The organism is Mycobacterium sp., from assembly GCF_035274705.1.
Taxonomy (GTDB): domain Bacteria; phylum Actinomycetota; class Actinomycetes; order Mycobacteriales; family Mycobacteriaceae; genus Mycobacterium.
This window is the reverse complement of the sequence record NZ_DATENY010000103.1, coordinates 1-56,601: the sequence shown is the minus strand read 5'-3', so window position 1 is coordinate 56,601 and position 56,601 is coordinate 1. Positions and strand designations below refer to the sequence as shown.

Genomic DNA, 56,601 nt, shown 5'->3' with positions numbered 1-56,601 from the left:
CATGCCGGCGTTGACGAACAGCAGATTGGGGTCGTCGAGGATCACCGAAGCGCTGGGCACCTCGGTGTGGCCCGCCTTCACGAAATGATCGAGGAAACGCTTCCTGATCTCGTGTGTCTGCACGTTCGTACTGTCCTCATCGTTCTAGGTGGTTTCGCAATTACCTGCGACTATTCGACCGCACTACAGTACCGGTCGCTGTTGTCGCACTAAAAAGTCAACGAACCGGCGCGCCGTCCAGTGCCGGCCTAGCCATTCAGAAAGCTCATCCGGACCTGGCGTCGGGGATTGTCCGTGTTCAGGTCGACGAGGACGATGCTCTGCCAGGTGCCCAGCAGGGGCTGGCCATCCTGCACCGGCACCGTCACCGACGGCGCCACCAGCGCGGGCAGCACGTGGTCGGCACCGTGCCCTCTCGAACCGTGGGCGTGGCGATAGCGGTCGTCGCGCGGCAGCAGTTGTTCCAGGATGTCGACAAGGTCGTCGTCGGATCCGGCTCCGGTCTCGATGATCGCGACGCCGGCTGTGGCGTGCGGCACAAACACGTTCAGCAGACCGTCACCGCGCTCGGCGCAGAACTTTCGCACCGGGTCGGTCACGTCGACGACCCGTCTGCGCGCTGTGTCGATGTCGAGAACGTCGGTGTCCACGCCTCCAGGGTACGGATGGCTCATTTGCGCTGGGAAATACCCCATTTGCGTTTGCGGAGTATCCATTGAAAGGTCTGCTCGCCGGTAGCAAGCTAATGAATGCACGGTAGCGCCGCCGGGGCGCTGCCCCGATGCAAGGGGGTGGGTTGAGTGCATGCACGCTCGACCACGATTCAGGCGCAAACCTCGTCGATCGACAATGGAATTGCCTACATGCGCGACGATCTGATGCGCGAACTCGAGAACGTCGACGGGTACGTCGGCATATCGCTGTTGGTCGACCGGGAGTCCGGTCGCTGCATCATCACCGCCGCCTACGAGACGGAAGACGCGATGCGCGCCGCCGCGGATAAGGCGAACCAGCTTCGCAGCCAAGCGGCGGAGAGGTTCGGCGGCAGTGTCGAGAAGGTCGAAGAGTGGGAGATCGGGGTCCTGCACCGTGACCATCACTCGCGTGACGGCTCCTGTGTCCGGGCCACCTGGATACGGATGCCGTCAGATCAGTCCGACCGAGCCCTCGAGTTTTACAAGGACTCTGTCCTGCCGTCCCTGGAGGGCCTCGAGGGATTCTGCAGTGCGAGCCTGCTGATCAACCGCTCGTCCGGGCGCGGTGTGTCGTCGGCGACGTTCGACAGCCGCGAGGCCATGGATCGCGACCGGGACAAGGCGACCGAATTGCGCAATGCGCGGACCAGAGAACTGGGCGCTGACGTGCTCGACGTCGGCGAGTTCGAGTTGGCACTGGCTCATCTGCGGGTGCCCGAGATGGCCTGACGCCGTTCGGTCCCTCTTCCAACCGCCGAGCCCGGCAGATTTACGCGAGCGTTTATTCAAGGATGGGCAGGGGTATCTCAGTGCCAGTCGCATACCCCTGGAGGAGAAATGACCATCACCGGCGTTGTCAGTGCAATTCTCATCGGCATCGTCGTCGGCGTCATCGGCCGACTGCTCGTCCCGGGTAAGCAGCCCATCGGCTGGTTAATCACGATCGGCGTCGGCATCATTTCGGCGTTCATCGGCACCGCGATCGCCCGCGCCCTGAGCATTCCGACCGCCACCGAAGGCATCGACTGGCTGAAACTTCTGGTCCAGGTCATCGTCGCGGCCATCGGCGTGGCATTGGTCTCGGCGCTGCTGGGTCGACGGACCGGCGTAATTGGCCGGAGGCGTTCCGGCCTCATGCGCTGACCTGATGTACCCCGGCGATCCCGGCTGGCACCAGCCAGCCGGGATCCCCTATCTCCGCGTAGTGATCAGCGAGACTTCAGGAGCTCGTCGAGCTTCTCGTAGCCCTCGGTCATGCCGCCCTCCATGCCCGACGACAGCAGGCCGTCACGGGCCTCGACGTTCGGGCAGATCGACCGGCCCCGCAGCAGGCTGCGGCCACCGCCCAGATCCTCGAACCACATGAACTCGATGTTCACCATGTCCGGCGCACCCTCGAATTCGAAGGTCTGGATGATGAATTCGTTCTCCCGCACCGTGTGGTACACGCCGTTGAAACGGAATTCACCGCGATCGGCCTTGTGCACGTAGCGGTAGCCGCCTCCGGTCTTGAAGTCCCAGTGCTCGATCGTCATCTCGAGGTCACGCGGTCCGAGCCACTGCTTGACCAGGTCCGGCTCAGCGTGTGCCCGGAACAGTGCCTCCACCGGAGCGTCGAACTCGCGGGTGAATTCCATGGCCAGAGTGTCTACGGGTGCGTGCAGGTCCAGCGCGTTCGTCATCGGTCGGTTCCTTCCGTGTTGTTGTCGGTCATGCCCGCCAGCAGGGCGTCCAGCTGGCGGTAATTGCGTTCGGCGTCAAGGCGATACCGGTCGATCCATCCCGTCAGCCGCTCCAGCGCGCCCGCGTCCAGGTGCACTGGCCGTCGCTGCGCGTCGCGGGTCCGGGTGACCAGCCCCGCCTGCTCGAGCACCTGAATGTGCTTGGACACCGCCTGTTTCGTGATGTCGAAGGGCGCGGCCAACTCGTTGACCGTGGCCGGACCGCGGGACAACTTCGCCACGATCGCGCGCCGAACTGGATCGGCCAGCGCCATGAAGGCGCGGTCCAGCCGGGCGTCTTCATCTCCATCGCTCCCCATTTATCAACCTTATTATTGATCAATCATTTGGTTGACTACCAATGTAGGAGCCGATTTGGCGAGTGTCAAGGGCTCAGTTGTCACTCAAACCGACGTTTTGCAAAGGATGTGGGGAGTAGCGGCCGCCAAAACGTGGATCTGCGTGACGGGTGATGTGCCCACCGCGGGCGGAAGAGAAGTCAGCGCTTCTTGCGGATGATGGCGCGCAGTTTGTCCAACCGGCTTGCTATCTCACGCTCGGCGCCGTGGCTGGTCGGGCGGTAGTAGTCCACACCGACCACCTCGTCTGGCGGATACTGTTGCGCCACAACACCATCCGGGTCGTCGTGTGCGTACTTGTAGCCGATCGCGTTGCCCAGGGCAGAAGCCCCGGAGTAGTGCCCGTCGCGCAGATGGGCAGGCACCAGACCAGCCTTGCCCGCCTTGATGTCGCCCATCGCCGCGCCCAGCGCCGTCGTCACCGCGTTGGACTTCGGCGCGGTGGCCAGATGCACGGTGGCATGCGCCAGCGTCAGCTGGGCCTCGGGCATGCCGATCAACTGCACGGTCTGCGCGGCGGCCACGGCGGTCAGCAGCGCGGTCGGGTCGGCCATGCCGATGTCCTCGCTTGCGAGGATCATCAGCCGACGAGCCACGAAGCGTGGGTCCTCCCCCGCCACCAGCATCCGGGCCAGGTAGTGCAGGGCGGCATCGACGTCGGAGCCGCGGACCGACTTGATGAAGGCACTGATGACGTCGTAATGCTGGTCACCGTCGCGGTCGTAGCGGACGGCAGCCTTGTCCAGCGACTGCTCGATGATGTCGACACTTATTCGGACGCCCGCCGCTCCGGCTGCTTCGGATGCCACTTCCAGCGCGGTCAGCGCGCGCCGGGCATCGCCCGTCGACAACTGCACCAGCAGGTCTACGGCGTCGTCGGTCACCTCAATTTGTCCGCCCAGACCACGCGGGTCGTCGATGGCGCGCCGCACCACCGTGCGGATGTCATCGGCGCCGAGCGGCTGCAGTTGCAGGATCAGCGACCGCGACAGCAGCGGTGCGACCACGGAGAACGACGGGTTCTCGGTGGTGGCCGCAACCAACAGCACGATGCGGTTCTCGACGGCCGAGAGCAGCGCGTCCTGCTGGGTCTTGGAGAACCGATGCACCTCGTCGATGAACAGCACGGTCTGCTCGCCATGATGGAGGAGCGCCACGCGGGCCTTTTCTATGACCGCTCGGACCTCCTTGACCCCGGCCGACAGCGCCGACAATGCCTCGAACCGGCGGCCCGTGGCCTGCGAAATGAGCGCCGCGAGCGTCGTCTTACCGGTCCCCGGCGGGCCGTAGAGGATCACCGACGCCGCGCCCGAACCTTCGGCCAGCCGGCGCAGCGGTGAGTTCGGTTTCAGCAGGTGGTCCTGCCCGACCACCTCGTCGAGCGTCGCCGGGCGCATCTTGACGGCCAGGGGCGCCGATGCGCCGACAGGGCCGCCCGCGGTCGAACTCGGCGCGCCGGGGACGTCAAACAGACCGTCGGACACGATCTCTGCTTACCACGTGGCTACGACGTCGGTTGGGTCACGAAGTCGATCAGCTCCTCGACGCGGCCGATCAGCGCCGGCTCGAGGTCGTTCCAGTCGCGCACGCGGCTTCGTATCCGCTGCCAGGCCCGGGCGATGTCGGCCTGCTGCGTGTGGGGCCAGCCAAGCGCGCCGCACACCCCGTGCTTCCACTCCACGTCGCGAGGCACGACCGGCCACGCTGAGATGCCGAGCCGGCCGGGCTTGACCGCCTGCCAGATGTCGATGAAGGGATGCCCGACGACAAGCGTGTGCGGGCCGCCGGGACCACGCCTGACCGCGTCGGCAATGCGGGACTCCTTTGAGCCCGCGACGAGATGGTCGACGAGGACACCGAGTCGGCGGCCGGGGCCGGGCCGGAACTCCTCCACGATCCCGACGAGATCGTCGACGCCGCCGAGGTGTTCGACGACGACGCCCTCGACGCGCAGGTCGTCTCCCCACACCTGCTCGACGAGTTCGGCGTCGTGGCGGCCCTCGACGTAGATCCGGCTGGCCAACGCGACCTTCGCTTTGGCCTGTACGGCCACGGAGCCCGACGCCGTGCGAGTCGGCGCCTTAGGCGCTTGCCTTCGTGGTGGGGTGAGAATGACCGGTTTGCCGTCGATCAGATAGCCCGGGCCGACCGGGAATGGTTTGCGGCGGCCGTGCCGGTCCTCGAGTTCCATCCGGCCGTACTCGACCCGGACCACCGCACCCACGTAACCGGTTTGGGCATCCTCGACGACCATGCCGAGCTCAACGGGCTGCTCGGTGGAGCGGGGCTTGCGGTGCGGGTTGTTGGCGAGGATGTCGGAGCCATAGCGATCAGCCACCGCGTGATCGTAGGGTCAGACGCGTGCTGCTCAACCGCGACACGGCCGAGGGAATCGCAATCGGAACGATCACACTCGTGTTGCGGCGATGGGACGCGCCGCGCGCCAAACCCGGCGGCGCGCAGCGCACGATCGCGGGCACGATCCGGATCGACGGCGTCACCGAATACCCGGGCAATTACCGAGTGACGGCCGCGCAGGCCCGTGCGGCGGGCTATCCGGATGCCACGAGCGCGCAGAAGGAACTCGACCGCCGTCCGGCACGCCACACATACGTGATCGCAGTGTCGTACCTGGCACCCGACGAGCGACCCGACCTCGCCGCCGACGACCGCCTCTCCGAAGCAGACGTCGACGCGATAGCCGCCCGGCTGGACCGCTGGGACGCTGCGGCCGAAACCCCATGGACGCGGCAGTATCTGGAGATGGTCCGGAACAACGATGCGGTCCGCGCTCCCGACCTGGCGGCACGCGTCGGACTGGAGGTGCCGCGGTTCAAGCGGCGGGTGCGCCAGCTCAAAGGGCTGGGGCTGACCATCAGCCTCGACGTCGGATATCGGTTGTCGCCGCGCGGCAAGACATTTCTGCGACTCACGGCCTAGTCGAACGCATCTCGCGCCAACAGATGGCACGCCAACCGGATGTCGTCGGCGGCTTCCTTCGGTTCGAGTTCACCCCCGACGCGGTCGCTCGTGGCAGATCAGGCAGTGAGTTTGGCTGGATCCGACGTGATCTCGTCGATGATGGTATGGATGAACCGCATCTTTTCGAGCACGACGTGCGGCAGCACGAACGGATAGAGATCCTCCTTGCCCATCGAGCGGTTCACCATGTTCAGTGCCCACGCCAGCGGAAGCCACATCTCGATGATCGTGTCAAAACCGCTGGGCCCCAGGAAAGGTCGCTCGAACGTGGCGCCAGCCGGTGCGAAACCGAACGCCGCTGCGGTGTCCAGAGTGTCGCGGATGTGCAAGTAGTGCGCGAACGTCTCGGCCCAGTCCTCGGCGGGATGCATCGCCGCATAGGAGGACACGTAGTTGTCTTCCCAGCCCGCTGGCGCGCCCTCGCTGTAATGACGGTCCAGTGCCTCCTGGTAGTCGGCGTCCGGATCGCCGAACAACTCGCCGAACCGCTCCGAGTACGCCCGTGACGGGCCGACAAGCCGATAGAAGTAGTAGTGCCCGATCTCGTGACGGAAGTGCCCGAGCAGCGTGCGGTACGGCTCGCTCATCTCCACCCGCAGCTGCTCGCGATGCACGTCGTCGCCCTCGGCGAGATCGAGCGTGATCACGCCGTTGTGGTGGCCGGTGACCACCTTCTCGAATTCGCTGGACAACAAGTCGAATGCCAAGCCGTACTGCAGGTCTTGGTCACGGCCGACGATCGGCAACTTGAGTTCGTGCAGTTCAACGATCAGCCGACGTTTGGCCTTCTCCGCGGCCGCGAACGCCGCCAACGCCTTGGTGTCGGTGTCATTGGGCCGGGTTCGGGTGAGCCGGCAGGACGCGCACAGCTGCCGGACTGGACCTTTCTCGACGAGCCAATTGCATTCGGCCAGGTAAAGGTTCGCGCACAGTTGGTATTCGGCGGAGTCGACCGCGCCGCCGTGCTCACTCTCGACGCCTGACGCGATGACCAGCAGCGCCATATCGGGAAGCGAAAATCCGAGCGAACTGCCGCAGGACAGGCACAGCGAGTTCTCGACCGCCAGTCGCTGACCGCAGTTGGGGCAGTTGAAATCACGCACGCAGCACTCCGCCTTCGTAGGGAGCGACGTCGACCGCGACGTCGATCATGCTGCGTTCGGAGTCGGTGTAGATGATGCCGCGCAACGGCGGAACATCTGCGTAGTCGCGGCCGAAGCCGACGATGATGTAGCGCTCGTCGACCATCTGATCGTTGGTGGGATCCAAACCCAGCCACTGGTTTTGCGGCGTCCACACCGACGCCCAGGCGTGCGTCGCGTCGATGCCGATCATCCGTTCCTTTCCCGGCGGCGGGTCGGTCGCCAGGTATCCCGAGACGTAGCTCGCCGCCAACCCGTTGGCGCGCAGGCAGGCGATGGCCAGCCGCGCGAAGTCTTGACATACCCCTTCCCGCGCGGTCAAAACCTCGGCGACCTGCGTAGAAACCGTCGTCGAGCCCGACCGATAGGTGAAGTCGGAGTAGATCCGCGATGTGAGGTCCCGAAGCACCTCGATCAACGGCCGGCCGGGTTCGAAACTCGGTGCGGCGTATGCCCGTAGCTCGTCGGTGATCTCAGGCGGCTGCAGGTCGAGAGTGAATTCGGTGGCCAGCGCACCGTCGAGACCGACCGGGCGGGCGATCTCCCACGGTGCGCGCGCCGATCCTCCGCCGTAGAGCTCCGGCGGCGGCGGATCCACCTCGACAACCGACTCGCTGGTGATCGACAGCGTCTGATGGCGCTCGGTGACATGAAAATACGAGCTGATGTTGCCGTAGACGTCGCGGCTGGTGGAGCTGTCGGCGGCCTCGGGCTCGATCACCAACTCGTGCGACAGACAGCGCTGGCGTGGCAAGTCGCGCGGCGTGAGGAATCCGCGTCCGTACGAACTGGTGACGACATCGGAGTAGCGGTAGACCGTGCGGTGCGTGACCTGATAGCACCGAATCGACCCCGACGAGATGGGCCCGTCGGTCATGGCACCAGGCGCCGCTCGTCGGGACCCCACAGATGTTGCATGCCGCCGGGCAGGGACAGGTGCGTCGCCGTGATGACGCCGGACAGCTCACGCAGATCGCGGTGCATCCCGTCGAGCAGGCCGGCCAGCCGGTTGCGTACGCCGTCGTCGACGTCTTCGAGACCGGCCGGGTCCAGGCGGCGTAGCCGCGTGCTGATCTCATCGACCATCCGCTCGGGCCGCGACGAACCCGACGACCCGGGCAGCGCCTTGAGGTTGGCCCGCAGCCGCTCGAGTTGGTAGACGAGCGAGCGCGGGTTCTCGGCGTCGAACAGCACCAGGTCCGCCACAGCAGCCACACTAACCTTGCCCAGAGTCCGCCGCCGATAGATCACCGACGACTCGCACGCCACCAGCGCGGACTCGGTGATGGTTTGCTCAGCGCCGGGGCTGCGGACCCTTGTCAGGGTCGCACGCAGCAGCGCCGTCAGGGCGATTCCGCGCTCGATCCGTTTGCCGATGTCCATCATTGTCCAGCCGACGTCGTGCACCATCGACTCGGCCGCGACACCTGAGAGCGCCAGCATGCCGGCCAACGTCAGGTTGTTCGTCGACGACAGGAACGCCTCACCCTCGGTTTGCGAGTCGGGCGGGGAATCCGGCGCATGTAACAACGCTCGTTCCACCGCGGCGAGCACCATCCAGGTGTCGTTCGACATCTGGTCGCGCACCGCACGGGCCGCGAGCCCCAGCCGCTCGACCGACTGCGCGAGCGAGCCGGCGCGGTGCCGATCGGCGGTCAACGACCACAACGTCGACTGCGCCGTCGCCACCATTTCCGCGTAGTCGCCGCCGGCGCCGGTGTCGGTTCCGGTGATATGCCCGAGCGCGGCCAGCAGCACCGGCACGCATTCGCTGCCTTCCATCTCCCGGCGATAGCGGTACTCGTGACAGCGCTCGCGGGTGACGGTGAGCAACCGGGCCATGTTCTCCGCGCGTTCGGCGTAGCGGCCCATCCAGAACAGGTCGGACAGCACACGTGGCGAGCTGACAGCGCGGGTTGGGCTCGGGGTCATCACGGGAAGGTCCACCGCGGTTGGAATCCGCTCGGCCGTGACCCGCGTCGGTGTGCGCACCCAAATATCTTTTGCAGCAACCGTATTCAATCGATACGCCGCGTTGCCCGGCGCCAGCAGATACCCCAGGCCGCCGATCATCGGCGCGTACCCGCCACGCTGCGCGACGGTGAACAACCGCATGCCGACGCTGGCCGAGGACAGCCCGCCGGAGTAGTAGTCGGTCGGCGCCGACGAGAACTGCGGCAGTTCCTGGCCGACCCACTGCCACGGTGTGGCCTCGATACAGGCAGCCAGCGACTCGCGCTGTGCGGCCGACAGCCCTGGACCGACGATCGGACCGCCGCCGGTCACCGGCTTGATCAACAGCGACGACAGGTTGGTCAGCAGATGTGATCGCTCGGTGTTGATGCCGCCCCAGTACAGCGGCGCCGTCGGCAGCAGCGGCGTCTCACCCAGCAGGCGCTCGGCCAACTCGGGCAGAAAGCGAAGCAGCCCAGGGCTTTCCAGCACACCGCTGCCCAATGTGTTGACGACGGTTACCGCGCCACGGCGGAGCACTTCGACCAGCCCGACGACACCGAGCCGCGAATCTGCCCGCAGGTCAAGCGGATCGGCGTATTCGGCGTCCACCCTCCGCAACACGACGTCGACCCGCTTCAGCGTGCCCATCGAGCGCATCCACAGCTTGCCGTCCCGCACCACCAGATCCGCGCTTTCCACCAGTGGGAAGCCCAGCACACTGGCCAGATACGCCTGGTCGAACGCGGTCTCGGAATAGGTGCCGGGGCTGAGCACCACGACAACCGGCTCCTCGGCCGACTCCGGCGCGGCGTCGATCAGCGCCAGCCGTAGCGCCTGCGCCCACGGCGAAGCGGGCCGCGGCCCGATCCGCTCGTAGAGATCGGGGAACGCATGTGCGACCACCCGCCGGTCGGCCAGCGCATAACCGGCCCCCGACGGCGCCTGGGTCCAGTCCGCGTTCACGCGGAAGCCGCCGTCGGCGGCGCGGCTGATGTCACATCCGTGCACGAACAACTGATGCCGGCCGGGCACCTCGATTCCCTGCGCCGCCCTGAGGTATCCCGGATGGGCGAACAGCAGCTGCGGCGGCAGCACCCCGCTCGTCACCGAGTGACGTGGCCCGTACAGGTCGGCAAGCACCGCGTCGAGCAGCCGGGAGCGTTGCACCAGACCGGATTCCAGCGTGTCCCACTCCGAAGCGGAGATCAGAAGTGGTAGCGCGTCGAGGTGCCACGGCCCCGGCTCCGCCGTTCCGTCACCGTTTGTGATGGCGTCACCGTGGCGGTCGACCTCGATGTAGGTGATGCCGTCGTTCTCGACGAGACCGCGCACGACGGCCCGCAGCTGGGCCAGACCGCCGCGACCCCGTTCGCCGACGCATTCGGCCAGTTCCTGCCAGGCGGGGCGGACATTGCCTGCGGCGTCGACGAATTCGTCGTACCCGGTGCTGGTCCCGGGACGGACGTCGAACAGCGCCTGTTGCGTCCGGGCGGTGCGGTACCGGATCAGCAGGTTGTCGACATCGTGCGTATCCGGGGCGGGAAGAGCCATTACTGCAGAACGGTACGCACTCGTCGCAAATCGAGAATGCCAGGCGCGCCGACATCGGTGGATTGGCGCGCCTGCTTCTCGCGGATGTCCGACAAGTCGAGGGTGCCCGGCGTGAAACCTGTCGCCTCAAACCGGCGGCCCCGCCGGGATTCGGCTTCGACGGCGTTGACGGGCGGCGTGTCGTACGAGCGGCCGCCGGGGTGGGACACGTGATAGGTGCAGCCACCGCGTGACATGCCGGTCACCGAGTCGACCAGCTCGAAGCGCAGCGGCCCGTCAACCGTGATGGTGGGGTGCAGTGCGCTGGGCGGCTGCCAAGCACGGAACCGCACCCCGCCAACCTGAATGTCGGGGTTGTCGGTGGCCAGCAGCGGTATCGGGTAACCATTGGCGGTGACGATATAGCGGTGCCGGTCCGCGCCGATGAGCCGGACCTGGATGCGCTCCACCGACGAGTCGACGTAGCGGGCGGTGCCGCCTGCGGAGGATTCCTCACCGAGGACGTTCCAGGGTTCGATGGCGCCGCGCAGCTCGATCTCGATGCCGTCGAACACCGCGGTCCCGATGCGCGGGAACCGGAACTCGGTGAACGGGTCGAGCCAGCTGGTGTCGAAGTTGATGTCGTGCGCGCGCAGATCGGCCGCGACGTCGGAGATGTCGTGAATCAAGAAGTGCGGCAACAGGTATCGGCCATGCAGGTTGGCGCCATGGCGGATCAGCGGGGACCGCAGCGGTTCGTCCCAGAACCACGCCACCAGCGAGCGCACCAGCAGCGACTGCACCATTGCCATCTGGTGGTGCGGCGGCATCTCGAAGCCGCGCAGCTCCAGCAGACCCAACCGGCCGCGGGCGGAATCCGGGCTGTAGAGCTTGTCGATGCAGAACTCGGCGCGGTGCGTGTTTCCGGTGATGTCGGTCAGCAGGTGGCGCAGCGCGCGGTCGGTGATCCACGGCTTTGGCGTCGTCGAACTCAGCCGGGCAATCTCGGCGAACGCGATCTCGAGTTCGTACAGCGCCTCGGCCCTGCCCTCGTCGACCCGCGGCGCCTGCGAGGTTGTCCCGATGAACCGGCCCGCGAACAGGTAGGACAGCGACGGGTGGCGCTGCCAGTACGTCAGCAGCGATACCAGCAGATCGGGCCGCCGCAGCAGCGGCGAGTCGGCGGGTGTGATGCCGCCCAGCGTGATGTGGTTGCCGCCGCCGGTACCGCCATGGGTGCCGTCGACGGAGAATGACTCTGTAGATAACCGAGTCTGCCGCGCCTCGTGATAAAGGGTTTCCAGCTGTTGTTTCTGCTCGGCGAAGCTGGCCGTCGGCGCCACGTTGACCTCGATGACGCCTGGGTCGGGAGTGATGGACATCGAGGTGATCCGCGGGTCCGGCGGCGGGCCGTAGCCTTCGACCACCACGGGACAGTCCACCTTGGCCGCGGCGGCCTCGATCCGACTGATCAGGTCGACGAAGTGTTCGAGCTCCTCGGTGGGCGGCATGTAGACGTAGAGCAGCCCTTGTCTAACCTCGGCCACCATCGCGGTGGTGGGTGCGGAGTCGGCGTCCTCGACCGCGGCGGCCTCGGCTGGAGGTTCGACGGGCAGGGCACCGCGACGAGGCAGCGGGTCGCCGTCATACGTCGCACGTGGCGGATGCCAGCTGACTGAGCTGAGCGGCAGCCTGAGACCCGCCGGCGAATCCCCTTCGAGCAGCACGATGCGGCCACGCCGTAGCTTCCAGTCGGCGCTCGCCCAGCCAGATTCGTCGTCGCGGCGGTGCAGCGGCAGCACATAGGCTGCGGGTTCGGTGACGGGCTCCTCGAGCCTGGACAGCAGCTCTGCGCGCGCGTCTGCGGCGTCGGCCTCCAGATCGTCGTCGGCCGCGACCGGGTCGCCTTCCGGTTGACGCACCGCGCCGGCGAGCCGGCTGAGCGGGTCCTCGTAGGCCGGCCGTACTTGCGACGCGGCCAGGCCGAGGCCGTCCGCAATCGCACCCAGCACTTGTTGTCCGGCGTCGGGAGCGATCGCGAGCGATTCGGCTCCAGAAGGCCACGGGTCCGCAAGCAACGCGTCATTGCGCCACAGCGGTTCGCCGTCGGTACGCCACAGCAGTCCAATCTGCCAGCGCGGCAAAGGTTCTCCTGGATACCACTTGCCCTGGCTGCGCTGGATCAGGCCTTGCGGGGCCCACACGTTCTTCAGCCGAGCCGCCAGCGCCGAGGCACGCTGGCGTTTGTGCGGGCCGTCGGCTTCGGTGGTCCACTCCGGGTCGACCTGGTTGTCGATCGAGACGAACGTCGGCTCTCCCCCGATGGTCAGGCGGACATCGCCTGCGGCCAGTCGTTCATCGACGCGGGCGCCGAGCGCGCAGATCGCACCCCAGGCGGCTTCCGTATAGGGCAGCGTGACGCGCGGATCCTCGTGCACGCGGGTCACGACATTGGAGAAGTCCAGCGTGGTCTGGCACGGTTCGGTCGCACCGGTGATCGGCGCCGCGGACTCCGGATGCGGTGTGGCCGAAAGCGGAATGTGACCTTCGCCGGCGAACAAGCCCGACGTCGGATCCAGCCCGATCCAGCCCGCGCCGGGGATGTACACCTCGGCCCAGGCGTGCAGGTCCGTGAAGTCCGCAGCGGGCCCGGACGGCCCGTCGAGCGCCTCGATGTCGGAGGTCAGTTGGACGAGATAGCCCGATACAAAACGCGCCGCAAGACCGAGTTGCCGCAAGACCGACACCAGCAGCCAGGCCGAGTCACGACACGAGCCGATTCCGGTGCGAAGGGTGAAATCCGGTGTCTGCACGCCCGGTTCCATTCGCACGCTGTAGCCGACGTCGGCGTTCACCGCTCGATTGACTGCGACCAGGAAATCGATCGTGCGGGTGCCGGGTGCGACGGAGAAGTTCTTCACCCATGCCTGGGCAAGATCGCCGGGACCTGATCCTTCGTCGTTCTCGTCGACGGGCCGAAGGTAGGGCTTGAGATCCTCGGCGAGCGCCTTGGGATAATCGAATCCGATCTGTTCGGCGTATTCCTCGATGAAGAAGTCGAAGGGGTTGATCACCTTCATGTCGGCGATCAAGCCGACGGTGATGGTCAGGCTGCGGGCGCGAGTGGGAAATACCAGGCGGGCCAGGAAATTGCCGAAGGCGTCCTGCTGCCAGTTGACGAAGTGGTCGGCGGGCTCGACCTGCAACGAGTACGCCTCGATCGGGGTACGCGAATGCGGCGCGGGACGCAGGCGAACGACATGCGGATACACCTCGACCAGCCGGTCGAATGTGTAGCTGGTGCGATGCTCCAGCGCCACCTTGATGCCCATGTGGCGATCACACCACAACCGTATTGCGCTCGCATTGCGTCAGTCGGCCAGCCGCCGCGCCCACAACACCAGGACGCCGGCCATCGCGATGCCGGTGAGGTTGACCAAGAGCTGAGCCGCCGACTTGGCGGCGACGTCCCAGTCGCCGACCGTCGCCGCGACGACGGCGAAGCCCGCCGCGGGCACCGTCGTCACCGAGATGAATACGCCTACCAGCGCAGCCGATTTGGCCGACACCAGCGACAGCATCCCGGCAGCACCGGCGAACAGGGCCACGACGAACGACAAGGGCCCCACCTGGAAGATGAAGTCGACCTCGCTCAGCTCGCGGATGTTGGTCACCTCGATCCACCCGATCCCCTCCCCGGCCAGCACACCGAGACCTGTGACGAGCATCGCCACCGGGAAACCGACCACCAGCGCGATCGCCGCGCGGCGGGCCAGATACCTCCGCCGCCGCACCAGGGCCACGGCCAATGCCGCCAGCGGGCCGAATTCGGGGCCCACGACCATCGCCCCGACCACAGTCACAGGCGAATCGGTCACCACGCCGACCGCGGCGATCAAGCATGCCAGGCACAAGAACGTCAGGTAGGTGACGTTGAGCGTGGACTCTTCGCGTGTGCGTGCGGCCAGCTCATCCCAGACCACCGCGTCGGCGGGGTCGCCGACGGCCTTCTCCTCGGCCCGATACGCGCGGGTCGACAAGACCGTGTCGATCACGTCCAGCGTGATGGCCCCCCGCTCCTTGACGCCGAGCGCTTTGAGCCCGTCGACAACGTCGTTGGCGGACTCTCTGGCGATGTCGGCGGTGATCTCGTCGCCGCGGGGATCCAGAGCGGCGTCGCGGTGGAACACCAGATGCGTGACGCCCGGATTCTGTGTCAGCAGGTCGATGACCGGCTCGCGCGGTTCTGTCGGCACGATCAACCGCAAATGCAGCACGGCTGAACCCTATCGGCGGCGGCGTTCCTGTCGAACCACGATTAATTGCGCCCGCGTCAGAGGATCATCTACAGACATGCCTGCGACAGATCCCACCTTTTACCGCAGCCCGGGCGCTGCCGTCGCGGCAGCTCCCGAGCAACTCGCCTACGTCGCCGCGTATGACCCAACCGGTCAGCGCAAAGACGCCATCGCCGTGGTCGATTGCGACCCGAACTCATCGGCCCGCGGCGGCGTGGTCGGCTGGTCTGAATTGCCGACGGCCGGAAACGAACTTCACCACTTCGGCTGGAATGCATGCTCGAGCGCGCTGTGCCACGAGGGCCACGACAGCCATGCGATCGAACGACGCTACCTCGTCGTGCCGGGTATCCGATCGTCGAACACCTATGTGCTCGACACCAAGCCGGATCCACGAAACCCGGTGGTGGCGCACACGATTGCGGCCGATGAACTGGCCGCCAAGGCCGGATACTCGCGCCCGCACACGGTGCACTGCGGCCCGGGCGGCATCTTCATGTCGGCGTTGGGCGGCCCCAACGGGGACGACGGTCCCGGCGGTGTGGCGCTGCTCGACCACGACACGTTCGAAGTGATCGGTCCGTGGGAGCGCGACCGCGGCGAGCAACGGTTGGCCTACGACGTGTGGTGGCACCTGCGCCAGGACACGGTGATCACGTCGGAGTGGGCCACGCCGTCGATGATCGAGAACGGCCTGAATCCCGAGGATCTGCTGGGCCGAAAGTTCGGCCATCACTTGAACTTCTGGAGTATGTCCGAGGGCAGGCTGACCCAGCGAGTGGATCTCGGCGATGCGCACCAGATGGTGCTCGAATTGCGTCCGGCCCACGATCCGACCAAGGCGTGGGGCTTTGCCGGGGTGGTGATCAGCGCCGAAGACCTGTCCGCATCGGTGTGGCTGTGGCATCGGGACGGTGATCAGTGGGCGGTCGACAAGGTGATCACCATCCCTGCTGAGCCCGCCGAGGCCGACGACCTGCCGCCGGCATTACAGCCGTTCGGCGCGGTACCGCCGCTGGTGTCCGACATCGATCTATCGGTCGACGACCGCTGGTTGTATGTATCCTGCTGGGGCACAGGTGAACTCAAGCAATTCGACGTCAGCAACCCGATGCATCCGCGTGAAACGGCGTCGGTTCGACTTGGCGGGATCGTGCGGCGGGAGCCGCATCCGTCCGCACCGGATCTGCCGCTCGCCGGCGGTCCGCAGATGGTGGAGATCAGCCGCGACGGCCGCCGCGTGTACGCCACCAACTCGCTGTATGCGGCATGGGACGAGGTCTTCTATCCCGACGGTGTGGGCGCATGGATGGCTCAGCTGGACGCCTCGCCCGATGGCGGGCTTGTAGCCAACCCGGGCTTCTTCCCGCACGGCGACGACTTCCGCGGACTGCGGGTGCACCAGACCCGGCTGCAGGGTGGCGACGCGTCCAGCGATTCCTATTGCTTCGCCGACTGAGCGCTTTTCGTGTGGGCGTGAATCGCCTTCGTCAGTTCGAGGATCTGGTTCGACAACTCGATCAGTTGCTTGTTCTGCTGATCTTCTTCCTGGACCATCTTCCACTGCAGATCCGCCGCGGCTTGGCGCTTAAAGTCCGCGCGGTTCTGGCTGATCATCACGAAGGTGGACAGGAAGATCGCTTCAAGCGACACGACCATCGTCAGCAGGCCGAACGGATAGCCCTCGATGCCGAAGATGATCCACACCGCGAACCAGAGGATGTGGAAGTAGACGAATGCCATCGAGCCCGCGAACCGCGTGATTACGTCGGCTATCCGGTTCTGGATGTTTGCGGCACGCACTTCGGCGTGCTTGGCGAGCGCCGGATTGATCGGCTTAGGCAGCTTGGGCGGGACGAACCCGTGCTGCGCCGGATGTGCTTCGGTATTTGCCATGGCTCACCGTAGCCGCGGGCGCACTGCCGTCCGGTTTCCTTCAGCTGTCAATTTGCTTCGGGTCGGCTTCTCACCAGCTGTACCGCGAGCTCGTCGGGGGGCACTTCATGGCCCCGCTCACAGCGGATCTCGACGGTGGCCTGCGCACCGCAGTCGCCGCCATGGGCAAGCCGGAGCCGTCCGTTATAGGGCAGGTGGCGCCGGCCCCACTCGAACATCGCCCACACCACTGGCATGAAGTCCAGGCCCGCATCGGTGAGCACATACTCGTCGCGGCTGCGCTGCCCGGGTTCCTTATAGGGGCGGCGCTGGAGAAGCCCCGCATCCACGAGTTCACTCAGACGCGCCGCCGCCGCGGCCTTGGTGATCCCGACGCGCCGCCAGAAGTCCTCGAACCGGGTGGTGCCGTAGTAGGCCTCTCGCATGATCAGCATCGCCGACTTCGTTCCGAGTAGCGCCATCGTCTTCTCGATCGGGCACTCGCCCACCGCCGACCAGGCATCCCGGTCGGCGAGTCTCCCCTCCAGCACTGTCATCGAAGTCACTCTTTCTCTGGGTTGTCCTCACTATACCTAGGTGTTATAGCTGGATATAGAGAGCATTACTCAGCGTCGAGTCATCAGGAGGCAGAAATGGCCGGATATGCAGGCCGGGACGCGGTCATCGTCGGGGCAGTACGCACCCCGATCGGAAAGGGCAAGGCCAGCGGCGCGCTGCATTACGTTCTGCCCGTGGACCTGCTCGCGCACAGCCTGCGCGAACTTGTCGCAAGGACCGGCATCGACCCCGTACAGATCGACGACGTCATCGCCGGGGCCGTCACCCAGGTCGGCGATCAGGCCGTCAACATCGCACGCAACGCGGCGCTGGCCGCCGGGCTCCCCGAAAGCGTGCCCGGCACGACCGTTGACCGCCAGTGTGGTAGCAGCCAGCAGGCGATCCACTTCGCCGCGCAGGGCGTGATCGCCGGCGCGTACGACATCGTCGTCGCCGCGGGCGTGGAGTCCATGTCGCGCGTGCCGATGGGCTCGAGCGTGCTGCCAGGCAGCGACCCGTTCGGCGCGATGGCCCAGCGCTATCCCGACGGCCTTGTGCCGCAAGGCATCAGCGCCGAGCTGATCGCGGCGAAGTGGGGCTTCTCGCGACATCAACTCGATGAGTTTTCCGCGGGCAGCCATGAAAAGGCCGCGGCCGCAACCAAAGAGGGCCGCTTCGACAACGAGCTGGTCCCGGTCAACGGGTTGACCACCGACGAGATCATCCGTCCGGGCACGACGGTCGAGACTCTGGCCGGACTCAAGCCGGCGTTTTACAACCCGGCCTACGAGAGCCGCTTCCCGCAGATCAATTGGGAGATCACGCCGGGCAACTCTTCGCCGCTGTCGGACGGCAGCGCCGGGGTGCTGATCACCACCAGCGAGGTGGCCAAGCGGCTCGGGCTGCGACCGCTGGCCCGGATCCACTCGATGACGGTCGTCGGCTCGGACCCGTTGTACATGCTGACGGGTGTCATCCCCGCGACCGAAAAGGTCTTGCAGCGGGCCGGATTGACGCTGGCCGACATCGACCTGTTCGAGGTGAATGAGGCGTTCGCGCCGGTGGTGCTGGCATGGGCGCACGATGTCGGCGCCGACCTCGCGAAGACCAATGTCAACGGCGGCGCCATCGCGATCGGCCACCCGCTCGGTGCCAGCGGTGCGCGCATCATGACGACGTTGGTCAACGCGCTAGAACAGCGCGGCGGCCGCTACGGGTTGCAGACGATGTGTGAGGGCGGCGGCATGGCCAACGCCACGATCATCGAGCGGTTGTAAAACTCGCCTCCCGATTGCACTCAGGGTCGTGATCCGGCGCCTTTCACGACCCTGAGTGCAATTTCGAGAGTGTGGCGGCACCAACAGCACACGCTTCCGCGGCCGTCGTCATTTGATGACGCTCCGGAAAAGCACACCTCGGTTTGTCTGGCTCACGACCTTGGCTTCTCGTTCGCGCTAGGCCTTCTGCAGCTCGAACAGCGGGATGACGCGGCTGGTCTTGGCCTGGTAGTCACCGAAGCCCGGCGCGAGCGCCACGACCTTCGGATACATTTCGTCGCGCTCCTCGCGCGGCAGCTCGTGGGCGACGACGTCGTACGCATCGGTTCCGACTTCGATGTGTGCACGCGGATTGGCCCGCAGGTTGTGCACCCAGTCGGGATTCGTGTCGGCACCCGCCTTGGATCCGATGATGATCATCTTGCCGTCGATCGTCAGGTATGCCAGCGGCGCCAGCCGCGGCTGACCCGATTTGGCGCCCGTCGTCGTCAGCAGCAGAAGAGTCGCCCCCTCGAACGGGCCGCCGACCTTGCCGTCGTTCGCGCGGAACTCCTCGGCGATCTTGGCGTTGAACGTCCTCATGCCCTCGGGATCGGGTGCTTGCGTCATGCCCCTTCAAGCTTCGCAGGCTTGGCGTCTATTCCCGATTCCTTACGCTGCTGCGGCGTGATCGGCGCGGGCGCACCGGTCAGCGGGTCGACGCCGCCGCCGGACTTCGGGAACGCGATGACCTCACGGATCGAGTCCATGCCCGACAGCAGCGAGTTGATCCGGTCCCACCCGAACGCGATGCCGCCGTGCGGCGGTGCACCAAAGGTGAACGCTTCCAACAGGAATCCGAACTTCTCCTCGGCCTCGGCCTTGTCGATGCCCATCACCGCGAACACCTTTTCCTGAACGTCGCGGCTATGGATACGGATCGAACCGCCGCCGATCTCGTTGCCGTTGCACACCACGTCGTAGGCGTCGGCGAGCACACTTCCCGTGTCGGAGTCGATGCTGTCCTCGAACTCCGGCTTGGGCGCGGTGAACGCGTGATGCACCGCCGTCCACGCGCCCGACCCCACAGCGACGTCGCCGTGCGCGGTGGCCTCGTCGGCTGGCTCGAACAGCGGCGGGTCCACCACCCAGGTGAACGCCCACGCGTCGGGGTCGATCAGGTCCAGCCGCTTGGCGATTTCGATGCGCACCGCGCCCAGCAGAGCGCGCGACGACTTGGGCGGGCCCGCAGAGAAAAAGACGCAGTCACCCGGCGACGCGCCGACCTGTGCGGCCAGGCCGTCGCGGTCGGCGTCCGACAGGTTCTTGGCGACCGGTCCGCTCAACGTCCCGTCCTCCGCCACCAGCACGTACGCAAGCCCTCGATGACCGCGCTGCTTGGCGAATTCCTGCCAGGCGTCCAGCGTGCGGCGCGGCTGCGATGCCCCGCCCGGCATGACGACGGCGCCGACATACGGCGCCTGGAAGACACGGAACGGTGTGTCCTTGAAGAAATCGGTGCATTCGACGAGCTCGTTCCCGAACCGCAGATCGGGCTTGTCCGAGCCATACAGCCGCATCGCGTCGGCGTAGGTGATCCGCGGCAACGGCAACGGCACCTCGTAGCCGATCAACCGCCACAGCGCCGCGATGATCTCCTCGGAGATCGTGATCACGTCCTCGGAGTCCACAAAGCTCATCTCCATGTCGAGCTGGGTGAACTCCGGCTGCCGGTCGGCGCGGAAGTCCTCGTCGCGGTAGCAGCGAGCGATCTGGTAGTACCGCTCCATCCCGGCCACCATCAGCAACTGCTTGAACAGCTGCGGACTCTGCGGTAGCGCGTAGAACGACCCCGGCTGCAGGCGTGCGGGGACCAGGAAGTCGCGGGCACCCTCGGGCGTCGACCGGGTCATCGTCGGCGTCTCGATTTCGACGAAGTCGTGCCGGGCCAGCACCTCGCGGGCGGCCGCATTCGCCTTGGAGCGCAACCGGATTGCGCCGCCCGGTCCATCGCGGCGGAGATCGAGGTAGCGATACTTCAGCCGGGCCTCTTCTCCGGCGGGCTCGTCGAGCTGGAACGGCAACGGTGCGCTCTCCCCGAGCACGGTCAGCGACGTCGCGTTCACCTCGATCTCACCCGTGGGGATTTCCGGGTTGGCGTTGCCTTCGGGCCGGATCTCGACGACGCCGTCGACGGCAACGCAGAACTCCGCACGCAACCGGTGCGCCTGTGCCAGCACATCGCCCTCGCGGAACACCACCTGCGTTACCCCCGACGCGTCGCGCAGGTCGATGAAGATGACGCCGCCGTGGTCGCGGCGACGCGCCACCCAGCCGGCCAGCGTCACCTTCTGCCCGGCATCGGTGGTCCGCAACGAACCGGCGGCATGACTGCGCAGCACAAAAACTCCTCGTGAAAGGCCAGAAGGACGATTGCCAAGTGTAGAGGGGCGCGATCGGCGCCGGTTCGGCGCTCGGGTGCGGAAGTGCCGTGCTCCTCGGCGCAACCGTGTGACCTTTTGAGGCCGTCACCAGATGTTGACGATCCGCGGGCCACTTTCCCTTCGGAAGGCTGCCGGCGGATGCTCGCGCGGCTTTGTGACGAGCGCACCGTGGTGTGCGCGCTGCAGAACGGCGTCGAACAGGTCGAACGTGTGGGCCACGGCCCACGGGCCGGCGACCCCGATCAGCGATGTAGTGGTGCCATTGCCCGACGCGGCAAGCGACCGGCCCGGCTAGACACCGTCCTCTACTGTGTATGGCCATGCACGCATGTGAGCGCGTCGATCTCGACTTCATCGACAACGCACCCTTCCGGTTCGTCAGCAGGGTCGACCTGTCGATCACACCCGAGCAGGTATTCGAGGTGCTCGACGACGCCGAGTCCTGGCCCCAATGGGCCACGGTCATCACGAACGTGACGTGGACCAGCCCGCAACCACACGGCGTCGGCACCACGCGCACCGTCGACATGCGCGGTGGCATCGTCGGAGATGAAGAGTTCTTGGCTTGGGAACCACACAGCCACATGGCTTTTCGGTTCAACCAAGCCTCGACCGGCAGCATCGCGGCCTTCGCAGAGGACTACCGCATTGTGCCGACGGCGTCCGGTTGCAACCTGACCTGGGTGATGGCGATGAAGCCGAAAGGTGTTGCCGCGCGACTGGGAATGTCGCTCGGTCGGCCCGTGATGTCGTGGATGTTCCAGCGATTCCTCTACAACCTGCGCAGCTATACCGAGAAGCGTTTCGCTAACGCCGGCTAGCCGGTCTGAAACGGTGGAACGGTAAGCGTCGCAACACAATCAGCGTTATATTCGGCCGGATTGCCGAGGAAGGCTCGCATCACCGAGAAAAAGCAATCGGCGGCCTCGGGTGTGTTCAGCGCGACTTCGTGACCGGTGCCCGGGAAGACGTAATGCCGTGCGTTGGGCAGGGTCTTGGCGGCTTCCTCGGCCAGTGGCGGCGGCGTCGCGGAATCGAAACTGCCGCTGACGAGCAAGGCCGGTACGTCGCTGCGGGCCGGCTCGAAGACAAGCGACGGCGACGCGGGCACCGACCACTGCTCGCAGTCGCTGAACAGCGTCGGCACCTGCGCGGGCAGCTTCAAGACTGCGTCGGGAAAATCCGGTAGCGCCTGCTTACCGGCGGCAAGCACCTTCTCGGGACTGGTACGCGCCACCGATTCGCGGCACAACACGCTGTACATCACCCCGTGACTGAGGATGTTGGGCGGCGTGGCCGCCGCGAGCGCCTGGGCCACATCGGTCGGATCGCCGGTGGCCAGCTTGTGAATCATGGCCGGAATGCGGGCCAGCTGCCGCGGTGTCTGAGCGGCGGCCACGACCACGCCGCTGGCGAGTTTGTACCCGTCGATGACGACGTCGGTGGGTGAGCCGCCGGCATCCACGGTGACGCGTATGGGGTTGGCCGACAGCTCGCCCACCATGCGAGTGAATTCCGCGTGCGCGTCGGGAAAGGCCTCGCCGCAGGCCGAGTCCGCCGCGCACGCGTCGAAGATCGCCGCAAAACTCTGCGCCGCCCAGTCCCAACCCGATTCGACGATGTTGGCCGGCGGCGGCAGTACGGAATCCAGCACCACCGAACGGATGCCCTCTGGACGGTCACGCAGCAGTTGCAGCGCAAGGTCGGTGCCGTAGGACAGCGCGTAGATGTTCCATTGGTCGATGCCCATCGCGGTGCGCAGGTCGGCAACGTCGGCGACGCTTTCGGTGGTGTTGTAGGCCGCGACGTCGATGACGTCCTTCGCGATCCGGTCGCGGCACGCACGCACCGCCGCCGCGCTCTGCTGGGAGTATGCAGGGTCCTGCGCGCCGATTCCGACTGCCTTGACAAGGAATTGGTCGACCTCGGGACATCCCAGGAACGGGTCGTCCTTCATCGTGCCGCGCTGGCCGAGCAGAATCAGATCGCGGTCGAGTTGCCAGTTGTCGAAGTTGTGGACCAATGGTGTGCCACCGGGGCCGCCGGCGAGATAGAGCACAGGATCGGGCTTGGGGTCCGGCGATATCGTCTTGCGGGTGACGACGACGAGCTTGATCTTCCTGCTGTTCGGATCCGCGCGATTCTGGGGCACGCTGAGATAGCCGCACTCGACTCCGGGCCCAAGGTCGAGCTGCGGCAGGCCGGTGTACATCGGGTTGGGGCACGGGGCTTTCGCGTACGAAGCGGCAGGCGCCGCCGGCCGCGGAAGGACGCTGGTCGTGGTCGACGACCCACCTGCCGGTCCGCCCTGGCCGCATCCTGCCAGCACCACCACGCCGACCAGGCCGATCAGGCGACGAGCAAGACTCACTGCGGCCTCAGTACAGGCCGGCCCACGCCTTGCGGCGCTCGGCGTCAGGATCGGAGACCACCGTGTCGCGGGCGGACTGGATGATGCGGGTGAACCGGTCTTCGGTGTCGTACATGGGCCAATCGTGGCCACTGGACCAATGGATTTGCGCCGCTTTCTGGTCTTCGCGCAAGCGCTCATCCGCCGCCTTCTGGTCTTCGCGCAAGCGCTCATGCGCCGCATCCCAGCCCTTGGCCGCGAAGTCCAGCCACGCCCGCTGCATACGCCTGCCGACGGACGGCTGCAGTCGCCGCCCGAGCGGATGCAGCTTTCGCCCGATGAACGACGCGTAGCTGTGTTGGATGTGCACGATCTCGCTGCCGTGGGTGGCGCCCAGCCCGAGCATCCGCAGACTCCAGCCGAAGTGGTCGAACCGGTACATGTGCGTAGGGGCGTGCGCGCTGTACGCGTCGGCGAATGCCCACGCCGGACCGCCGAACATCACGTCGGATCCGAACGCGACCAGCGCCCTGCGCCGCGGGTAATCCGGATACGCGGCCAGCACCCGCTCCCTGGCGTCGGGGGCTACACGGTCGAAGTAGGCGTCGATGGACGCAGGCGTGGTCGGCAGCATCGGTGGCTTGGTCCACGCGAACATCGACGCCTCGTGGCTGTTCGTGCCGATGATCAGTGGCACCCGGCTCAGCTTGCCCTCGCGGGCGGCGTCCACGGGGTGGCTCGGCAGCAGGTCGACGCCGTAGGTGAGCCCGTAGGCGAGCGTCGGCGTCATCGAGGCGCTCTTGAGCTGTTGCCGGCCTGCGGCGCGGCGCAGTTCCCGCTGCGGCAGCGCCTTGACCTCGTCCGCGCCCACGCCCAGCCGGTGCAGGAACTCGTGGGCGCGCTTGGCCCGCACCTCGCGGTCGGCGATCAGCGGCAGCGCGGGACTCTGCGCGATCGCGCGACTGAACAAGCCGTCGGCGGCGGGACAGGCCAACAACGCGAGCACCGAAGTCGCACCGGCCGACTCGCCGAACACCGTCACCCGGTCCGGGTCGCCCCCGAATGCGGCGATGTTGTCCCGGACCCAGCGCAGGGCCGCGATCTGATCGCGCAGCGCGAGGTTGTCGTCGAAGCCGTCGCCGAGGTCGGACAGTTCGAATCCGCCGAATACCCCGATCCGGTAGGTGACGTTGACCACCACCACGTTTCCGTTGGCCGCCAGCCGCGAGCCGTTGTACAGCTGGAACTGTCCGGCGCCGTAGACGAACGCCCCACCCGGTATCCACACCATCACCGGCAGCGAGCCGCTGGTGTCGGGCGACCACACCGTCAGCGTCAGGCAGGCCTCGTCACGAATCTTCGGATCGTCGCGGCCCCCGCCGACGAACGATTTGCCCTGCGGAGGCAGCGGTCCATGTTCGAGGGCATCGCGCACACCGCTCCACGGCTCGGCTGGGGCCGGCGCGAGGAACCGGCGTTCTGCCACGGGCTGTTCGGCATACGCAACGCCGCGCCACACCCCGACGCCGCCTTCGGTTGCGCCGCGGAGATCCCCCAGGCTGGTGTGCACGACGGTCGAATGTCCGACGAGGACTGCCACGCCTAAATCGTAGTGTGCGAAGCTGGACTCACCTGTGTCCGAACAGGGTGTGGCGACCGACGGAGCGGTGCAATGACCTTCAACGAGGGTATGCAGATCGACACGAGCAACATCTCGACGGGCGGTGGCCGCGGGCCTGGTCGAGGGATCGCCATCGGTGGCGGGCTCGGCGGGTTGGTGATCGTGGTAATCGCGCTTTTCCTTGGCGTCGACCCGAGCTCAGTGGTACCAGAGCAACAGCAGGTCGGCGCCGGAGGCATCGAAGCGCCCGGATACGACCTAAGCCACTGCAAGACCGGCGCTGACGCCAACAAGTATGTGGAATGCCGGGTTGTCGCAACGACGAACTCGGTGGACGGCGTCTGGAACCAGCTACTGCCTGGTTACACCCCGCCGCATACCACTCTGTTTCACGGCCAAGTTCAAACCGGCTGCGGGCCAGCGGACACCTCGGTGGGCCCGTTCTACTGCCCGGTCGACCAGACCGCCTACTTCGATACCGACTTCTTCCAGGTGCTCGTCGACCAATTCGGTTCCAGTGGTGGGCCGTTGGCACAGGAGTACGTCGTCGCCCATGAGTATGGCCACCACGTGCAAGATCTGAAGGGCGACTTGGGCCGTGCTCAGCAGGGAGCGCAGGGCGCCGAGGGCAACGGTGTGCGCACGGAGCTTCAGGCGGACTGCTACGCCGGTGTGTGGGCGCATTACGCGTCGATCACCAAACAGGAAAGCACCGGCGTGCCATTCCTGGAGCCGTTGAGTGACAAGGACATTGCCGACGCACTTTCAGCGGCGTCGTCGGTGGGCGACGATCGCATCCAGAAGCAGGCGACCGGCAGGGTCAATCCCGAGTCCTGGACCCACGGATCGTCCGCGGAGCGGCAGAAGTGGTTCACCGTCGGCTACCAGACCGGTGATCCGAACAAATGCGACACCTTCTCAACGAACGACCTTGGGTAGGCCGCCCACGGCCATAGACGCCGTCGCCGAACGCTACCTCGATGTGTTCGCTGCGCTAGACCCTTGCGCTGCAACCGAAATGGGCATACTCGGCCACGACGACGAGATCACCGACTACTCCCCCGACGGTGTGGCGGCCCGCGTCGAAGCGGCACGGACCACACTGAGCGAGCTCGAGCGCACGGCCCCGGTTGACGACGTCGACCGGGTGACGATCGCCGCGATGCGCGAGCGGCTGGGTCTGCAGATCGAAATGCACGACGCCGGACTGGGCGTGGGTGAGCTCAACGTGATCGCGTCTCCGCTGCAGTCGATGCGTGATGTGTTCGATCTGATGCCCACCGACACCGATGAGGACTGGGCGGTGATCGGGCGCAGGATGTCGAAGCTGCCCGACCGCGCCGCAGGCTATGCCCGCGCCTTGCGTGCAAGGGTCGCGGCCGGGCACGCGCCGCCCTCTCGTCAGGTCGCCCGCGGCATCGCGCAGACCGGCCAGATCCAGCAGCTGTTTGTCGATATGGTCGCAGACGCGGCGCCCGGCAACGCGGCGCTGCACGACGAACTGCAGCGGCACGCCGCGGCCGCCGCCGATGCCTACCGAGAACTGTCGAGCGTGTTGCGCGACGAGATGGCCCCGCGCGCGCGGCGTGAGGACGCATGCGGGCGCGACGCCTACCGCCTGCTGTCACGTGAATTCCTGGGCACGACCGTCGACCTGGACGAGACTTACCAGTGGGGCCTAGCACAGCTGGAAAGCATTGTCACCGAACAGGAATCGATTGCTCAGCGGCTGTACCCCGGGACAGGTGTCAGCGAAAGCCTGCTGAGGCTGGACGACGAGCCGCGCTACTTGGTGCACGGGACCGATGCACTGCAGGCGTGGATGCAGGATCTGTCCGACCGAGCCGTCGATTCGCTTGCCGACACGCATTTCGACATTCCTGTGCCATTGCGGCGGCTGGAGTGCCGGATCGCTCCGACGCACACCGGCGGCATCTACTACACGGGACCGTCCGAGGACCTGTCGCGCCCCGGGCGGATGTGGTGGTCGGTCCCGCCGGGTGTCGACACGTTCCGCACCTGGCAGGAAACGACGACGGTGTTCCACGAAGGGGTGCCAGGGCATCATCTGCAGATCGGCAGGGCAGTCGTCAACGCCGACCGGCTGAACCGGTGGCGGCGGCTGGGTTGCTGGGTATCGGGGCACGGCGAGGGTTGGGCACTGTACTCCGAACGCCTGATGGCCGAACTCGGCTGGCTCGACGACGCCGGCAACCGCATGGGAATGCTTGACGCCCAACGCTTCCGGGCCGCGAGGGTGGTCATCGACATCGGCGTGCACTGCGGCCTCACCGCGCCGGACGGCGGCGAATGGGACGCGGAACGTGCGTGGGTGTTTCTGCAGTCGCACAGCGCGATGACCGAGGAACACCTGCGGTTCGAGCTGGACCGATACCTCGGCTGGCCCGGCCAGGCCCCGTCGTACGCGATCGGGCAGCGGATCTGGCAGCAGCTGCGCGACGATGCGGTAGGTCGAGGGCTGTCGCTGACGGAATTCCACAGTCTTTCATTGGATCTCGGTGGGCTTCCACTCGACGTGCTGTGCAAGGCCCTCGCGGGCGATTTCGCCGGTAGCTGATCGGCTTTGGCTGCCGCGGACCGCGAACTGCGCGACGGCGATGTGCTCGACTTCGGCGGCGGCGCGGAGGTCTTGTCGGTTCCCGGCCACACCGAGGGCAGCATCGCGGTCCATCTGCCGCGCCACGGCGTGCTGTTCACGGGTGACACGATCGCCAACGTCGGGACCGTCATGCTCGGCACCTTCAACCAGGACCGGGCACAGACGGTGGCGTCGTTACAGCGGCTTGGCGACCGGGGCGTCGAGACCGCGTGCTTCGGCCACGGCGAGCCGATTTCTTCGCAAGCCCGTGCTCGGATTCGCGAGGTGGCTGCGACACTGATGCCGTGACTCCTGAGCCCATCGAGCCGGACACCAAGGACTGGACATGGGTGTTGTCCCGGCCGTGCCCGGAGTGCGGCTTCGATGCGGCGTCCGTGCACCACACCGACGTCGCCGATCGGATCCGCGACGACGCCACCGACTGGGTTCGCCGACTTGGTGAGGCCGGCGTCCGCACACGACCCCAACCCACCGTGTGGTCCACACTGGAATACGGCTGCCATGTTCGCGACGTGCACCGTATCTTCAATCACCGCGTCCGGATGATGCTCGACCAGGACGAGCCGCGGTTCCCCAACTGGGACCAGGACGAGACCGCGATCGCCGACGACTACGCCTCCCAGCACCCGGCCACCGTTGCCACCGAGTTGTTCGACGCCGCGAGCGTGGTGGCCGACACCTACACGAACGTTCCGTCCGACGCATGGTCACGGCGCGGCTTACGCAGCAACGGAAGCGAATTCACCATCGCGACAATCGCGATCTACCACCTGCACGACATCGTCCATCACGCCTACGACGTCGAGCCGTCGGAGTAGCGTAATCGGAGCCACAGCGATAGGAGCCACCCCATGCGCGTCGCGGTCGCAGGAGCAACGGGCAACATTGGCGCCCGCACCGTCACAGCCCTCCAACGCAACGGTCACGACGTAGTCCGAATCAGCCGCTCACTCGGCGTGGACCTGATGACGGGTGAGGGCTTGGACGAGGCGCTCACCGGGGTCGAAGCAGTCGTCGATGCCGTCAGTGCACCGCCCACCGACCGTGACCAAACGACAACGTACTTCGGCACCACCACACGAAACCTGCTCTCCGCCGAGCAACGGGCAGGTGTGCGCCACCACGTTTTGTTATCGATCGTCGGCATCCGCGAGATCGAGGGCAACGCCCATTACTCGGGCAAGCGCGAACAGGAACGCCTGGTCACCGAGGCCGAAGTGCCGTGGACGATCGTGCCGGCCACCCAATTCCACGACTTCGCGGCGATGGTCACCACCTGGAGCGAGGAAGACGGCGTCGCCACCATCGCGCCACTGCTCGTCCAGCCGATCGCGCCGGACGACATCGCCGCCATCCTGGCCGAGGTCGCGACGGGCGCGCCGCAGGGTCGCTACCCGGACGTGGCCGGACCCGAGACGCAGGACCTCGTCGATATGGCACGGCGCACCAACGAGGCTCGTGGCCGCAAGGTGAAGCTTGTCCCGACGTGGTCGGGCATCTTCGGCGAGACGATGGCCGGAAACGTCTTGCTCCCCGGGGAGAACGCTCGCATCGCCCCAACGACCTTCGATGACTGGCTGGCTGCGGGCGCCGAATAGTCGCTGCAAGGGACGTCCGATACCGAAGGAGATACCGGCATGACGAATCCCGATGCCCCGTTGGCGGGCAAGGTCGCCTACGTGACGGGAGCCGCACGCGGGCAAGGCCGTTCGCATTGCATCCGGTTGGCGCGTGCCGGTGCCGACGTCGTCGCGATCGACGCCAGCGGTCCCGTCGCCGAGCACAACGGCTATCCGCCAGCCAGTCCCGAGGACCTTGCCGAGACGGTGAGCCTCGTCGAAAGTGAGGGTCGCAAGATTCTCGCCGACCACGTCGACGTACGAGACGCCGCGGGCCAGCAGCGGGTGGTGGCCGATGCGATCGAAACGTTCGGGCGACTCGACATCGTCGTGGCCAACGCCGGCGTGCTGAATTGGGGCCGGCTGTGGGAGATTTCGGCACAGCAGTGGCAGGACGTCATCGACATCAACCTCACCGGTTTGTGGAACACCATCAAGGTCGTCGTGCCGCCGATGATCGAGGCCGGCAACGGCGGGTCGATCATCACGATCAGCTCGGCGGCGGGCATCAAGGCCGTACCCGGCTGCGGGCACTACTGCGCCAGCAAGTTCGGGGTCGTCGGGCTGACGAACTCGCTTGCGGTCGAGCTCGGCGAGTTCGGTATCCGCGTCAACTCCGTGCATCCGTACGGCACCGATACCCCGATGGGCAATGACCTATCGATGTACAAGGTGTTCCAGGACCACCCGAACTACATCCACAGCTACTCGCCCGGTGCGCTGCCGACCGATTCACTGGCCGACCCCGACTTGATCTCCGACATCGTCGTGTGGCTGGCCGGCGACGCGTCGTCATTGGTGACCGCGGCCCAAATCCCCGCGGACAAGGGCTATCTCAAGATCTAGAGCCGCGAACGTTCCGTACCGCTCGAAAAAGCCGCAAAATCTCGAGTGGTAAGGAACGTTCGGCGGAGACGGCTAGAGCCGCGACTGGGACTTGATCTTGGTCTCGCTTTCACGGAACGGACGGATCAACGCGTCCTGCGAGAACGAGGCGATCAGCTCGCCGTCTTCGGTGTGCACGGTCCCGCGCACGTAGGACATGCCTGCACCGACCTGGGTGCTCTCGTGGCTGTAGAGCAGCCAGCCGTCCCAGGCGACCGGCTCGTGAAAGCTCACCGTGATCGTCATCGGGGCGGTCGCCACCGTCACGTGAGACTGGGCGGTGCCGATACCTTCGTGCGCGCGCATCGTCGTCGAAATCCCCAGGTGCCCAGTGAAATAGGCGATCAGAGCCTTAGCGAGGTCGTCACGACTCGGGATCCGGTCGTAGCGCAGCCAGGCGTAGATCTCAGGCGGCCCGACCTCGTCGGGGCTGTTGACGTCGACAACGTCGACCAGGCGCAGTTCGCGCCCGCTCATCGGCATCTCCGAGACATTCGCGTCCGCAGGCGATGCGACCTGCGGGCGCGGCAGGTGATGACGGATAACATCTCCCGTCGGGATATCCGCGAGCACCGTCATCGTGATGCAGCGCTTGCCGTTCTGCTTCGCCGCGACGACGGCGGTGGCCGTTGAGCGGCCTTCGGCGACGACGTCGATCTCCAACTCGACGGGACCCGCGCTCACCATGACCGCCCGGGCGAACACCGCGTGTACCGAGCGGACCGACTTGTCCGGAAACCGTTTGGCCACTGCGACGATCGCCTGCGCCACCACCTGCGTCCCCTCCACCACCTGCCGCTCGTCCTCGGCGGCGATACCGATCTCGGCGATGAATCGGTTCTCTCCGTCGGGCAGCACGTCGAACAGGTCGAGCAGTCCCTGAACGGTCCACGGCGTCTGCGCTGAGTCTGTCGTCATGGGACGGAACAGTAACCGAGCCTCTGCAAAACCGGTAACGTCATTACCGGATCGACGACCGGAGGTTTCCATGGAGAAGGCGACATCAGACTCAGCTGCCCGCGTCGACACCGAAACCCGCGAGAGACGCTTCATGAAGTCGGCGCTGGCGATTCTCGGTGAAACCGGTCGTACTGATTTCACGGTGCTCGAGGTGGTGGAGCGGTCCAAGACCTCGCTGCGGTCCTTTTACCAGCACTTCTCCACCAAGGACGAGTTGCTGCTGGCGCTGATCGACAAGATCATGTCCGAGTCGACCCGCAAGTGGCGAGAGGACACCGAGGGGCTGCCGCCCGTCGCGGCCCTGCGCGTGCTCATCGACCGCATCTGCATGCCCGCCGAATCGACCACCCAGGACAAGGTCAACCGCGGCCTCACTTACTACAACGACCACCTGGCCGAGACCCTGCCTCGGGAGTACGCCCGGGTGCTTTCCCCCGTGCATGACCTCATCAAAGACATCATCAACCGCGGCATCGCCGACGGTTCGTTTCGCGCCGGCCTCGACGTCGACGCCAGCGCCGCCCTGATCATGCAATCGGCACTTGGCGCCATGCGGCTACAGGTTCTTGGCGCCGAACTGAACGGCGTCCCTGTCAACGCCGACCACATCTACGACTTCTGCGTCAGCGCGCTGATCCGGCCCGACCAACCCGTCTGACCTGCGCGATACCGGCGTGAGAAAGACCTTCTCATGGAGTGGTGTTTTCGCTGGTCCAGAAATGGTAATGTCATTACCACCATCAGGCAATGCGGCTTCCAGGAGGCGAATATGCCGGCACGCCAGCTTCCCTATCCGGTGTTCGACGCCGATAACCACTTTTACGAGCCCAAAGAGGCGCTGACCAAGTTCCTTCCGGACCACCGCAAGAACGTCATCGACTACATCGAGGTCCGGGGCCGCACCAAGATCATGGTGCGCAACCAGGTCAGCGACTACATACCGAACCCCACCTTCGAGGTCGTCGCCCGTCCGGGTGCCCAGGAGGAGTACTTCCGGCACGGCAGCGGCGGCAAGAGCTTCCGCGAAGTGATGGGCAAGCCCATCAAGGCGATCCCCGCATTCCGGGAACCCGCCGCGCGGCTGGAGGTCATGGACTCGCTCGGCCTGGATTACTCGTTGATGTTCCCGACCCTGGCCAGCCTGGTCGAGGAGCGCATGAAGGACGACCCCGAGCTGATTCACGACGTCATCCACGCGCTCAACGAGTGGATGTACGAGACGTGGCAGTTCAACTATGAGAATCGGATCTTCTCCACGCCGGTGATCACGCTGCCCATCGTCGACCGCGCCCTCGAAGAGCTCGAGTGGTGTTTGGAGCGCGGCGCGAAGACAGTGCTAGTCCGGCCGGCACCGGTGCCCGGCATGCGCGGCAGCCGTTCGTTCGGTCTGCCAGAGTTCGATCCGTTCTGGCAGGCCTGCGTCAACGCGGGCATTCCGGTGTCGATGCACGCTTCGGACTCCGGCTACGCCGAGTACCTCAACGATTGGGAGCCCGCCGACGAGTACCTGCCGTTCAAGCCGACCGCTTTTCGCATGGTGTCGATGGGCAAGCGGTCCATCGAGGACTCGATGGCGGCGCTGGTCTGCCACGGCGCGTTGACCCGCAACCCGGATCTGCGCATCCTGTCGATCGAGAACGGCGCGGATTGGGTGCCCTACCTGTTCAAGCAGTTCGAGGGCGTCTACAAGAAGATGCCGCAGGAGTTCCCTGAGAACCCGATCGACGCCTTCAGGCGAGGTGTCTACGTTGCCCCGTTCTGGGAGGACGACTTCGCCAAGATGGCCGGCTTGCTCGGCGTCGACCGAGTGATCTTCGGTTCCGACTGGCCACATCCAGAGGGGCTGGCGGAGCCGACCAAACTGATCGACGACCTGCAGGGACTCGATGAGCAGGGCCAGCGGAAGGTCATGGGAGGCAACATGATCGACCTGTTCAAGGTGCCCAACGAGATCGTCCACAATCCCGATGTGCCGGAACTCGTCCTCGCCTGACAGTAAGGGCTCATCGTCGCGAACGTGCGTGTCGACTCGTTGGCACGACGTTCGCATCACATTGAAAGCGAGCTGCGCGCCGTGACCGAAGCCGCAAGTCCCGAACGACTGCTGTTCGCCTCGACGACACAGTCGTTCCTCGAAAAGGAAGCGTCGCTGGACCGGCTGCGTGAACTTCACGCGGCCGGCATTTCCTTCGAGACGGCCTGGTGGCACCGTGCCGCAGAGCTTGGCTGGACGAGCTTGCTGGTGCCGGAAGAACTAGGCGGCGGCAGCGTCTCGGGCAACGGGGTGGCCGACCTCGCGTTGGTCGCCGAGCTGGCAGGCAGGACCGTCGCGCCCGGACCGCTGCACCCGGTCACCACCGTCCTGGCTGGACTGGTCGAGGTGCCCGAAAACCACGAGGCGACAATCGAATCCCTGGTCTCGGGTGAAGTCGTGGCGTCCTGGGCGGTCTATGAGCCGGGCAAGCCGTGGTCACCCTTGGACGCGGCTGTCACCGCGACGCCGACAGCGTCGGGTTACCGCATCGACGGCGTGAAGGATCGCGTCGAGGCGGGCGCCGAGAGCAGAGTTCTGCTGGTCGTCACCCGATGCGACGGTGCGGTGCGCCAGTTCCTGGTGCCGACAGACGCGCCCGGTGTCCATGTGGAGCCGCAACGCTCGATCGACATGGTGAAGAGCTATGCGCGTGTACATTTCGACGGTGTCGAGGTCGACGCGTCAGCAGCTGTCGGATCTGCAGAGCAGACGCCGTCGCTGATCGCACGACAGAGCCAGATCGCGCAGGTGCTGCAGTGCGCGGAGGTGGTCGGCATTCTCGACGCGGTGCTGGCCTTCACCATCCAGTGGGGACTCGACCGGCATTCCTTCGGCCGCCCGCTGGCGTCGTATCAGGCACTCAAACACAAGTACGCCGACCTGAAGATCTGGTTCGAGGCGTGCCGCGCAACGACGAACGCTGCGGTGGCGGAGGTCGCCGCCCGCTCGCCCGGCGCCGACATGGCCGTCAGCGTCGCGAAATCCTATGTGGGCGAACACGCCCCGGGCATGCTGCAGGACTGTGTGCAGTTGCACGGCGGTATCGGTGTCACGTGGGAGCACGACCTACACCTGTACCTGCGGCGAGTCACGTTGTACCGCTCGATGTTCGGCACGCCCGAAGACCACAACCTGCGCGTCTATGACCTCACCAAGGTGCTGGAGCCCGCCTCATGACCGAGACGGCATCAGCGCCGACACAGACGGAATCGGTCGAGGAGTTCGCCGCGCGCGCCCGCGCGTGGCTGGCGGACAACCTGCCACCGATCGATCCGAACAACCCGCCCGAACACGACCGGGGCGAAGAGGAACCGTGGCTGCGTGCCCGTGAGCTCCAAAAGAAGCTCTACGAGGGCGGTTTCGCGGGCATCTGCTTCCCGAAAGAGTACGGCGGCCTTGGACTTCCCATCGCCTACCAGAAGGCGTTCAACAACGAATCCCGGTGCTACGAGCTGCCGGTCATCCTGAACACGCCGACCTTCACCATCTGCGCGGCGACCATCCTCGACACCGGGTCTGAAGAGCAGAAGCATCAACATATTTCGGGCGTACTGCGCGGTGATGAGGTACTTGTCCAGCTGCTCTCGGAGCCCAGCGGTGGGTCGGATCTCGCAGGCGTCATCACCCGTGCAGACCGTGTTGGCGACAAGTGGGTGATCAACGGCGCAAAGACGTGGAGCACCAGCGCGTTCGCCGCCGACTACGGGCTGATGCTGGCCCGCACCGACTGGGATGTGCCCAAACACGAGGGCCTGACGATGTTCCTGGTGCCCATCAACAGCCCAGGCATCACACTGCGTCGCATCAAGCAGGTCAACGGATCGGTCGAATTCTGCGAAGAGTTCTTCGACAATCTCGAGCTCGGTGACTACGCGGTCGTCGGCGAGGTCAACGGCGGCTGGCACGTCGCATCCCGGCAGCTCTACCACGAGCGGCGTGCCGTCGGCGGCGGGTCGGAGTTCGCGAGTGGCGTTGGCGCCGAGGGTAAGTCCGATGTGCCCATCGACTACGTCGCCCTGCTGGAGCAAACCGGCCAGGCCGACAACGAACGCGCCCGCGAAAGGGCTGGCCGGGCACTGGTGCACCGGGCCGTACGTGAGCAGCTCATCGACCACGTGTATCACGGTGTCCTCGACGGCTCGCTGCCGCCGGCGGCCGGGTCGATCATTCGTGTCACACACGCCGAAACCCATCACCTGGAGTTCGATACCGTGCTGGCGCTCACTGGTAGTTCGGGCGTGGTCGACGTCGACGATGACCTCATCCGCCATGGCGAGCGATACCTGTCGCGGCAAGCCGCTGCACTCGGCGGCGGTACCACCGAGATCGCAAAGAACATCATCGGCGAACGCGTTCTTGGCCTCCCGCGCGAGTACGCCGCCGACCGTGGTGTGCCGTTCAATCAGGTCAAGCGCAACAAGAGCTGAGGCAGCGCGTGGGCGATCCACCGCTCGTACTGTTGCGGTGACCAGCCCGCGTCGACGGTGAAAAACGAATACACGTACGGCGACCCGATGACCGCCATCGCGTCGGCCGCCTCCTGCATGGTCAGCCCTTTGCGCAGAGCTTTCGGGCCGAGCTCGGCGATCCATCGCCGACAGTCGTCTCGAAGGCGGTCAATGAGCGTCGCACGCAGCTCACCAAGCGAGGGATCGGCCCCAGCGGCCTGCTCCATTACTCGAATCAGCGGAGCCACTCGTTCATTGATGTTGCGTAGAAAGCCCGCGTAGGCGGTCAGGTCGGCCTCGGTCTTCAATCCGGGGAACCGGTCGAAAATCGGCACATCGGCGTAGTCACCGACGACCGCAACGTCAATGGCTCGACCCAACACGCCCGCCTTCGAGCCGAACGTGGCGTAAATCGTCTGCGGCGATACGCCTGCGGCGTCGGCGATCTGACCGATCGAGGTCGCGACAAAACCATTCTCCAAGAACAGCTTCCTAGCCTCGTCGACGATGCGCCGGTGCCTCGCCTCGGCATCAGCCTGGCGCCGGGTGCTGTCGTACTTGCGACGCCCGTCTGAATCTCTTGACACGTCGCGCCCACTTTCCATATAGTCCGCTCTAATCAATATAGCTCACTCTATCCAACCTACACCCGGAGGTCCCGATGACCGCTGTTCCCGACGCTCCAATCCAGGCCGATCTGGATTGGTGCACCATCCGCGACCAGGCCGGCGCGTTCGTCACCACCGAGTACGCGTCACTAGACCGCACGGGATCCCCGGTGACCTGGCCTGTGACGCCGTACCTCGGCGAGCACACGATCGACGTTTCGACGGGACTGACGTATCCCCTGAAGGCTGAACGGGCTCGGCGCAACCCGAAGGTCACGCTGTCGTTCTCCCTGCCGCGCGGCTCGGGTCTCCAGAGTCCGGGCACCTTCGTCGTGCAGGGGCTGGCGACTGTGCGCGACGCCGATCTGCGGGCCAACTCCGCACGGTATCTGGAAGTTTCGAACGCGCGCTTCCCGCAGATGTACGCCGCCATGCCCACCGCGATGCTGCGGGGTATGGCGTTCTACTGGTCGCGCATCTGGATCGAGGTCACGCCGGTGCGCGTGTTGTGGTGGCCCAATGGCGATCTCGATTGCGCACCTCAGACGTGGCTGCCCACAACCGCATTGACTGCTCCGCCGTCGGACCCGGCTCCGGCCGGCCGCGGCGCAGGGTCGTGGAAGAACACGACACCCGTCGACTGGAACCGGCGTACTCGCGGCGCCCTTGATCGGCTCGGCATGCCGGTGCTCACCACCGTGACAACCGACGGATGGCCGCTACCGCTGCGGGTACGCGACGCTGAACCGACGGAGACCGGTTTCCGCGTGCGCCCGCCGGCAGGTGTCGACGTGCTGCCCGGCGCGGCTAGCCTGACGTTCCACGGCCACGGCGAGGTTTTCGACAGCCAGGAGAACATCGGGCTTGTGGGTGGCTGTCACGTAAACGGCGACGGCTCAGTCGAGTTCGAGGCACGTCGCGCTCTCAACGACTTCATCGTCCCGAAGAATCCGCTCCGCCGGATGATCTACCTGGCCTCGGCGGGCCGCCGCCTGAGCAAGCGGTTGGATGCAGAAGCGGCGCGCCGCGGCCAAACAGTGCCGCGGTTCGCGGATCTCGGTTTCAGCAAGGGCTAGAACAAGGTCGGCTGCAGGACCTCGGCGGGCGGTGCCGCCGGGGCCACAGCCGCCCGGAAGGATCGGCGGTCCGGCGCCAGCCCGTATTTCGCGATCAGCGGCGTCGTCCGATCGTGCAGCATCGTCTTGTAGTCCGACGGCAAATAGGCTCCGCGCCGGTACAACTCGCGGTAATCCTTCACCAACTCCGGATGCGATTTCGCCAACCAGGCCATGAACCATCCGCGCGTCGAGCCGCGCAGATGCAGACCGAACACCGTCACCCCCGTCGCGCCGGCCTCGGCGATCTGGCGCAGCAGTGCGTCAAGATGCTCGACGGAATCCGTCAACCGCGGCAGCACCGGCGCCACCATGACGTGACAGCCCAGCCCTGCTTCGCGGATGGCAGAGATCAAGCCCAGCCGCGCCTGCGGTGACGGCGTACCGGGCTCGACGTCCTTGTGCAGCTCAGGATCGCCGACGGCCAGTGATACCGCGACGCTGACGTCCACCCGGCGGGCGGCCTCGGTGATGAGCGGCAGGTCGCGGCGCAGCAGCGTGCCCTTGGTGAGGATGGAAAACGGTGTATCCGCATCGGCCAGGGCGCCGATGATGCCAGGCATCAGCGCGTAGCGACCCTCGGCCCGTTGATAGGGATCGGTGTTGGTACCCAACGCGACGGTTTCGCGCTGCCACGACGGCCGGTGCAACTCACGCCGCAGGACGTCGGCGACATTGGTCTTGACCACGACCTGGGTGTCGAAGTCGGTGCCGCAGTCCATATCGAGGTACTCGTGCGTGGGCCGGGCGAAGCAATACCGGCAAGCGTGTGAACAGCCGCGGTACCCGTTGACCGTGTAATTGAACGGGAGCATCGACGGAGCCGGGCGGCCGGCGACATTGGGCCGAGCGTTGGGCACCTTGTTCAGGGCGCTCTTACACAGGACTTCATGGAAGGTGATGCCCTCGAACTGCGGCGTACGCACGCTGCGGACGAAGCCGATGCGCTGCAGGCCAGGCAGGGCGCCGTCGTCCACGCTGACGCCCTGGCCATCCCACCGCATACATTCTATTCGAACTCTTGTTCGATGTGATGTCAAGGTAATTACCCGCTTGTCTCTATGATACTCGCATGCGTATATTCGGCTACGAATATTAGTCGGGAGGGAGTCCTGATGGCCCAGAAGCGCAAGGTCGCGAACCTGATGGCGCTCGCGGTGCTGGCTACGGTCGTTCAGCGACCGATGCACCGCTACGAGATGGCATCGGTGATGCGGGCCCGCGGCAAGGACCGCGACATGGACATCAAGTGGGGGTCGCTCTACACGGTCGTGCAAAACCTCGAGCGCAACGGCTACCTCGAAACGATCGGCGTCACCCGCCAGGGGGCCCGCCCCGAGCGCACGGTCTACCAGATCACCGACGCTGGGCGCGTCGAACTGATCTCCTGGACCCGCGAGCTGATCGCCGAACCGGAGGCCGAACACACTCGGTTCATCGCAGGGTTGTCCGTGCTGGCCGTGCTCACCCCGCAGGACGTCGCCGACTTGTTGCGCCAGCGGGTGCAGCGGCTGACGGACTCGCTCGACGCACGGCGCACTGAGCTCGAACTGGCCACCGACGTGCCGCGGCCGTTCCTCATCGAAGACGAGTACCGGATCGCGATGACGCAGGCCGAAATCGAATGGACGCGATCGTTGCTCGACGAATTCTCCGCCGGCACGTTCCCGCAGCTGGACGTGTGGCGGCGCTGGCACGAAAACGGCGAAATCCCAGCCGAATTCACCGAGCTTGCCGAACGCGGCACAGAGCACAACCAGGAGGAGGAGTAGATGCCCGCAGCGCAGACCGCTCTGGTGATCGGCGGCGGTATCGCCGGGCCGGTGGCAGCGACCGCACTGACCATGGCTGGTATCGATGCCAGGGTCTACGAAGCCCGCACGGCCGATCCTGCATCGGCCAGCGGTATCGGCGGATCGCTGGCACTGGAGCCCAACGGCTTGGCCGCATTGCGCATCGTCGGGGCCGACGACGCGGTGCGCGCCGTCGCAATACCGATCACGCGATCGGCGATGTCGATCGCCAGCAGACCCGGCCACGAGATGCCTGTGCCACAAGGCCTTCCGCCGCGACAGCTGGTCGATCGCGGTGCGTTACATCGTCTGCTTCGCGACGGCGCGGAGCGCGCCGGTGTGCGAATCCACCACGGCAAGAGGCTGATTCGCGTCGACGAACGGCCGGATAGTGTTACCGCCCACTTCGCCGATGGCAGCAGCGCGAGCGCCGACGTGCTCATCGGCGCCGACGGCGTGCACTCGACGGTACGTGGACTCATCGATCCCGACGCGCCCAGCGCGCGCTACCTCGGTCTGCTCGGATTCGAAGGACTGGTCGACGACGCCTTAGTTGATCCAGCTACGGCGTCGCTTGAATCAGGCGCGATGACGTTCGCATTCGGCCGCCGCGCGTATTACCTGTACTGGAAGCGGCCCGACGGCCGGATCGGCTGGGGCGCGAATCTGCCGTCGCCGCAATACGTCAGCCTCAAACAGGCGCGCGCGGTGCCGGCCGAAGATTGGCTGCAGACACTGCGCACGACCTACGCGAACGACGTTCCTGGCGCGAGGCTGGCGGCCGAGACAACCAGCGAGAGCCTGCAGGCCGTCGGTGCGCTGCACATCATGCCGCCGGTCCCCCACTGGCACCGCGGCCGCATGGTGGTGGTCGGGGACGCGGTGCATGCCCCGTCCAACAGCACTGGTCAGGGTGCTTCGCTGGCGATGGAAAGCGCAATCCAGCTGGCCCGTTGCCTACGCGACCTGCCCGATGTGTCGTCGGCGTTCGAGGCCTACGAGCGGCTGCGCCGACCGCGGGTGGAGATGATCGCGGCTCGCGGCGCCCGTATCAGCCATGCCAAGGCACCGGGACCGATTGCACAGCGCATGATGCGGCTGCTGTTGCCGCTGATGGTCAAGACGATGAACCTCGAGAAGACGATGGGCGCCGAACAGCGTTACACCATCGACTGGGACGCTCCTGCACAGGAGGACGCCAAAACGTTCGCATGATGGGCATCATGCGACTAGCATGATGACCATCATGCGAAAGGTCGGTAGCGCTCGAGCGGACAGCAAGCGGGAATCCCTGGACAAAATCCTCGAGGCGGCCGCGCGCCGGATCCGCGAAGAGGGCCTCGATGGCGCGGCGATCGTGCCGGTGATGCGCGACGCCGGGTTGACGCATGGTGCGTTCTACTCGCACTTCGCCAACAAGGAAGAGCTAGCCAGCGCAGCGTTCTCTCGCGCGATCACCACCGGCCGTGCGCACTGGATCAAGTCAGGTCGCGGCGAGGCGTGGAGAGATCGGCTGACCGGTCTGGCCAAGCGCTACCTCACTACCGCTCATCGCGACGACCTGTCCACCAGTTGCGGATTCGCGACATTGAGCTCCGACGCGGCGCACGGCTCCGAGCAATTCCGTGCCAGCTACGAACGTGAACTGCGCACGTCGCTTTCGGCGATTTGCGACGGCGATGACGCCCGCCTCGACGATGCGATCGCGTTGATGGCGCTGTGTGTCGGTGGGATGTCGCTGTCGCGCGGAGTGGTTGACGCCAAGTTCTCTGCGCGCATCCTGCGGGTGGCCAGAGAAGCAGCCGCCAAACTCGCCGACAACCAACCACATTGAGGAGGAAGCCAATGCCGGGATCCAAGCCGTACGGGCGACTGCAGTACAAGGAGATCAACGGCAAGCGGATGGCCTATATCGACGAGGGCCAGGGAGACGCGATCGTCTTCCAGCACGGCAACCCCACCTCGTCGTATCTGTGGCGCAACGTGATGCCGCATGTGGAGGGTCTGGGCCGGCTCATCGCGTGCGATCTGATCGGCATGGGCGGCTCGGACAAGCTCGACGACTCAGGCTAGGGCCGCTACCACTATGCCGAGCAGCGCGACTACCTCTTCAAGTTGTGGGACGAACTCGATCTGGGCGACCGCGTGATCTTGGTATTGCATGACTGGGGCTCGGCGCTGGGCTTCGACTGGGCCAACCAACACCGTGACCGTGTGGCGGGCATCGCATATATGGAAGCGGTTGCGATGCCGGTCGATTGGGCCGATTTCCCCGAGCCCGTAAAGGCGGTATTCCAGGGCTTCCGGTCGCCGCAGGGCGAAGCGATGGTGCTGGACAACAACATGTTCGTCGAGGCAGTGCTCCCCGGGGCCATTCAGCGCACGCTCAGCGACGAGGAGATGAACCACTACCGCAAGCCGTATCTCAGTCCGGGCGAGGACCGGCGACCGACGCTGTCGTGGCCGCGCAACATCCCGATCGAGGGTGAACCGGCCGACGTCGTCTCCATCGTCAACGAATACGGGGAATGGTTGGCCCGCAGCGATGTGCCCAAGCTCTTCATCAAGGGCGAGCCCGGCGCTCTGGTCCGTGGCCGCGTCCTCGATTTCGTCCGCACGTGGCCCAATCAAACCGAGGTATCGGTGCCGGGTGTGCACTTCATCCAGGAGGACAGTGCGGATGAAATCGGCGCGGCCGTTGCGTCGTTCGTTCGCGCGGTGCGTTCAACCGCTTAAGGCCGAGCCTCGAACACAAGGTTGAACGGAGTCTCCGTGGCGCAGCGGAAACGACTGAAGCCTTTCGCTGACGGTCATGGTCGGCTCCTTTGCCGACCCTCGCGGCTCGAGCGTCTTTGTCGGCTACGACCTCGATTACGTCACCATCACCGATCCACAGACGTGATCGCCACCAGCGGCAGTGACCGTCACCCGATTCTGAAGCCGACAGATCGGCCCGACGCGGCGGTCGAGGGCACGGTATTCGCGGTCAACGAAGCTGATTTGGCCGCCGCCGACGAATACGAGGTCGACGACTACATCCGCATCGCTGTGCCGCTGCGTTCAGGCGGCCAGGCGTGGGTCTACACGTTCGCCGGTTGAATCACCACTGCGACAGCTGGCACTGCAGGTTGTAAGGAGCGTCCTGCTGAACGACCAACTGTCCGTCAACGGCGATCTCGCAGTGAGGATTCGGCGCGGCCTGCCCGCCGTGCGTGGTGCTGCTCACGGTGAAGATCGCCCACTGCGGGTCCGCGAGCGTTGTCTCGAACACCCACGGCACGCCCGGCGCCACATTGACCGTCTCCCGCTTCACGAACGCATACGCGTCGGCGTTGTAGGCGGCCTTGCTCGGAGGTTGAGTCGTCAGATAGAACAGGTCGAAATCCGCACCGCCTGCCGACGTGAGCGTGTACCGCACCTGGTGAGTGGCCGGGTCAGCGCTCGACGTGCCATGACTTATCGCAATTCCGGCAGCAGCCACCGCCAACGCTGCCCCGACCCTGGCTGTCGTTGTTCGCATGTCCGTCACATCGACGCACCGTACCGGATCGTTACAACACGCGTCACACAGCTACCTCGCGGCGGATGAACTGCAAACAAACTAGCCCCACGTACAGGTTTATCTGTTCGTCACACACAGACATTTCACAGAAACACAGGCGCTCTAACGTCCCGATTCGACGCCCCGAGGGCGTCTTCACTTTCGCGCTCCTGCCGTTGCTCATCCTTCCGATGAGCGCTGCTGACATTCGAGAAAGGCTGTTCATGCGACTACCTCGACGCTCCTCGTTGAAAAGGTCGGCCCTAGCTGCGGGAAGTGTCGTCGCCGCGACCAGCCTCCTATTGTCCGGCTGCGGAAGCAAGGCCAACCAGACCGATGCGGCAAACGCCAAATCCTGCGTCGACACCTCAGGCCCGACCATCAAAGTGGGCGCGCTGAATTCGCTGTCGGGGACCATGGCGATCTCCGAAGTCACGGTGCGCCACGCGATCGACTTGGCGGTCGAGCAGATCAACGCCTCGGGCGGTGTGATGGGCAAGCAAATTCAGCTCGTCGGCGAGGACGGCGCGTCCGAACCGACGGTGTTCGCCGAAAAGGCCGAAAAGCTGATCAGCAGTGACTGTGTGGCGGCGGTGTTCGGCGGCTGGACCTCATCGAGCCGCAAGGCGATGTTGCCGGTCTTCGAAGGCGCCAACTCGCTGCTGTACTACCCCGTGCAATACGAGGGTCTGGAGTCGTCGAAGAACATCTTCTACACCGGCGCCACCACCAACCAGCAGATCGTCCCGGCGCTCGACTACCTCAAGGAGAAGGGCATCAAGTCGCTGTATCTGGTGGGCAGCGACTACGTGTTCCCGCAGACCGCCAACCGAATCATCAAGGCGTACGCGGCCGCCAACGGCATCGAGATCAAGGGTGAGGACTACACCCCGCTCGGCTCGACCGACTTCTCCACGATCGTCAACAAGGTCCGCGGTTCGAACGCCGGTGCGGTGTTCAACACCCTCAACGGCGACTCCAACGTTGCGTTCTTCAAGGAGTACACCAACGCCGGTCTGACGCCGCAGAAGATGCCAGTGGTCTCGGTGTCGATCGCCGAGGAAGAGGTGACGGGCATCGGCGCGAAGAACATTGAGGGCCAGTTAACGGCGTGGAACTACTACCAGACTGTCGACAGCCCTGTGAATAAGGCGTTCGTCAAGGCGTACAAGGACAAGTACGGCGCCGACAAGCCCACGTCGGACCCGATGGAGGCCGCCTACGTGTCGGTCTATCTGTGGAAGAACACCGTCGAGAAGGCGAAGTCGTTCGACGTCAAAGCAATTCAGGACAATGCGGGCGGTGTCACGTTCGACGCACCCGAGGGTTTGGTCACCATTGACGGCGAGAACCATCACATCACCAAGACCGCGCGCATCGGTGAGATCCACCCAGACGGCCTGATCTACACGATCTGGCAATCGCCCGGGCCGATCAAGCCGGACCCATACCTGAAGAGCTACCCGTGGGCCGCGGGTCTCTCCAGCTGAGATGGATGTCCTGATTGGACAGCTGGCAACGGGATTGAGCCTCGGCTCGATCCTGTTGCTGGCCGCGCTCGGGCTGTCACTGACGTTCGGCCAGATGGGCGTCATCAACATGGCGCACGGCGAGTTCATCATGGCCGGCTGCTACACGGCCTATGTGGTGCAGCAGACCGTGTCCAGTGTCGGTGTGTCCCTGCTGATTTCGTTGCTGGTTGGGTTCGTGGTCGGCGGAGCGATGGGCGCGCTGCTCGAGGTCACACTCATCCGGCGGATGTATGACCGGCCGTTGGACACCCTGCTCGTCACGTTCGGTGTCGGGCTGGTCCTGCAGCAGGTGGCTCGCGACATCTTCGGAGCTCCCGCGGTCAACGTCATTGCGCCGTCATGGCTCTCCGGTGGCGTGGAGATCCTCGGGGCCGTTGTGCCCAAGACGCGCATCTTCATCCTGCTGCTCGCGGTGGTCTGCGTGGCCGTGCTGGCCACCGTGCTGAAGGTCAGCCCGATGGGCCGGCGCATCCGTGCCGTGGTGGCCAACCGCGACCTCGCCGAAACCAGTGGGATCTCATCCCGGAAGACGGACATCACAACGTTTTTCATCGGCTCCGGCCTGGCCGCGGTGGCCGGTGTGGCGTTGACGCTGATCGGCTCGACCAGCCCCACTATCGGGCAGAGTTACCTGATCGACGCGTTCCTGGTAGTGGTGGTCGGTGGACTGGGTCAGATCAAAGGCACCGTCATTGCGGCGTTCGCGCTGGGCTTCTTGAACTCTTTCATCGAGTACAACACCACCGCGTCGCTGGCCAAGGTGATCGTGTTCGTGATCATCGTGATCTTCCTGCAGGTTCGGCCGCAGGGCCTGTTCACTGTCCGCACAAGGAGTTTGGTGTGAAAGCCGTACTTGGCCGCTGGCAGACATGGGCCGGTTTCGGTATCGCGGCGGTGGTGCTGTTCGGCGTGGCACCCGCGTTGCTGTCCGACTTCCGGCTCAGCCTGCTCGGCAAGTTCCTGTGCTACGCGATCGTCGCGGTTGGCATCGGGCTGGCGTGGGGCCGCGGCGGCATGCTGGTGCTGGGCCAGGGCGTGTTCTTCGGCCTCGGCGGCTACATGATGGGCATGCACTTGAAGATCGCCGATGCGGAACTGCGCGGCGACAAGGTGCCCGACTTCATGCAGATCGCCGGCGTACGCGTGTTGCCCGCGTACTGGGAACCCTTCGCCTCCCCGGCGTTCACGCTACTGGCGATCGTGCTGGTACCGACGGCGATCGCGGCAGCTCTGGGCCTGGGCGTGTTCAAGCGCCGCGTCAAGGGCGCCTACTTCGCGATCCTGTCGCAGGCGCTGGCGGCAGCGTTGGCGATCCTACTGGTCGGACAGACCAGCATCGGTGGCAGCAACGGGCTCAACAGGTTTCGCACGTTCTTCGGATTCACCCTCAACGATCCCGTGAACCGCCGGATGTTGTACTTCATCGCCGCGGCCGTGTTGCTCCTCGTCGTCGCGGTGGTGCGCCAGCTGATGCAGAGCCGCTACGGCGAGCTGCTGGTCGCCGTGCGTGACGGTGAGGAGCGGGTGCGCTTCCTCGGTTACGACCCGGCCAACATCAAGGTCGTCGCCTACACCGTCGCCGCATTGTTCGCCAGCATCGCCGGCGCATTGTTCGCGCCGATCGTCGGGTTCATCGCGCCGTCGCAGGTAGGCATCGTGCCGTCGATCGCGTTCCTGATCGGTGTGGCGATCGGCGGACGCACCACGCTGCTCGGTCCGGTGCTGGGTGCCGTCGGTGTTGCGTGGGCGCAAACCCTGTTCTCCGAGCGCTTTCCGTCGGAGTGGACGTACGCCCAGGGGCTGCTGTTCATCGTCGTCGTCGGATTCTTTCCCGCCGGGTTCGCCGGGGTCGGTGCGCTGCTGAGTCGACGACGCACGGCCAAGCCCGCAGTGGCCACGCCCGAACCCGAACCCGAGCCCGAGCCCGAGAAGGTTCCAGCATCATGACCGCCGTTGAACCAGTCGCCGGCGGCAACGTCGGCATGGGCACCGAGTACCTCGAAGTCCGTGGACTGACAGTTGATTTCGACGGTTTCAAGGCCGTCAGCGACGTCGACCTGACCCTCTTCCAGGGTGACCTTCGATTTCTGATCGGGCCCAACGGCGCAGGCAAGACCACGGTGATCGATGCGATCACCGGGCTGGTGCCAGCGACCGGGTCGGTCAGCAAGTCGGGTGTCGAGCTGCTGGGCAAGAAGGTTCACCAGATCGCCAGGCGCGGAGTGGGCCGGACGTTCCAGACGGCAAGCGTTTTCGAGCAGTTGACAGTGCTGCAGAACCTGGACATCGCCGCGGGCGCCGGCCGTTCGCCGTGGACCCTGCTCAGGCGCCGGTCCTCGGTGCTGCCGTCGATCGAGGTGGCGCTGGAGACAACCGGTCTGACGGCGCTGGCTGACAAGCCGGCCGGAGTGCTGGCGCACGGACAGAAGCAGTGGCTGGAAATCGGGATGCTGCTGGTGCAGAACGCCGACGTGCTCCTGCTCGACGAGCCAGTCGCAGGCATGAGCCATGAGGAGCGCGAGGAAACGGGAAATCTCTTGCGCCGTATCGGTGCTGAGCGAACCGTCGTCGTCGTCGAACATGACATGGACTTCATGCGGGCGTTCGCCACATCGGTGACCGTGCTGGCCCGCGGGCAGGTGATCGCTGAGGGTTCGGTGGCCGAAGTGCAGGCCAACCCGAAGGTGCAGGAGGTCTACCTGGGTACCGCGGCCGCTGGCGCTGAAGGCATTCCTGACGAACTCATCGAGGAGAGCTCCTGATGCTCCAGCTTGTCGACGTGCACACCGGCTATGGACGCTCCGAAGTAGTCCACGGAGTGAGCCTCGAGGTGCCTTCCGATGGGGTGGCCGCGGTGATGGGTCACAACGGGGCAGGCAAGACCACGCTGCTGCGCGCGGCTGTCGGACTGTTGAAATGCTCGGCAGGCAAAGTGCTTTTCGACGGTGACGACATCACGAAGCTGCGGCCGAGCGCGCGGGTGGCGCGCGGCCTGGCGTATGTGCCGCAGGGTCAGCAGTCATTCGGCCAGCTGACGACGGCGGAGAACCTTCAAGTCGTCGCCGACGGACGAAAGAACGGCAAGGCGCTGATCGACGAGCAGCTCGACCTGTTCCCGGCGTTGAAGGAGCTGCTGACGCGGCGGGCCGGTCTGCTGTCTGGCGGCCAGCGTCAGCAGTTGGCGATTGCGCGTGCTTTGATCACGTCGCCGAAGTGTCTGATTCTCGATGAGCCGACAGAAGGCATTCAGCCGTCGGTGGTCGCCGAGATCGAAGAGGCGATCACAGCATTGACCCGCCGCGGCGATATGGGTGTCTTGCTCGTCGAGCAGCACATCGGCTTCGCACTGGAATCCTCGCAGCGCTACTACATCTTGGAGTCCGGACGCGTCACGTCATCCGGCACCGGCGGCTCGGCATCCGAAGCCGACGTCCGCGCCGCGATGGCCATCTAATCCCCCAACTCGGCGACGTCGATCGGGTGCCCACCGCGATCGTGTGTGGTCGCTGACGCCTTGCGAGCGTGCGCATTTGCACGCATTTTCACGGCGTGTCGCGTACAGACACGCACGCTCGCGGGTTAGAGGTGCGGGTTAGACGTGCAGGCGTGAGAGAACTTCGGCGAGAACGCCGTCGGCGGGCACGTCGACCTGCTCCCCCGTCGCCAAGTTCTTCACACCGACTGTGCCGGCCTCGATGTCGTTCTCGCCGAGCACCAAAGCAATCGAGGCACCCGAGCGGTCGGCGGAACGCATGGCGCCCTTGAGTCCGCGGTCGCCGTAGGCCAGGTCGACGCGCACACCTGCGGCCCGCAGCCGTGCCGCCAACACCGCAAGCTTGATCTTGGCCTGCTCTCCGAGCGGCACACCGAACACGTCGACTCGCGCGGTCCCGCCAACTGTCTTGCCCTCGGCCTTCAACGCCAGCAGGGTCCGGTCGACACCGAGCCCAAACCCGATGCCGGACAAGTCTTTTCCGCCCAGCTGGTGCATCAGGCCGTCGTAGCGGCCGCCGCCGCCGATGCCCGACTGTGCGCCCAACCCGTCGTGCACGAACTCGAACGTGGTCTTGGTGTAGTAATCGAGACCGCGCACCATTCGCGGGTTGATCACATACTGCACGCCCAACGCATCCAGGTGTGCGAGCACCGTCTCGAAGTGCTGCTTGGCCACATCGGAGAGGTGGTCCAACATGACCGGTGCATCATCGGTCAGCTTACGTACTGCAGGGCGCTTGTCGTCGAGCACCCGCAGCGGGTTTATCTCGGCGCGCCGACGCGTTTCCTCGTCGAGGTCAAGCTTGAACAGGAAGTCCTGCAACAGTTCCCGGTACTGCGGCCGGCAGCTGTCGTCGCCCAGCGACGTGATCTCCAGACGGAAGCCGTCGAGCCCCAGCGACCGGAAACCCGCGTCGGCCAGCGCGATCACCTCGGCGTCCAGTGCGGGGTCGTCGACGCCGATCGCCTCCACGCCGACCTGATGCAGCTGCCGGTAGCGGCCGGCCTGAGGGCGCTCGTAGCGGAAGAACGGCCCGGCGTAGCACAACTTGACGGGCAACGGTCCGCGGTCCAGGCCGTGCTCGATCACCGCCCGCATCACACCCGCGGTGCCTTCCGGGCGCAGCGTGACCGAGCGGTCGCCGCGGTCGGAGAACGTGTACATCTCCTTGGACACCACATCGGTGGACTCGCCCACGCCACGCGCGAACAACGCGGTGTCTTCGAAGATCGGCAGTTCGATGTCGCCGTACCCGGCACGGCGCGCGGCGTCGAGCAGACCATCCCGCACGCCGACGAACTGCGCCGAGTCGGGCGGCAGGTAATCCGGGACGCCCTTGGGCGCCTGAAAGTCACTCACGAAATCAAGCCTTCGAGGAACGGGTTGGTGCGGCGTTCGAAGCCGATCGTGGTCTTCTCACCGTGTCCCGGTAGTACCACGGTGTCGTCGTCGAGCACCAACAGTTTTGTCACGATCGAGCCCAACAGGTCCCGGCCGCTGCCGCCCGGCAAGTCGGTTCGCCCGACCGACTGACGGAACAGGGTATCGCCGCTGAAGACGACCTCTTCGGGGCCGTCCGCGACCCGGAACACCACCGAGCCGCGGGTGTGGCCAGGCGTGTGGTCGACGGTCACCGTGACGCCACCCACGTCGATCTTGTCACCGTCCTTATCCAGCTCGACGACCTGCTTGGGCTCGCGGAACAGCGCGCCGAACGCGGAGCGGGCCAAGCCCGCGATCAAACCGAGCCCGAAGTCCTTGATCGGGTCGGTCAGCATGAACCTGTCCTCGGGGTGGATGTAGGTGGGGCAGCCGTACATGTCGGCGACCTTCTGTGCCGACCAGATGTGGTCGACGTGCCCGTGGGTCAACAGCACTGCCGACGGGGTCAGGTGGTTGTCGTCGAGGATCTGTCGCAGCGGACCCATCGCCCGCTGACCCGGGTCGACGATGACGGCGTCGCCGCCGGCTCGCGGAGCCAGCACGTAGCAATTGCACGCCAACATGCCGGCCGGGAATCCGGTGATCAACACGGCGTCCAGTGTCCCATCCTCGATTCGAGTGGGTCGCGACGCCCGTACACAGCAACGCCTGGCACACTCGTTGCCGATCGACGTAGACACGAGGAGGACACCGGCGGTGCCGACCAACGAACAACGGCGGGCAACAGCGAAGCGCAAACTCGAGCGGCAGCTGGAGCGCCGGGCAGAGAAGGCCCGCAGGCGTCGCATCTACACGATCGTCGGGTCCGCAGTGGCCGCGATCGTGGTGATCGGCGCCATCGTGGCCACGGTCGTCATCACCAATCGCGACTCCGGCAGCCAGACCGCGTCGGCCGCCACCACCACGCCGACGACCGCGACCAGCGCTGCCCCGTCGGCACCGGGTCAGCTGCCCGCCTTCGCCGCGCCGGCCAACCTGGGCGCCAACTGCCAGTACCCGGCCTCGCAGGACAAGGCGAGCAAGCCCGTCAACCCGCCGCGCACGGGCAAGGTGCCGACCGAGCCGGCGCAGGTCAGCGCCAGCATGTCGACCAACCAGGGCAACCTCGGGCTGCAACTCGACAACGCGAAGTCACCGTGCACGGTGAACAGCTTCGCCAGCCTGGCCCAGCAGGGCTTCTTCAAAGACACCCCATGCCACCGCCTGACCACCTCCGAGGGCCTGGCGGTGCTGCAGTGCGGTGATCCGACGGGCCAGGGCACCGGCGGGCCGGGCTACCAGTTCGACAACGAATACCCGACCAACCAGTTCCAGCCCGACGATCCAAAGCTGCAGGAGCCAGTGGTCTACCCCCGCGGCACCCTGGCCATGGCCAACGCCGGGCCCGGCACGAACGGCAGCCAGTTCTTCCTCGTCTACAAGGATTCGCAGCTGCCGCCGAACTACACGGTGTTCGGCACCATCGACCAGACGGGCCTGGCGACGCTGGACAAGATCGCCGCGGCCGGCACCGCCGACGGCGGCCCGGACGGCAAGCCCAAGAACGACGTTCAGGTCAAGTCGATCCTGCTGGACTGATGACGTGACCACTCCGCCGCCGTACGGCGCCTATCCGCCGCCGTACGGGCATCCGACGGGGTACTACGGCTATCCGCAGCCGCAGCCGACCAACGCGATGGCGGTCGTGTCGCTGGTCTGCGCTTTGTTGTTCGCGCCGCTCGGCATCGTGTTCGGCCACATCTCGCTGTCGCAGATCAAGAAGACCGGTGAAGAAGGCCGCGGGCTGGCCATCGCCGGATTGGTGATCGGATACATGATCACCACGCTGACCGTCGTGGCGATCGTGGTGAGCGTGTTGTTCGTCGTACTGGTAGCGCAAAACCTCGAGCGGTTGGACGGGATGATTCCCGGCTACCCGAGCATCACAGCGACACCGACGCCGCCTGGCCAAGCATTGCCACCGTTCAAGCCGCCGGCCACGCTCGGCTCCAACTGCCAGTACCCGTCGACGACCGAACCGCCGAGCAAGCCCGTCAAGCCGCCGCAGATCGGCCGGATCGCGACGGATCCGGCACTCATCGGCGCGACGCTCACCACCAATCAGGGCGCCATCGGGCTGCAGCTGAACAACGGCCAGACCCCGTGCACCGTCAACAACTTCACGAGCCTGGCGCGACAGGGCTACTTCGACAACACCCCCTGCCACCGGCTGACCACCTCACCTCAGATGGGCGTGCTGCAGTGCGGTGATCCGACCGGCAGTGGTAAGGGCGGACCGGGCTACCGGTTCCCCAACGAATACCCCACCAACCAGTACCGGTTGACCGACCCGGCGCTGAAGGTTCCTGTGGTGTATCCGCGCGGAACGCTGGCGATGGCCAACGCCGGACCGGGCACCAACGGCAGCCAGTTCTTCCTGGTGTACGAGGATTCGGCGCTGCCGCCCACCTACACGGTGTTCGGCACGATCGACCAGACCGGCCTGGCGACGCTGGACAAGATTGCCACGGCCGGAACCGTCGACGGCAGCGAGGACGGCAAGCCGGCCCTGGCCATGACGATCACGTCGGCGCGGGTCGGCTAACGCGCACCTTGCTGAGGAGCGCTAGTGCCCTGAGTCGTCAATTCCGCGCCGCTTCTTCGCATTTGCGGTGAGACCGCAGTTGTCGTGGAAAAGGGCGAGTAGCGGCCACGCTAACTGCAGTCTCGACAGTGTCGCATGCCCGGCGTTCGCCGGAGTCTGCCTCAGAACTTGTCAATCGGGACACAATCTCGATGCACGCTCTCGTAGGCTCCTGGTTTCGAGTCGATTACTTGCTCGGCGCGGTCTTGATGTAGAACTGGACGTCGTCGCCCTCGACCTTGGTGACCTTCATGTGGGCGGTGTAGTCCTTGCCCTCAGGTCCGGTGAAATGGCACTCGAATTCGGTGTCAACCTTCGCGTCGACCCCGGACGGACATTTCACGTCGTTGGGCTTGAATCCGGTCTGCTTGGAGACCAGGTCGACGACCGACGCCGCGGCGCCCTCCGGCTTGATCGTTGAACCACAACCGGCCAACACCATTGCGAGCGAAGCGACGAAAACCACCAATGCAGTCCGCATCGCCGCAGTATTGCAGATCTGGCAAATCGCCAACGGGATTTGCCAACGCTAGGCGGCAGATGTGACGCGGTAGACGTCGTAGACGCCCTCTACGTTGCGGACCACGTTGAGCACATGGCCCAGATGCTTGGGGTCGCCCATCTCGAAGGTGAACCGGCTGATCGCCACCCGGTCGTTGGACGTCGTCACCGATGCGGACAAAATGTTGACCTTCTCGTCGGCCAGCACACGAGTGACGTCCGAGAGCAGCCTATGCCGGTCGAGCGCCTCGACCTGGATGGCCACCAGGAATACCGACGACGGCGACGGCGCCCATTGGACATCGATGATGCGCTCCGATTGTTCTTGCAGCGACGCGGCATTCGTGCAGTCGGTGCGGTGCACGCTGACCCCACCGCCGCGGGTGACGAAACCCATGATGTTGTCACCCGGCACGGGCGTGCAGCACTTCGCGAGCTTCGACAGCACGCCGGGCGCGCCGGGCACCGCCACACCGACATCGTCGGTGCTGCGCGGACGCATCGGCATCGTCGCAGGCGTAGAGCGCTCGGCGAGTTCGTCGGTGGCTTCCTCGTCGCCACCGAGCTGGGCCACCAGTCGCTGCACCACGTGCCGGGCGGACACGTGGCCCTCCCCCACCGCGGTATACAACGCGGACACGTCGGCGTATCGCAATTCGCGGGCCAACGCCGCCATCGACTCGGCATTCATCAAGCGCTGCAATGGAAGTCCGCCGCGACGCACCTCACGCCCGATCGCGTCCTTACCCGATTCCAGCGCTTCCTCGCGGCGCTCTTTGGCGAACCATTGCCGGATCTTTGCCTTCGCACGCGGCGACACAACGAACTGCTGCCAGTCACGCGACGGGCCGGCATTGGGCGCCTTCGACGTGAAAATCTCCACCCGCTCGCCGTTTTCGAGCTTGCGTTCGAGCGCGACGAGCCTGCCGTCGACCCTCGCCCCGATACAGCGGTGGCCGACCTCGGTGTGCACCGCGTACGCGAAGTCCACCGGTGTCGACCCGGCCGGCAGCGTGATCACGTCGCCCTTCGGCGTGAACACGAAGATCTCTTGGGCAGCAAGGTCGTAGCGCAACGATTCGAGGAACTCGCCGGGGTCGGCGGCCTCACGCTGCCAGTCGATCAGCTGTCGCATCCACGCCATCGCGTCGATCTCGGCAGCGGCGTGCGGATGAGGAGCGTTGCGGCCCTTGGCTTCCTTATAGCGCCAGTGCGCGGCGATGCCGTACTCGGCGGTCTTGTGCATGTCGAAGGTGCGGATCTGAATCTCGAGCGGCTTGCCTTCGGGACCGACCACGGTGGTGTGCAGTGACTGATACACGCCGTACCGCGGCTGAGCGATGTAGTCCTTGAACCGGCCGGGCATCGGCTGCCACAGCGAATGCACCACGCCCACAGCGGCATAACAGTCGCGGATCTCGTCACACAGGATTCGCACGCCGACCAGGTCGTGGATGTCGTCGAAGTCGCGGCCCTTGATGATCATCTTCTGATAGATCGACCAGTAGTGCTTGGGGCGCCCCTCGACCGTTGCGTTGATCTTCTGCGCGCTCAGCATGGCGTTGAGCTCGTCGCGCACCTTGGCCAGGTAGATGTCTCGCGATGGCGCCCGGTCGGCGACCAGCCGCACGATCTCCTCGTACTTCTTCGGGTGCAAGATCGCGAACGACAGATCTTCCAATTCCCACTTGACGGTCGCCATGCCCAGCCGATGTGCCAGTGGCGCAATCACTTCCAGCGTCTCGCGGGCCTTGCGGGCCTGCTTCTCGGGTGGCAGGAATCGCATGGTGCGCATATTGTGCAACCGGTCGGCGACCTTGATGACCAGCACCCGGTAATCGTGGGCCATCGCGATGATCATCTTGCGGATTGTCTCGCCCTGGGCGGCGCTGCCAAGTGCGACCTTGTCCAGCTTCGTCACCCCATCGACGAGATGCGCGACCTGTTCACCGAATTCTTCCGTCAGCGCTTCCAGTGTGTAGCCGGTGTCCTCGACGGTGTCGTGCAGCAGCGCGGCGATCAGCGTGGTGGTGTCCATGCCGAGCTCGGCCAGGATGTTGGCCACCGCCAGCGGATGGGTGATGTAGGGGTCACCGGAGCGCCGTAATTGGTCGGCGTGCCGTTGCTCGGCGACCTCGTAGGCCCGCTGCAGCAGCGTCAGGTCGGCCTTCGGGTAGATCTCGCGGTGTACGGCTACCAGCGGCTCGAGCACCGGGTTGACCGTGCTGCGCTGTGAGGTCATCCGCCGGGCCAGCCGGGCCCGTACACGCCGCGACGCGCTCGTCGAGACCTTGGGGATCTCCAGCGGCTGCGTTTCGGGAATCTGTGCCCCTGTCGGAGGTACCTGCACGGCCTGTCCCGTGCCGGGATCGTCAGCCATGATCACCTCCTGAGTCCGTCAGACTTCGAGGATATCGCTCAGACCGTATGCAAGCTGCTGACCGGTAATGGTTTGACCACGTCGCGACCCCCGAGCGCGGCCAGCTCGAGCACCACGGCCGCCCCCGTCACCGTCGCGCCGGCGTGCCGCAGCAGCTGAGCCGTCGCGGCAAGGGTCCCGCCGGTGGCCAGCACATCGTCGATGATCATGATCGACCGGCCCGACAGCTCGATGCCGTCGGCCGGCACCTCCAGCGTCGCGGTGCCGTATTCCAGCGTGTAGGTCTCGCTGTGCACCGGCGGCGGCAACTTGCCGCCCTTACGCACCGCGAGCACGCCGATACCGAGCTTGATGGCCACTGCGCCGCCCAAAAGGAAGCCACGAGCGTCCACGCCCGCGACCAGATCGGCACCCTTGGCGATGTCCGCGAGTGCCTCGGACACGGCGTCCAGACCCCGCGCATCGGCCAGCAGCGGCGTCAGATCCTTGAACTGAATGCCCGGCTCGGGAAAGTCGGCCACCTCGCGCGTCAGCGACGCGATCACCTGCGCAATGTCGCTCACGTCGCCAGCACCCACCGGTCCATGTTCCACCCTGCGCCCCATCGAGTCGGATTGCTGCTCACGGCATACATCTTCTTCGATGTCACCAGGGTTCGCTGCTGACGATAAAGCGGAAGCGTCGGCATGTCGGCCCACAAAATTGTGCCGCCCTCACCGAGCAGGCGGGCCAATTCCTTGGGATCCGACGTCACCGCCATCGAGGCGATGATCCCGTCGATGCGCTCATTGGAATAGCCCGAAAGGTTGTTGCCGTTGCCGGTGTGCAGCTCGTAGGCGTCCATAGCCGATGCGCCGCTGGATCCGCTGCCCGCCGCGCCGCCGGTGCTGGCGACCAGGACGTCAATCTCGCTGTTGCGCAAGGTCAGTGGTCCCGTGGTTTCCGACGCGGCGTCCTGGACGGTGATTCCGGCCGGCGCGCAAGCCTTCGCGATCGCGCCGACGGTCGCGGCGAGGCGGGCGTTCGGACTCTGATAGCCGATGCGAACGGTCAGCGGCTGCCCGTTGATCGCGGCACGGGCAGCGTCAGGGTTGGCGACGGTGAATTGACCGGCCTCGACCTCGCCTTCCGCGGCTCCGAACGCGTCCTCGGTCGCCGGGTTGAGCCGCGCGTTGGCGATCGGCACCTCCGCGTTCTTGGCGATCATGTCCCGCGGTGTGCACAGGGCCAGCGCCCGGCGGGCCGGCGGGCCGGCCAGCGGCCCCTGCGGCGCGAAGATGAGCTGCTCGATGCCCGCCGACGCAGAGTCGGTACGTGTGTAGCCGTCGGGAAGGTTCAGCGTCCCCGACGAACCCGCGGCGATGTCGACGACGTCGTACGCGCCCTGGTTGATGCGGTCCTGGATATCGGCGCCGCGCGGCCACACCGTCACCTTGTTGGTGACCGGCTTTGCGCCCCACCATTTGTCGTTGGCGACAAGCACGACCGCGCCGTCCTTCGTGACCGAGTCGATCTTGTACGGGCCGGACGACGGAAACTTCTTGAGGTCAACACCGGGTTTGAGGTCCCAGGTGCTGTTCCACACCTGGGCGATGCGGTCGACGGTCGGGCCGTCGTTGTTGAGCAGCGCGGTGGTGACATCGATGCCGAGCTCGTCGGCGATCACGTGTGACGGCATCATCGACGTCGCCGCGAACAGCTGGCCGAAGTCGACGAACGCGCGATCCTGCACGAACGAGACGCGCGCCTTCTTCTGCCCTGGCGCGCAATCGACGGACGCGATGTCGCTGTAGCCGGCCCGATTGGCCGCGTCGAACGACGGGAACCGCCCGGACTGTGAAGCCCAGGCCAGCACCATGTCATCGCACGTGATCGGTTTGCCATCCGAATAGACCGCGTTGGCCGCGATCTCGTAGTCGAGCACCAGAGGTGCCCGCCCCACCACGGAGATGCTGCCGAAGTCGTGGTCGCCGACGATCTGACCGTCGGGCCCGTGGTAGTTGAAGCCAGTCAGAACGCGGGCAAATGCCTGCGGGCCGCCCGACGCCGCACCGGTGGTGGTGTTGGTGTTGTAGGTGACCAGCGTGCCGTCGACGGCGTAGTCGATGGCGTCGGCGGCGCTGTCCGAACACCCAGACAGGCCCAGCGCACCGGCCACCGACAGCACGGACGCGACCAACACAGCACGCCGGCTCCGCAATGTCATGCGACCTACC

General features: G+C 65.7%; 54 protein-coding genes and 2 pseudogenes (1 of these 56 only partly in view). 29 read left to right on the top strand and 27 right to left on the bottom strand.

The genetic code is table 11. The features are described from left to right. Both alaS and VJV41_RS21990 read right to left on the bottom strand, forming a co-directional pair. A protein-coding gene (gene alaS / locus VJV41_RS21995) for an alanine--tRNA ligase (protein ID WP_325337213.1) crosses the window boundary here: on the bottom strand, nt 1-123 show its 5' end (the start). It extends 2,568 nt beyond the left edge of the window; the window shows 123 of its 2,691 coding nt (coding positions 1-123); it begins with the start codon at nt 121-123; its stop codon lies off the left edge, out of view. 125 nt (nt 124-248) lie between these two features. Then, entirely contained in the window at nt 249-674 is a 426-nt protein-coding gene (locus tag VJV41_RS21990; protein WP_325337211.1) for a secondary thiamine-phosphate synthase enzyme YjbQ, read from the bottom strand. 126 nt (nt 675-800) lie between these two features. Between VJV41_RS21990 and VJV41_RS21985 the strand changes: the two genes are divergently transcribed. Continuing rightward, entirely contained in the window at nt 801-1,424 is a 624-nt protein-coding gene (locus tag VJV41_RS21985) for a hypothetical protein (protein ID WP_325337209.1), read from the top strand. A gap of 108 nt (nt 1,425-1,532) precedes the next feature. Further along, nucleotides 1,533-1,838, top strand: a complete 306-nt coding sequence (locus tag VJV41_RS21980; RefSeq protein WP_325337207.1) for a GlsB/YeaQ/YmgE family stress response membrane protein — start codon at nt 1,533-1,535, stop codon at nt 1,836-1,838. Between the two features lie 65 nt (nt 1,839-1,903). On the opposite strand, the gene VJV41_RS21975 is transcribed toward VJV41_RS21980, so the two are convergent. From VJV41_RS21975 to VJV41_RS21960, 4 genes are all read right to left on the bottom strand, one after another. After that, nucleotides 1,904-2,377 carry an SRPBCC family protein gene (locus tag VJV41_RS21975; RefSeq protein ID WP_325337205.1) on the bottom strand — a complete coding sequence of 158 codons (474 nt, stop codon included), beginning with the start codon at nt 2,375-2,377 and terminating at the stop codon, nt 1,904-1,906. Beyond that, nucleotides 2,374-2,736, bottom strand: coding sequence for a metalloregulator ArsR/SmtB family transcription factor (locus VJV41_RS21970; RefSeq protein WP_325337203.1), 363 nt, complete (start codon nt 2,734-2,736; stop codon nt 2,374-2,376). The genes VJV41_RS21975 and VJV41_RS21970 overlap by 4 nt, the downstream gene beginning before the upstream one ends. A gap of 179 nt (nt 2,737-2,915) precedes the next feature. Continuing rightward, entirely contained in the window at nt 2,916-4,259 is a 1,344-nt protein-coding gene (locus VJV41_RS21965) for a replication-associated recombination protein A (RefSeq protein ID WP_325337201.1), read from the bottom strand. Between the two features lie 20 nt (nt 4,260-4,279). Further along, nucleotides 4,280-5,113, bottom strand: a complete 834-nt coding sequence (locus tag VJV41_RS21960; RefSeq protein WP_325337199.1) for a DUF3097 domain-containing protein — start codon at nt 5,111-5,113, stop codon at nt 4,280-4,282. Nucleotides 5,114-5,136: 23 nt separating this feature from the next. On the opposite strand from VJV41_RS21960, the gene VJV41_RS21955 reads away from it, so the two are divergent. Then, complete coding sequence (locus VJV41_RS21955) at nt 5,137-5,715, top strand: hypothetical protein (protein WP_325337198.1); 579 nt, start codon at nt 5,137-5,139, stop codon at nt 5,713-5,715. A 98-nt stretch (nt 5,716-5,813) separates the two neighbouring features. Here the strand turns inward: VJV41_RS21955 and VJV41_RS21950 are convergent, their stop codons facing one another. The 5 genes from VJV41_RS21950 to VJV41_RS21930 are packed head-to-tail and all read right to left on the bottom strand — an operon-like array spanning nt 5,814 to nt 14,662. Next, the gene (locus VJV41_RS21950; protein ID WP_325337197.1) at nt 5,814-6,860 is read right to left on the bottom strand and encodes a zinc-binding metallopeptidase family protein; all 1,047 of its coding nucleotides are present in this window, start codon (nt 6,858-6,860) and stop codon (nt 5,814-5,816) included. Then, a complete protein-coding gene (locus VJV41_RS21945; protein WP_325337195.1) occupies nt 6,853-7,776 on the bottom strand; it encodes a transglutaminase family protein in 924 nt (307 codons plus the stop codon). Before VJV41_RS21945 ends, VJV41_RS21950 begins: the two co-directional genes overlap by 8 nt. Continuing rightward, nucleotides 7,773-10,406, bottom strand: a complete 2,634-nt coding sequence (locus VJV41_RS21940) for a circularly permuted type 2 ATP-grasp protein (protein WP_325337193.1) — start codon at nt 10,404-10,406, stop codon at nt 7,773-7,775. Before VJV41_RS21940 ends, VJV41_RS21945 begins: the two co-directional genes overlap by 4 nt. Further along, entirely contained in the window at nt 10,406-13,717 is a 3,312-nt protein-coding gene (locus VJV41_RS21935; RefSeq protein WP_325337191.1) for a transglutaminase family protein, read from the bottom strand. The genes VJV41_RS21940 and VJV41_RS21935 overlap by 1 nt, the downstream gene beginning before the upstream one ends. Nucleotides 13,718-13,756: 39 nt before the next feature. Further along, complete coding sequence (locus tag VJV41_RS21930; RefSeq protein WP_325337189.1) at nt 13,757-14,662, bottom strand: DUF389 domain-containing protein; 906 nt, start codon at nt 14,660-14,662, stop codon at nt 13,757-13,759. Nucleotides 14,663-14,738: 76 nt separating this feature from the next. On the opposite strand from VJV41_RS21930, the gene VJV41_RS21925 reads away from it, so the two are divergent. Then, a complete protein-coding gene (locus VJV41_RS21925; protein WP_325337187.1) occupies nt 14,739-16,142 on the top strand; it encodes a selenium-binding protein SBP56-related protein in 1,404 nt (467 codons plus the stop codon). Here the strand turns inward: VJV41_RS21925 and VJV41_RS21920 are convergent. Next, on the bottom strand, nt 16,124-16,579 hold the full coding sequence (locus VJV41_RS21920; RefSeq protein WP_325337185.1) for a DUF1003 domain-containing protein: 456 nt from the start codon (nt 16,577-16,579) through the stop codon (nt 16,124-16,126). The two genes, VJV41_RS21925 and VJV41_RS21920, sit on opposite strands and share 19 nt — an antisense overlap. Nucleotides 16,580-16,626: 47 nt before the next feature. Continuing rightward, nucleotides 16,627-17,115, bottom strand: a complete 489-nt coding sequence (locus tag VJV41_RS21915; protein ID WP_325337183.1) for a helix-turn-helix domain-containing protein — start codon at nt 17,113-17,115, stop codon at nt 16,627-16,629. 96 nt (nt 17,116-17,211) lie between these two features. Between VJV41_RS21915 and VJV41_RS21910 the strand changes: the two genes are divergently transcribed. Beyond that, a complete protein-coding gene (locus VJV41_RS21910; protein WP_325337181.1) occupies nt 17,212-18,393 on the top strand; it encodes a thiolase family protein in 1,182 nt (393 codons plus the stop codon). A gap of 177 nt (nt 18,394-18,570) precedes the next feature. On the opposite strand, the gene VJV41_RS21905 is transcribed toward VJV41_RS21910, so the two are convergent. Continuing rightward, complete coding sequence (locus VJV41_RS21905; RefSeq protein ID WP_325337179.1) at nt 18,571-19,002, bottom strand: nitroreductase family deazaflavin-dependent oxidoreductase; 432 nt, start codon at nt 19,000-19,002, stop codon at nt 18,571-18,573. Further along, the gene (aspS, locus tag VJV41_RS21900; RefSeq protein ID WP_325337177.1) at nt 18,999-20,774 is read right to left on the bottom strand and encodes an aspartate--tRNA ligase; all 1,776 of its coding nucleotides are present in this window, start codon (nt 20,772-20,774) and stop codon (nt 18,999-19,001) included. Before aspS ends, VJV41_RS21905 begins: the two co-directional genes overlap by 4 nt. A 356-nt stretch (nt 20,775-21,130) precedes the next feature. Between aspS and VJV41_RS21895 the strand changes: the two genes are divergently transcribed. Continuing rightward, nucleotides 21,131-21,637, top strand: coding sequence for an SRPBCC family protein (locus VJV41_RS21895; RefSeq protein ID WP_325337175.1), 507 nt, complete (start codon nt 21,131-21,133; stop codon nt 21,635-21,637). Here VJV41_RS21895 and VJV41_RS21890 read toward each other — a convergent pair. Beyond that, nucleotides 21,634-23,187 (bottom strand): alpha/beta hydrolase, encoded by a 1,554-nt coding sequence (locus VJV41_RS21890; RefSeq protein ID WP_325337173.1) that lies wholly within the window; start codon nt 23,185-23,187, stop codon nt 21,634-21,636. The two genes, VJV41_RS21895 and VJV41_RS21890, sit on opposite strands and share 4 nt — an antisense overlap. A 7-nt stretch (nt 23,188-23,194) precedes the next feature. After that, nucleotides 23,195-24,766 (bottom strand): carboxylesterase/lipase family protein, encoded by a 1,572-nt coding sequence (locus VJV41_RS21885; RefSeq protein WP_325337171.1) that lies wholly within the window; start codon nt 24,764-24,766, stop codon nt 23,195-23,197. Nucleotides 24,767-24,838: 72 nt separating this feature from the next. Here VJV41_RS21885 and ypfJ point away from each other — a divergent pair, with 72 nt between their 5' ends. The 6 genes from ypfJ to VJV41_RS21855 are packed head-to-tail and all read left to right on the top strand — an operon-like array spanning nt 24,839 to nt 29,872. After that, complete coding sequence (gene ypfJ, locus VJV41_RS21880; RefSeq protein WP_325337169.1) at nt 24,839-25,726, top strand: KPN_02809 family neutral zinc metallopeptidase; 888 nt, start codon at nt 24,839-24,841, stop codon at nt 25,724-25,726. Then, nucleotides 25,719-27,365: a DUF885 domain-containing protein gene (locus VJV41_RS21875; RefSeq protein ID WP_325337167.1), complete on the top strand. Its 1,647-nt coding sequence runs from the start codon at nt 25,719-25,721 to the stop codon at nt 27,363-27,365. The genes ypfJ and VJV41_RS21875 overlap by 8 nt, the downstream gene beginning before the upstream one ends. A gap of 6 nt (nt 27,366-27,371) precedes the next feature. Further along, nucleotides 27,372-27,695 (top strand): MBL fold metallo-hydrolase, encoded by a 324-nt coding sequence (locus VJV41_RS21870; RefSeq protein ID WP_325337165.1) that lies wholly within the window; start codon nt 27,372-27,374, stop codon nt 27,693-27,695. After that, the gene (locus tag VJV41_RS21865) at nt 27,692-28,225 is read left to right on the top strand and encodes a DinB family protein (RefSeq protein ID WP_325337163.1); all 534 of its coding nucleotides are present in this window, start codon (nt 27,692-27,694) and stop codon (nt 28,223-28,225) included. The genes VJV41_RS21870 and VJV41_RS21865 overlap by 4 nt, the downstream gene beginning before the upstream one ends. A 33-nt stretch (nt 28,226-28,258) precedes the next feature. Then, nucleotides 28,259-29,005: an SDR family oxidoreductase gene (locus VJV41_RS21860; RefSeq protein ID WP_325337161.1), complete on the top strand. Its 747-nt coding sequence runs from the start codon at nt 28,259-28,261 to the stop codon at nt 29,003-29,005. A gap of 39 nt (nt 29,006-29,044) precedes the next feature. Next, on the top strand, nt 29,045-29,872 hold the full coding sequence (locus tag VJV41_RS21855) for a mycofactocin-coupled SDR family oxidoreductase (RefSeq protein ID WP_325337159.1): 828 nt from the start codon (nt 29,045-29,047) through the stop codon (nt 29,870-29,872). A 72-nt stretch (nt 29,873-29,944) separates the two neighbouring features. Here VJV41_RS21855 and VJV41_RS21850 read toward each other — a convergent pair whose 3' ends face one another. Continuing rightward, nucleotides 29,945-30,829 carry an acyl-CoA thioesterase gene (locus VJV41_RS21850; RefSeq protein ID WP_325337157.1) on the bottom strand — a complete coding sequence of 295 codons (885 nt, stop codon included), beginning with the start codon at nt 30,827-30,829 and terminating at the stop codon, nt 29,945-29,947. A gap of 70 nt (nt 30,830-30,899) precedes the next feature. Here VJV41_RS21850 and VJV41_RS21845 point away from each other — a divergent pair, with 70 nt between their 5' ends. The 4 genes from VJV41_RS21845 (at nt 30,900) to VJV41_RS21830 (ending at nt 35,332) form a co-directional block, all read left to right on the top strand. Then, nucleotides 30,900-31,529, top strand: coding sequence for a TetR/AcrR family transcriptional regulator (locus VJV41_RS21845; protein WP_325337155.1), 630 nt, complete (start codon nt 30,900-30,902; stop codon nt 31,527-31,529). Between the two features lie 111 nt (nt 31,530-31,640). After that, on the top strand, nt 31,641-32,864 hold the full coding sequence (locus tag VJV41_RS21840; protein ID WP_325337153.1) for an amidohydrolase family protein: 1,224 nt from the start codon (nt 31,641-31,643) through the stop codon (nt 32,862-32,864). Between the two features lie 81 nt (nt 32,865-32,945). Further along, nucleotides 32,946-34,082: an acyl-CoA dehydrogenase family protein gene (locus VJV41_RS21835; protein ID WP_325337151.1), complete on the top strand. Its 1,137-nt coding sequence runs from the start codon at nt 32,946-32,948 to the stop codon at nt 34,080-34,082. Then, the gene (locus tag VJV41_RS21830) at nt 34,079-35,332 is read left to right on the top strand and encodes an acyl-CoA dehydrogenase family protein (RefSeq protein ID WP_325337149.1); all 1,254 of its coding nucleotides are present in this window, start codon (nt 34,079-34,081) and stop codon (nt 35,330-35,332) included. Before VJV41_RS21835 ends, VJV41_RS21830 begins: the two co-directional genes overlap by 4 nt. On the opposite strand, the gene VJV41_RS21825 is transcribed toward VJV41_RS21830, so the two are convergent. Next, nucleotides 35,308-35,940, bottom strand: a complete 633-nt coding sequence (locus tag VJV41_RS21825) for a helix-turn-helix domain-containing protein (RefSeq protein WP_325337147.1) — start codon at nt 35,938-35,940, stop codon at nt 35,308-35,310. The genes VJV41_RS21830 and VJV41_RS21825 overlap by 25 nt on opposite strands. Nucleotides 35,941-36,014: 74 nt before the next feature. Here VJV41_RS21825 and VJV41_RS21820 point away from each other — a divergent pair, with 74 nt between their 5' ends. After that, nucleotides 36,015-37,037: a hypothetical protein gene (locus VJV41_RS21820; RefSeq protein ID WP_325337145.1), complete on the top strand. Its 1,023-nt coding sequence runs from the start codon at nt 36,015-36,017 to the stop codon at nt 37,035-37,037. Here the strand turns inward: VJV41_RS21820 and VJV41_RS21815 are convergent. Continuing rightward, on the bottom strand, nt 37,034-38,080 hold the full coding sequence (locus VJV41_RS21815; protein ID WP_325337143.1) for an Rv2578c family radical SAM protein: 1,047 nt from the start codon (nt 38,078-38,080) through the stop codon (nt 37,034-37,036). The two genes, VJV41_RS21820 and VJV41_RS21815, sit on opposite strands and share 4 nt — an antisense overlap. Before the next feature lie 111 nt (nt 38,081-38,191). Here VJV41_RS21815 and VJV41_RS21810 point away from each other — a divergent pair, with 111 nt between their 5' ends. From VJV41_RS21810 to VJV41_RS21790, 5 genes and pseudogenes are all read left to right on the top strand, one after another. Continuing rightward, nucleotides 38,192-38,848 carry a PadR family transcriptional regulator gene (locus VJV41_RS21810; RefSeq protein ID WP_325337141.1) on the top strand — a complete coding sequence of 219 codons (657 nt, stop codon included), beginning with the start codon at nt 38,192-38,194 and terminating at the stop codon, nt 38,846-38,848. Continuing rightward, nucleotides 38,849-40,084, top strand: coding sequence for an FAD-dependent monooxygenase (locus VJV41_RS21805; protein ID WP_325337139.1), 1,236 nt, complete (start codon nt 38,849-38,851; stop codon nt 40,082-40,084). It abuts the gene before it with no gap. A gap of 31 nt (nt 40,085-40,115) precedes the next feature. Next, entirely contained in the window at nt 40,116-40,703 is a 588-nt protein-coding gene (locus VJV41_RS21800; RefSeq protein WP_325337137.1) for a TetR/AcrR family transcriptional regulator, read from the top strand. 11 nt (nt 40,704-40,714) lie between these two features. Then, a pseudogene (locus VJV41_RS21795) lies at nt 40,715-41,605 on the top strand (haloalkane dehalogenase). A 76-nt stretch (nt 41,606-41,681) separates the two neighbouring features. After that, a pseudogene (locus tag VJV41_RS21790) lies at nt 41,682-41,968 on the top strand (gamma-glutamylcyclotransferase family protein). A 1-nt stretch (nt 41,969) separates the two neighbouring features. On the opposite strand, the gene VJV41_RS21785 reads toward VJV41_RS21790, so the two are convergent. Then, nucleotides 41,970-42,389, bottom strand: a complete 420-nt coding sequence (locus VJV41_RS21785; RefSeq protein ID WP_325337136.1) for a hypothetical protein — start codon at nt 42,387-42,389, stop codon at nt 41,970-41,972. A gap of 245 nt (nt 42,390-42,634) precedes the next feature. On the opposite strand from VJV41_RS21785, the gene urtA reads away from it, so the two are divergent. Genes urtA through urtE form a run of 5 tightly spaced genes read left to right on the top strand, consistent with a single transcriptional unit; the run spans nt 42,635 to nt 47,396 of the window. Continuing rightward, on the top strand, nt 42,635-43,900 hold the full coding sequence (urtA, locus tag VJV41_RS21780; protein WP_325337257.1) for an urea ABC transporter substrate-binding protein: 1,266 nt from the start codon (nt 42,635-42,637) through the stop codon (nt 43,898-43,900). Nucleotide 43,901: 1 nt separating this feature from the next. Further along, nucleotides 43,902-44,786 carry an urea ABC transporter permease subunit UrtB gene (urtB, locus tag VJV41_RS21775; protein ID WP_325337134.1) on the top strand — a complete coding sequence of 295 codons (885 nt, stop codon included), beginning with the start codon at nt 43,902-43,904 and terminating at the stop codon, nt 44,784-44,786. Beyond that, nucleotides 44,783-45,889, top strand: a complete 1,107-nt coding sequence (gene urtC / locus VJV41_RS21770) for an urea ABC transporter permease subunit UrtC (RefSeq protein WP_325337132.1) — start codon at nt 44,783-44,785, stop codon at nt 45,887-45,889. Before urtB ends, urtC begins: the two co-directional genes overlap by 4 nt. Beyond that, nucleotides 45,886-46,704: an urea ABC transporter ATP-binding protein UrtD gene (gene urtD / locus VJV41_RS21765; protein WP_325337130.1), complete on the top strand. Its 819-nt coding sequence runs from the start codon at nt 45,886-45,888 to the stop codon at nt 46,702-46,704. The genes urtC and urtD overlap by 4 nt, the downstream gene beginning before the upstream one ends. After that, entirely contained in the window at nt 46,704-47,396 is a 693-nt protein-coding gene (gene urtE, locus VJV41_RS21760) for an urea ABC transporter ATP-binding subunit UrtE (protein ID WP_325337128.1), read from the top strand. The genes urtD and urtE overlap by 1 nt, the downstream gene beginning before the upstream one ends. A 138-nt stretch (nt 47,397-47,534) precedes the next feature. Here urtE and hisS read toward each other — a convergent pair whose 3' ends face one another. Together hisS and VJV41_RS21750 are read right to left on the bottom strand one after the other, a co-directional pair. After that, nucleotides 47,535-48,797: a histidine--tRNA ligase gene (gene hisS / locus VJV41_RS21755; RefSeq protein WP_325337126.1), complete on the bottom strand. Its 1,263-nt coding sequence runs from the start codon at nt 48,795-48,797 to the stop codon at nt 47,535-47,537. Then, nucleotides 48,794-49,471, bottom strand: a complete 678-nt coding sequence (locus tag VJV41_RS21750) for an MBL fold metallo-hydrolase (protein ID WP_325337124.1) — start codon at nt 49,469-49,471, stop codon at nt 48,794-48,796. Before VJV41_RS21750 ends, hisS begins: the two co-directional genes overlap by 4 nt. Before the next feature lie 106 nt (nt 49,472-49,577). On the opposite strand from VJV41_RS21750, the gene VJV41_RS21745 reads away from it, so the two are divergent. Beyond that, a complete protein-coding gene (locus VJV41_RS21745; protein WP_325337122.1) occupies nt 49,578-50,459 on the top strand; it encodes a peptidylprolyl isomerase in 882 nt (293 codons plus the stop codon). A gap of 4 nt (nt 50,460-50,463) precedes the next feature. After that, nucleotides 50,464-51,465 carry a peptidylprolyl isomerase gene (locus VJV41_RS21740; protein WP_325337120.1) on the top strand — a complete coding sequence of 334 codons (1,002 nt, stop codon included), beginning with the start codon at nt 50,464-50,466 and terminating at the stop codon, nt 51,463-51,465. 226 nt (nt 51,466-51,691) lie between these two features. Here the strand turns inward: VJV41_RS21740 and VJV41_RS21735 are convergent, their stop codons facing one another. From VJV41_RS21735 to VJV41_RS21720, 4 genes are read right to left on the bottom strand one after another with little or no spacing between them, the layout of a single operon-like run. Beyond that, complete coding sequence (locus VJV41_RS21735; RefSeq protein WP_325337118.1) at nt 51,692-51,985, bottom strand: DUF4333 domain-containing protein; 294 nt, start codon at nt 51,983-51,985, stop codon at nt 51,692-51,694. Between the two features lie 48 nt (nt 51,986-52,033). Continuing rightward, entirely contained in the window at nt 52,034-54,385 is a 2,352-nt protein-coding gene (locus VJV41_RS21730) for a RelA/SpoT family protein (RefSeq protein ID WP_325337116.1), read from the bottom strand. A 38-nt stretch (nt 54,386-54,423) separates the two neighbouring features. Then, on the bottom strand, nt 54,424-54,990 hold the full coding sequence (locus tag VJV41_RS21725; protein ID WP_325337114.1) for an adenine phosphoribosyltransferase: 567 nt from the start codon (nt 54,988-54,990) through the stop codon (nt 54,424-54,426). Further along, the gene (locus tag VJV41_RS21720; protein ID WP_325337255.1) at nt 54,945-56,591 is read right to left on the bottom strand and encodes an ABC transporter substrate-binding protein; all 1,647 of its coding nucleotides are present in this window, start codon (nt 56,589-56,591) and stop codon (nt 54,945-54,947) included. Before VJV41_RS21720 ends, VJV41_RS21725 begins: the two co-directional genes overlap by 46 nt. Between the last annotated feature and the right edge of the window lie 10 nt (nt 56,592-56,601).

What these genes read in the sequence shown, in the direction of transcription:
- VJV41_RS21990 (WP_325337211.1), bottom strand. Translation starts at nt 674, where the DNA reads ATGAGCCATCCGTACCCTGGAGGCGTGGACACCGACGTTCTCGACATC.
- VJV41_RS21980 (WP_325337207.1), top strand. Translation starts at nt 1,533, where the DNA reads ATGACCATCACCGGCGTTGTCAGTGCAATTCTCATCGGCATCGTCGTC.
- VJV41_RS21975 (WP_325337205.1), bottom strand. Translation starts at nt 2,377, where the DNA reads ATGACGAACGCGCTGGACCTGCACGCACCCGTAGACACTCTGGCCATG.
- VJV41_RS21970 (WP_325337203.1), bottom strand. Translation starts at nt 2,736, where the DNA reads ATGGGGAGCGATGGAGATGAAGACGCCCGGCTGGACCGCGCCTTCATG.
- VJV41_RS21945 (WP_325337195.1), bottom strand. Translation starts at nt 7,776, where the DNA reads ATGACCGACGGGCCCATCTCGTCGGGGTCGATTCGGTGCTATCAGGTC.
- VJV41_RS21940 (WP_325337193.1), bottom strand. Translation starts at nt 10,406, where the DNA reads ATGGCTCTTCCCGCCCCGGATACGCACGATGTCGACAACCTGCTGATC.
- VJV41_RS21935 (WP_325337191.1), bottom strand. Translation starts at nt 13,717, where the DNA reads ATGGGCATCAAGGTGGCGCTGGAGCATCGCACCAGCTACACATTCGAC.
- VJV41_RS21925 (WP_325337187.1), top strand. Translation starts at nt 14,739, where the DNA reads ATGCCTGCGACAGATCCCACCTTTTACCGCAGCCCGGGCGCTGCCGTC.
- VJV41_RS21920 (WP_325337185.1), bottom strand. Translation starts at nt 16,579, where the DNA reads ATGGCAAATACCGAAGCACATCCGGCGCAGCACGGGTTCGTCCCGCCC.
- VJV41_RS21915 (WP_325337183.1), bottom strand. Translation starts at nt 17,115, where the DNA reads ATGACAGTGCTGGAGGGGAGACTCGCCGACCGGGATGCCTGGTCGGCG.
- VJV41_RS21910 (WP_325337181.1), top strand. Translation starts at nt 17,212, where the DNA reads ATGGCCGGATATGCAGGCCGGGACGCGGTCATCGTCGGGGCAGTACGC.
- VJV41_RS21905 (WP_325337179.1), bottom strand. Translation starts at nt 19,002, where the DNA reads ATGACGCAAGCACCCGATCCCGAGGGCATGAGGACGTTCAACGCCAAG.
- VJV41_RS21895 (WP_325337175.1), top strand. Translation starts at nt 21,131, where the DNA reads ATGGCCATGCACGCATGTGAGCGCGTCGATCTCGACTTCATCGACAAC.
- ypfJ (WP_325337169.1), top strand. Translation starts at nt 24,839, where the DNA reads ATGACCTTCAACGAGGGTATGCAGATCGACACGAGCAACATCTCGACG.
- VJV41_RS21860 (WP_325337161.1), top strand. Translation starts at nt 28,259, where the DNA reads ATGCGCGTCGCGGTCGCAGGAGCAACGGGCAACATTGGCGCCCGCACC.
- VJV41_RS21855 (WP_325337159.1), top strand. Translation starts at nt 29,045, where the DNA reads ATGACGAATCCCGATGCCCCGTTGGCGGGCAAGGTCGCCTACGTGACG.
- VJV41_RS21850 (WP_325337157.1), bottom strand. Translation starts at nt 30,829, where the DNA reads ATGACGACAGACTCAGCGCAGACGCCGTGGACCGTTCAGGGACTGCTC.
- VJV41_RS21845 (WP_325337155.1), top strand. Translation starts at nt 30,900, where the DNA reads ATGGAGAAGGCGACATCAGACTCAGCTGCCCGCGTCGACACCGAAACC.
- VJV41_RS21840 (WP_325337153.1), top strand. Translation starts at nt 31,641, where the DNA reads ATGCCGGCACGCCAGCTTCCCTATCCGGTGTTCGACGCCGATAACCAC.
- VJV41_RS21830 (WP_325337149.1), top strand. Translation starts at nt 34,079, where the DNA reads ATGACCGAGACGGCATCAGCGCCGACACAGACGGAATCGGTCGAGGAG.
- VJV41_RS21820 (WP_325337145.1), top strand. Translation starts at nt 36,015, where the DNA reads ATGACCGCTGTTCCCGACGCTCCAATCCAGGCCGATCTGGATTGGTGC.
- VJV41_RS21815 (WP_325337143.1), bottom strand. Translation starts at nt 38,080, where the DNA reads ATGCGGTGGGATGGCCAGGGCGTCAGCGTGGACGACGGCGCCCTGCCT.
- VJV41_RS21810 (WP_325337141.1), top strand. Translation starts at nt 38,192, where the DNA reads ATGGCCCAGAAGCGCAAGGTCGCGAACCTGATGGCGCTCGCGGTGCTG.
- VJV41_RS21805 (WP_325337139.1), top strand. Translation starts at nt 38,849, where the DNA reads ATGCCCGCAGCGCAGACCGCTCTGGTGATCGGCGGCGGTATCGCCGGG.
- VJV41_RS21800 (WP_325337137.1), top strand. Translation starts at nt 40,116, where the DNA reads ATGCGAAAGGTCGGTAGCGCTCGAGCGGACAGCAAGCGGGAATCCCTG.
- VJV41_RS21785 (WP_325337136.1), bottom strand. Translation starts at nt 42,389, where the DNA reads ATGCGAACAACGACAGCCAGGGTCGGGGCAGCGTTGGCGGTGGCTGCT.
- urtA (WP_325337257.1), top strand. Translation starts at nt 42,635, where the DNA reads ATGCGACTACCTCGACGCTCCTCGTTGAAAAGGTCGGCCCTAGCTGCG.
- urtB (WP_325337134.1), top strand. Translation starts at nt 43,902, where the DNA reads ATGGATGTCCTGATTGGACAGCTGGCAACGGGATTGAGCCTCGGCTCG.
- urtD (WP_325337130.1), top strand. Translation starts at nt 45,886, where the DNA reads ATGACCGCCGTTGAACCAGTCGCCGGCGGCAACGTCGGCATGGGCACC.
- urtE (WP_325337128.1), top strand. Translation starts at nt 46,704, where the DNA reads ATGCTCCAGCTTGTCGACGTGCACACCGGCTATGGACGCTCCGAAGTA.
- VJV41_RS21735 (WP_325337118.1), bottom strand. Translation starts at nt 51,985, where the DNA reads ATGCGGACTGCATTGGTGGTTTTCGTCGCTTCGCTCGCAATGGTGTTG.
- VJV41_RS21730 (WP_325337116.1), bottom strand. Translation starts at nt 54,385, where the DNA reads ATGGCTGACGATCCCGGCACGGGACAGGCCGTGCAGGTACCTCCGACA.
- VJV41_RS21725 (WP_325337114.1), bottom strand. Translation starts at nt 54,990, where the DNA reads ATGGGGCGCAGGGTGGAACATGGACCGGTGGGTGCTGGCGACGTGAGC.
- VJV41_RS21720 (WP_325337255.1), bottom strand. Translation starts at nt 56,591, where the DNA reads ATGACATTGCGGAGCCGGCGTGCTGTGTTGGTCGCGTCCGTGCTGTCG.